Raw genomic sequence first — 56,111 nt, forward strand, 5'->3', positions numbered from 1 at the left:
CGACCTCCTGGCGGCGCAACGGGCGGTCGGCGACCTGCTGCGCGCCATGGGCCGCGACCCGCACACGCCGCATCTGCGCGACACCCCGCGGCGCGTGGCCACCGCCTTCGCCCAGATGCTCACCCCGGCCCCGTTCACGCTCACGACGTTCCCCAACGACGAGCACTACGACGAGCTGGTGCTGGTCACCCGCATCCCGTTCTCGTCCCTGTGCGAGCACCACCTGCTGCCCTTCTCCGGCCTGGCCCATGTCGGCTACCTGCCCGGCGACCGCATCGTGGGCCTGTCCAAGCTCGCCCGCGTGGTCCAGCACTTCTCCGGCGACCTGCAGGTCCAGGAACGCCTCACCGTCCAGATCGCCGACTTCCTCGACCAGAGCCTGCGACCCAAGGGCGTCGGCGTGATCCTCGAAGCCGAGCACCTGTGCATGTCCCTGCGGGGCGTCCAGGCCGTCGGCTCGCGCACCGTCACCTCGCGCCTGGTCGGGACCCTGCGCGACGATCCCCGCTCGCGCCAGGAGTTCATGGCCCTGACCGGGGCGAGGACACCGGGCGACTGACGGCGGCGCCCGCGATCCCGGTTGCGCCTCGGGCTGGACGCGTAAGAGATCGTCAAGCAGGGGGCCGCACCGACGCTGGGGACGGCCGCCGCTGACCGGCCGGAACCACCGGGTGGCGGGAGGCGCGATACTGAGCCGATGACCACTGATGCCCAGCGGCAGGAATGGGCCGACCCCGGCGGCCTCACCGTCGGCCGAACGGCCGCGCTCGTCGGCGTCAGCGTGAAGACCCTGCACCACTGGGACGCCATCGGACTGGTGTGTCCCAGCGGGCGCACCTGGTCGGGGTACCGGGTGTACTCGGACGACGACGTCGCCCGGATCCACCGGGTCCTGGTCTACCGGGAGCTGGGGTTCCCCCTCGCCGAGATCGGCCGGATCCTCGACGACCCGGAGGCCGACGCGCGCGACCACCTGCGCCGGCAACGGTCACAGCTCGTGGAGCGCATCTCCCGCCTGCAGCAGATGCTCGGCGCGGTCGACCGCATGATCGGGGCGTCGAGCACCGGGATCCGGCTGACTCCGCAACAGCAGGTCGAGATCTTCGGCGACGACTGGCAGCCCGGCTGGGCCGAGGAGGCCGAGGCCCGCTGGGGCGACACCGCGCAGTGGGCCCAGTACGCCGAGCGGGCCGCCGCGCTGACTCCGGAGGACTGGAAGGAGGTCGCCGCCTCGGTCGAGGCTTTGAACGCCGACCTCGCCGCCGCCGCCCGCGCCGGCGTCGCACCCGGGTCCGGCGAGGCCAACGCCCTCGCGGAGCGGCACCGCGCCTCGATCGCGCGGTACTTCGACTGCACCCACGCGATGCACGTGTGCCTGGGGCGCAAGTACACCGGCGATCCCGGGTTCACCGCGTTCTACGACGCGCTCACGCCCGGCCTGGCCGTCTGGCTGCGCGACGTGATCTTCGCGAACGCCGAGGCCCACGGCGTCCACCCGGAGTCCGCCACCTGGGAGTGACACCCGCCGTCCCCTTGCCACGATCGGATTCCCATGACTGACGACACGTTTCTCGACCACGTCGCCGACCGGCTCGCCGACCTGCCCGCCGTACGCGCCGTGTCCCTCGGCGGCTCGCGCGCCGAAGGCACCCACGCCCCTGACAGCGACTGGGACCTGGCCGTCTACTACCGGGGCGGGTTCGACCCGGCCGGCCTGCGGGCCGTCGGCTGGGACGGCGAGGTCTCCGAGATCGGCGGCTGGGGCGGCGGCGTCTTCAACGGCGGCGCCTGGCTCACGATCGAGGGTCGCCGTGTCGACGTCCACTACCGGGACCTCGACGTCGTCGAGCACGAACTCGCCGAGGCCCGGCAGGGCCGCTTCCACTGGGAGCCGCTGATGTTCCACCTCGCGGGCATCCCCAGCTACCTGGTGGTCGCCGAACTCGCCGTCAACCGGGTCCTGCGCGGCACGCTGCCGCGTCCGGACCATCCGCGGGCGCTGCGCGAGGCGGCACCGCCGGTGTGGCGGGGACGGGCGGCCATGACACTCCGGTACGCCGAAGCCGCGTACGCGCCGCGTGGCCAGGTCACCGAGGTGGCGGGCGCGCTGGCCACCGCCGCCATGCAGGAGGCGCACGCGGTGCTGGCCGAGCGCGGCGAGTGGGTCACCAACGAGAAGCGGCTCCTGCTGAGGGCCGGCCTGCGCGGCGTCGACGCGATCGTGGCCGGGCTGCGACCGGAGCCCGAAGCCCTCACGCGGGCGGTCGCCGAGGCGGAGGCCTTGTTCGCGGCCGCCGCCCGGCGGTGACGGGGTGGCCGAGCGTCCGGCGGGGACGGGTGGCCGAGCGCCCGGGTCAGCGCAGCGCCTCCTCCAACGCGGTGACGATCCGGCGCACGTCGGCGTCCGTCGTACGCCAGTTGCTGAACGCGGCCCGCAGCGCCGGCACCCCGTCGTACACGGTGGGCGTGACGAAGACGTCGGGCGCCAGCCGCCCGGCCAGGTCCGCGAGCCGCTCGGCGGTGGGGTCGGCGGCCAGGGTGAAGCAGACGACGTTCAGCCGGACGGGCGCCAGCAGGCGCAGGCCGGGCAGGTCGCCGACGGCCTCGCCGAGGGCGCGGGCGCAGGCGACGCAGCGCTCGACGATCTCGCGATGGCCGTCCCTGCCGTAGGCGTTGAGCGTGAACCAGGCGGCCAGGGCGCGCAGGCGGTGGGAGTTCTCCGGGGTGAGATGCACCGTGTCCGGCGTGTCGCCGAGCGGCCCCAGGTAGGCGGCCGCGTTCTGGAACACGGCCGCCTGCAGGTCGCGGCGGCGGGTGAACTGCACGGCGCTGTCATAGGGGACGTTCAGCCACTTGTGCAGGTCCACGCAGACGGAATCGGCCAGGTCCAGCCCGTCCACCAGGTGCGCGTGCTCCGGCGACAGGGCGGCGAAGCCCCCGAACGCGGCGTCCACGTGCAGCCAGAAGCCGTACCGCTCACGGAGCGCGGCGACGGCGCGCAGGTCGTCGAAGTCGACGGTGTTGACCGTTCCCGCGTTGGCCACCACGACGCACGGCCCGTCGATCTCCCGCAGCGCCGCCTCCAGCGCGGCCGGGTCCACCGCCTCCCGGCCGGGCAGCACCGGCACCCGCACCAGCGCCCGCCGGCCCAGCCCCAGCATGGACAGTCCCTTGGCGACGCTGGAGTGCGGGCTGCCGGACAGCACCCGCACCGGCCCCAGGGCGGCCGCCCCCTCCTCGGCGGGTGACACGCCGCGCCGCTCCCCCAGCCACTCCCGGGCGATGGCCAGGCCGACGGCGTTCGACATGGTGGCGCCGCTGACGAACGTGCCGTGGTGCGCGCCGGACAGCCCGAACAGCTCCCGCAGCCAGCCGAGGGTCTCCCGTTCGAGAGCCTGGCCGGTGCCGTCCAAGGAGGAGTTGGAGTTCTGGTCCCACGCGGCGGTCAGCCAGTCACCGGCCAGCGCCGCGGGGGTCACGCCGCCCGTCACGAACCCGAGGTAGCGCGGCCCCGCGCTGCTCGACAGGCCGGGCTCCCAGCGCCGGGCGAACTCCTCCAGCGCCGCCCGCGTCCCCACCCCGCGCGCGGGCAGCGTCACCGCGCCGGGGGTGGCGGGTGCCGCGGGGAGGACCTCCCGCTCGTCGAGGGCGCCCAGCAGCGCCTCGGCGTGCCGCCGGACGCTCTCCAGCAGGGCGGGCAGCTCGTCCCGGTCGGCGGCAAGTCCCGTGAACACGTCGATCTCCGTTCTGTCCCAGTACGTCTTTCTGCCCGCGCATCGTACGGCGCGTCCTGCCGCGTCGCCGTGCGGACAGGGACGACGGTACGCCGGGGCGGCCGGGTCGCCCGGCCTCCTGTCAGGGCTCCATTGTCCGAGGAGACCGTATCGAACGTGGGGACGCCGATCGTCTGGCGCGGGTGCTCGAAGGGGGCGCCGAGGCGACCTGGATGATGCTGTCAGGACCTTTCAAACGGATCTCCAGGACTCCACCGTCGCTTCGGCGATGGCCTTGATGCGATCCCCGTACGCCAGATGGCCGTCGCACACGAAGCTGCCGTCCCTGAACGGCAACCCGCTGAACGAGGCGCCGAAGCGGCCGGGAGGTTCGCCGTCCGGGAGCGGTGCGTAGGCCGCCAACGGCGCCAGGTCGTAGCCCAGCCGTACCCGGTGGTTGTTGCGTGCCACCTGATGAGCCGCCAGCCGGAGCAGCGCGTCAAGCCCCTGATCCACGTAGAGCTGCAACTGGCGGAACTGGTCGTCGAGGTACTTCTCGTGAGCTCTGGAAGGATGCTGCAGGAGATAGGTCACGACCACGGGCGCGTGCCACCTGTACATCTGCGGATCCGACTGCTCCTCGGCCAGGATCCCGTGGTAGTAGTCCACGCACATGCCCAATGGGCCGGCCGTCGCACCGCAGTCGCACCGGCCCGTCATGGAGGTGTTTGCCATGGGCTGCACCATAGGTGGCCGACCCCGGCCTTGACGACGGGTTATCGCGCGTGATGGCGGGCTCGTCGGTGTCGGGAACACCCCTACGGCTCCGACCCTGACCGGCCGCCGTGACGGCCGGCCGGGTCAGCGGAAGTCGGTGATGCGGAACACCGCCAGCATGTCGGCGGCCCTGGAGCTGGGTGAGAAGGACGCTTCGGCGCCGACCCACCCGCGGAAGGCGCCCTTGTCGTCGATGATCTGCATGAGCGGTTTGACGTGGGAGTTGCCGGTGTAGCAGAACTCGCCGCGCTCCATCGCCAGACAGGTGCACCAGTGCCACAACGTGTCACGGCGATCGGAGTTGGAGATCTTGGTGAGGTAGTACTGGATGGAGCTGACGTTCGCCTTCGTCCCGCCCCCGTAGTTGGGGCAGCCGCCCGACTTCTGGCAGGCGCCCGTGGACGACGGCTGCAGGTAGGTCAGGCACCAGGTGGTGCTCGCGCAGGTGCGGAAGGAGGAATGGGCGAACTTCTGACCGCTGGAGGTGACGATCTTGCCGCCCGCCGAGCTCGCCAGATCCTGCCTGAGCGCACCGGGGAACGCCTTCACCGAGCTCATCGCGCGCCGGGTGCCGAGGGCCGCGTTGCTGCCGTACCCGTAACCGTGGGTGGCCAGCGTGCTGTGCTTCAGGTCCAGACGAGCGAGCGTGCCGTCCGGGGAGGGCCGCACGGACCACTGCTCGGTCCACGTCTGCGCGATGTTCCACCGGATGCTCACCACGTCACCGGACAGGGTGTACGTGCCGGTGCGGTTCTCGTCGGGGGCGCCGGTGAAGCCTCCGGCGGTGAGCACCTCGCAGGTACGGGGGCGCGATTGGACACCGCCGGCCTTGGTGGTGCAGCCGGAGTCGGGGGTGGTGCCGGTGCGCTGCCTGGCCTCGGGATGGCGCTGCCACCACAGGTACAGGGCCGCGGTCACCGTGCCGTCGGTGGCGAAGCGGTAGCTGCCGAGTCGTACCCAGTTCTGGCTGGACCCGGCCTCCAGGTGTCCTTGCGAGACGACGTAGGTCGCCTTGCCGCCCGGCAGGGCAGCCGTGGAGGCGGCGGCCGGCCAGGGGGCGGCCGCGCAGGTGAGAAGGAGGGTGAGGGCCGCTGCCGCGATGGAACGGACCGCGCGCATGAAGTCTCCCGATCGTCCACGGACTATGCCGACGTGCGCGAGCGACGATATCCGATCTCCATCGGAAAAGCGCCGGATCATACTGTCGGCCAGGGTGATCGGGACGTCGTGGCATGGGAGGGCCGGTTCGCGTGCGCGCACTGCGGTGTGGCGCTGACCTCGCCGTTGTCGCGGATCGCGCTCCCCGACCATGCGCATCGCCAGTACGGTCACGAGTTGCTTTCCCGCGTGCCTGGAGCCCCAGACATACGCGTCCGGTCCCGGGCCGCGTGACGGAGCGCGGCGGGCGTACCGGCCCTGAGGAGGCCGCGATGCGCTGCTCTGGCTCAGGCGGTCGTACACCGGCGTACGCATCACGCAGACGGTGGTATTCGGAACTCTGCGTTGATCTTGTGCGTACAACGGCGCGTCGAGTAACGTCGCAGCGTTGAAGCGCTTTCCGCCGACGTAACGCGGTTCATCGTCACGGTGTTTTCGTCAGGGTGGCTTCCGCATCCCGCCGGCGCTCGCGCGAGCACGGCCGATCACCGCCGCACTTCTCCTTCCGTCATGCTGTTCCGCGCTGCCCGAAAAGAATCGAAGTGGATACATGGCATCGTCCGACATGCGCGCCAGGAGCGCGAAAGGGAAAGCATCGCGACTGCTGGCCGTGGCTCTTACCGGAGTCCTCTGCGTGAGCGTGGGGGCGACCCCCGCGTACGCGCACTGGAACGGGACCGGCCAGCTCATCGCCCGCATCGGCATCTACCCCTACAACTACAACAGCACCTGGCAGACGCCGATGAACAAGGCGCTGGCCAACTGGAACGCCACGTCCTCCCCGGCCGACCTGTACAAGAACAGGTACTCCGGCTCCACGATCACCGTGAAGTCGTACCGGAACACCTGGTACGGGCATTACACCAGGTGCGGCGACAGCTGCCTGTACATCAAACTGAATGTGCGCACCATCAACCGGGACGCGAACAACTTCTCCAACTACGTGACGGGCGTCCTCGTCCACGAGTTCGGCCACGCGCTGAACCTCGCGCACAACAGCACCACCTCCATCATGAACAGAAGCAGAAACCGCGACTCGATGACCAAACCGCAGGCGCACGACGTCTCGGACGTCAACGCCTATTACTGATCGGCTTCGATCGACGATATTCACGAGAAGAACGGAGTCGAAGCCGATGAAGGCTGCAATACGGCGGCTCGGCGTGGTCGCCCTGGCCGCGCTGTTCCTGTCCGCGTGCTCGGCGGAGGACACGACGGTCCTCTACGAGGCCGACTACCCGGCCTACGACAGCGCCGACGCGCTGTTCGCCGGCTCGAAGCTGGTGATCGAGGGCCGGCTGACCGGGCTCAAACGCGTCATGACCGAGGTCGAACCCGAGGACGACGCCACCGAGACCGACCCTCAGCTGAACCCGAACGCCGGAGCCACGCCCGACGGCGCGACCCCGCCCGCGGGTCCGCCCACCGTCATGACGGTCAGTTCGGTCGAGATCCTCAGGGTGCACAAGGGGCTCGCCCGGGTCGGCCAGGTCATCCAGGTGAAGGAGCTCGGCGGCACCCTCGACGGCGTGACCTACGAGGAGGCGGACACGACGCCGTTGAGGTCGGGCGTCACCTACATGCTGTTCCTGGAGACCTATCCCGACTCGCCGGCCTCGCTGCTCAACCCGGAGCAGGCCAAGTACGTCGTCACCTCGGCGGGCACCTACTCGGCCATGCCGGAGAACTCGATCAAGCTCGACGACACCGACGTCCAGCGGCTGTCGGTCAAGGAGTAGGACGCGGGATGTCCGCCGGTCCAGGCCCGCACCGCACCTCCCGGGGGTTCGGGGCGGGTCGAGGATCTGGCGAGCAGCGACGAAGGGGAACGATCCAGCCGGACGAATGACGCGCCTCGCACGGACACAGTCGCCGCCTCCGCCCCGCCGGGAAGCGCACCATTGACGGATCCCGATCGCAAAGTTACGGTCGGGCCCGTAATCGCGCACGAACGAACACCCGCGGAGGTGGTGCTGTGCGGCATTCCCTGGAGGGCCCCTTGGCGCAGCCGGTCCGGCAGCACGCTCGACGCCCGTTCACCCGCACGGAAGGCGGAGGCGCGTGAGGCGCGCCCTGCGCGCAGCGGCGGCCACGGCGCTCCTGGCGGCGCTCCTCGCGACGCCGTTCACGCCGGCGGCCGCGGCCGACCTGCAGATCGTCAACGGAGGGTTCGACGACGGGCTGGCCGGCTGGAGCGGCTCGCACAGCCAGGGCGGCGTCGACGCCGTCACCTGGGAGGGACGGACCACGGCGCGCGTCACCGACGCCGACCCCGGCGCCGCCTACGGCCGGGAGAGCATGCCCGGCCTGCCCGCCACTGCGGGAACCCGCTACACCCTGAACGCCCAGGTCTGGGCCGACAGCGGCACAGCGTACCTGTACCTGCGCTTCAGGGACGCCTCCGGCCGTCTCCTCGCCGGCGGCGGCAACGCCTCGGCGACGGGCCGGCGGTGGAACCGCGTCACGACCTCGGGCGTCGCGCCCGACGGCACGGCCACCGTCTCGGCGCTCGTCTACTCGGGCGTGGCCGACGTGGGCACCGCCTACTGGGACGAGGTGCTGATCACCTCGAAGGTGACCGATCTGGGGGTGCAGATCGAGAGCAGCGTGCCGAACGCCACCACGTTCTCGGGCGGCAGCGCCTACGCCGTCTACACCGGCACCGCCGACGTCAACCCGCAGCTCGCCGTGGTGGACCTGGCCACCGGGCAGGTGACCCGGAAGATCACCATTCCCGACTCCGCGGCCACGCCGACCGTCGGCGGCTGGGCGGCGGCCACGGCCACCGACGGCAGCGTCTACCTCGGCACCTATCCCAGCGCCAAGCTCTACCGGTACGTCCCCGGCCAGTCCGCGGTCACCGACCTCGGCCGGGCGGAGGGCGGGTACGCGTTCATCTGGGACCTGGAGCCGGGCGCGGACGGGAAGGTGTACGGCGGCACCTACAACGACGGCCGTTACTTCATGTACGACGGCGGCGCGTTCACCACGATGGGGAGCGTGCCGGTCGTGGCGGGCGCCCAGTACGTGCGCAGCCTCGCCCACGACCCGGCCGCCGACGCCACGTACCTGGGCACCGGCACGAACGCCGGGCTGGTCAGGTTCGACAACGTCACGGGGCGGGTGGACGACCTCCTGCCGGCCGCCTACGCGCACAACTCCATGGTGGGCGGGCTCACCTGGACGGGCGGCCGGCTGTTCGCCTGGATCGACCGCACCCTGCTCGTCCTGCGGGTCACCCGCCAGGCCGACGGCTCGTACACCGCCGCCACCGACGCCGCGATCACCGACGTGGACCTGCACCACTCGCCGGCCCGCGACGGCAAGGTGTGGTTCGTCCGGGACGGCCTGCTGCACTCCTACGACGTGGCCACCGGTTCCGTCCAGGCGACCTCCGTACGCCCCGGCCTCGACGTCACCGGCTACACCTGGTCCGGCGGCACGCTGGTCGGCCTCGGCGCGGCCTCGGACGGCACGAGGATCTTCACGTACGACCCCGCGACGGGCCGCTGGAGCAGCCGGGTCGTCTCCGGCGCCCCCGTGCTGCCCGCCGCGATCAACGCGCTCGGCGCGGGACCCGACGGCAAGATCTACACCGGCGGCTACCTGACGGGCGGCACCGGCGTCTACGACCCGATGCGGGGCGACGGCGACGAGAGCCGGCCGGACAGACGGACCCTCAACGGGCTCAGCCAGACCGACAGCCTGATGGCCCACGACGGGCTGCTCTACGTCGGCGCCTACCCGTCGGCCAAGCTCTACAGCTACGACCCGGCGGGCCCCTGGCCGCCCACGCTCCGGTACACCGGCGGCGAGGCGGGCGACAAGGCCGACGACTGCGAGCCGGGCAAGGGGCCGCCGCCCCAGGACCGGCCGTACGCGCTGGCCGCCGGGCCGGACGGGACCGTCTACATGGGCACGGTCCCGAAGTACGGCAAGCGCAGCGGCGCCCTCACCGTCTGGAAGGAGGGCACGGCCGGGCGGACCTTCTGCGTGGCGCCGGACCAGTCCGTCGTCTCGCTGGCCTACGCGGGAGGGAAACTGTTCGGCGGCACCTCCACGCGCGGCGCCCTGGGCGTGGACCCGGTCTACGCGCCGGGGGCGTCGGCCACGCTGTTCTCCTTCGACCCGGCCACCAGCGCCGTGCGCACGTATCCGCTCCCGCTGACGGCGCCCAGGGCGGTCACGGCCCTGGCCGAGGTGGACGGCGAGCTGTGGGGCCTGGCGGGCGGCTCGCTGGTCACGCTCGACCCGGCGCGGCCCACGGCGATCACGGCGAAACGGCTGTTCCCCGACCCCGACTACGCCGCCCAGTCCAGCCGCGCCTGGCGTGACGGGAGGCTGCTGACCGTGGCCCAGGATCCGGACCACGTGTACGGGACGTTCGGCGACCAGATCTTCTCGATCGAGAAGTCGACGAAGGCCATGACCGTGCTGCTGACGGACTCCGGGATGGAAGGGCTCACGGCCGACGGGTTCGGCAACCTCTACTACAAGGTCAACGAGCGGCTGTTCCGGCTCGCCCTCCCCCGCCCGTGAGGGACCCCGTGCGCTGAGAAGGCCCCGGTCCTGTCAGGCCGGCGGGAGTTGCTGCCGGTACGCGGACAGGGGCAGGGCCGTCTTGGTGGCGACGAACTCGACGATCCGGTAGTCGGCCACCTTGTCCACGACGAAGGGGTCGGTCGCCACGAGGGCCTCGACGGCCGTGCGGTCCTCGCCGACGGCGACGATCACTCCCCCGTCCCGCGGCACCTTGCGTCCTGAGGCGATGAAGATCCCGGCCTCGTACTGCTCGTCCAGCCACGCGACGTGGTCCGCCAGGACGCCGTCGACACGCTCGGCGGGCACGGTGTAGGTGAGCTCGAGGATGAACATGCCGGACACCCTAGCCAGGGGTGTCCGGGCGGTTCACGGCCGGGGCGGGGAATCCGCGAGGACCTTGGCGAACGCCTCCGCGACGTCCGCGGCGCGGGCCGGGTCGTCCATGAGCATCGCCTGGCGCACCCACACCACGTTCCCGGCGGCCGCCGTCGCGGCCGGGCACGGCTCGGCGCGGGCCCCGGCCCGGGTCAGGGCGTCCATCGTGCCCAGCGGAGGGTAGCCGGCGTCGAGCGGCACCCCTTCGGCGGCCATGGCGGCGAGCAGGAAGTCACGCTCGACCGAGGCGTCGACGCGGAGCATGAGCAGGTGCCGGGAGTCGCGGGTGGTGCCGGGCGGCCGCGGCGCCACGGTCACCGGCCGGGCCGGGCCGTCCGCCGGGAGGCGGTCCAGCTCGCGTTCGAGGGCCGCGCAGAAGGCGTCGCGGCGGGCGATCTCGTCGTCCAGCCGGTCCAGCCAGGGCAGCAGCAGCGCGGCCTGCAGGTCGGTGAGCCGCAGGTTCCAGCCGACGGACGGGTGGCCGTACCACTGGCCGCCGGGCCTGCGGCCGAGGTTGCAGACCGACCAGATCGCCTCGTACGCCGCCTCGTCCGGGCAGACGATCAGGCCGCCCTCGCCGGCGGTCATCGCCTTGCTCGCCTGGAAGCTGTAGACGCCCGCGTGGCCGAGGCCGCCGACCGGCCGGCCGCGGTACTCGGCGCCGTGGGCCTGCGCGGCGTCCTCGACGACGGCCAGGCCGTGCCGGGCCGCCAGGGCGTTCAGGGGGTCCATGTCGGCGGGGCTGCCAGCCAGGTGGACGGGCATGACGGCCGCGGTCCGGTCGGTCACGGCGGCCCGTACGGCGTCGGGCGACAGGTGCAGGTCGGCCGGGTCCACGTCGGCGATCACGGGGACGGCGCCGGCGAGCAGCACGGAGGTGGCCGAGGCGACGAAGGTGTAGGCGGGCACGATCACCTCGTCGCCCGGCCCCACCCCCAGGCCGCGGAGCGCGGCGAACAGGCCGAGCGTGGCGTTGCCCACGGCCACCCCGTACGGGACCGCCGATCTGCGGGCGAAGGCGGCGGCCAGGTCGTCGGCGACGCCGCCGCCCTGGGTGGCCCCCCACCGGCCGCTGTCGAGGACCTTGCCGACCAGCGCGCGCTGGGCGTCGTCGAGGGGAGGCGGCCAGGACGGCCACGGGGCGGTGCGGACGGGCGGGCCGCCGTGCAGGGCGAGGGTCACGGGAGTTCCCTTCCGGTACGGGAGTCAGGCGAGGCGGGGGCCGAGGAGGCGGGCCAGGTTGCCGCCCTGGACGAGCGCCCGGTCGGCGTCGGTGAGCGGGGCGAGGGCGACACGGCCGTACCCGGTCCTCAGGTCGAGGAAGCAGGCGTCGGAGCCGAACACCACGCGCCCGGCCCCGATGGTGGCGGCCAGCCGGGCGATCCAGCGGCCGGTCATCCGGGAGCCGCACACCTCGAGGTAGAGGTTCGGGTGGCCCTCGGCGAGGCGGGCCGCGCGGGCGAACCCGTACGGCCAGAGCCCGGTGTGGCCCATGAGGAGGGGCACGTCGGGGTGGCGGGCGGCGACGGCGGCGAACCGGGCGGGGTCGCTCCACGGCGAGTCGGTCTGGCCGTGGGCGAGCACCGGCAGGCCGAGCCGCCAGACGGGCTCGTAGAGAGGGTCGTCGAGGGGGCACTGGTGGACGTCGGGATGCAGCTTGACCCCCCACACCCCGCCGGTGCCCAGGGGGGTGCGGTGGTGCGGGTTGTAGACCTGCCAGACGCCGAACCGGCCGGGAAAGCGGGCGGCGACGTCCAGGGCCAGCCGGTTGCCGCCCTCGGCGTCGGGGCCGACGGCCAGCAGGTGGCTGATGCCCATCGCGGCGACGCCGATCCGGTCCATGGTCGCGACCAGGCCCTCGGCGGTCGGGTCGGGGATGAGGAAGTCGGGCCACGTGCCGACGTGCCCGTGCGCGTCGAGGACCGGGGCGCCGCTCACAGCAGGCTCTCCAGCGAGCCCGCGGCGATCAGCTCGACCTCCGCCGGCTCCAGGTCGAGGTGGTCGAGCAGGAAGCGGGGGCCGCAGTCGTCGGCCACCGGCGCCCCGGTGCCGAACACGAGCCGCCCGGCGCCGAAGCGCCGGGCCAGCCACTCGACGCCGCCCTGGGTGTTGACGGTGCCGATCTCCACCCACACGCGCGGCGCCGCGGCCATGAGCTCCGCGAGGGCGCGCAGCCCCCGGTAGCCCGGGTTGAGGACGAGCAGCCGCAGGCCGGGCAGCCGCTCGGCGAGGACGCGGAGCCGCGCGGGCGGGGTCTCGTCCAGGTCGATCGCGACGGGCAGGTCGAGCTCGGCCAGCCAGCGCAGCGCCACCGGCCCGGTGAGGTCGAAGCGGTGCCGCTCCGGGCAGAGCCTGACCATCCGCGCCCCCCACTCCAGCACCTCGGCGGGCGCCGAGGGCGCGGACGCCCCCGGCACGCCGGGCACCACGACGGGCACCGGGACGAGCCGGGGGTCGTCCAGCCGCAGGAGGGCGTCGTTGCCCGCCTGCGGGTCGGAGTAGAGGCTGAGCGTGTGGGTCACGCAGGCCCGGTCGATGCCCAGCCGGTCCATCTCGGCCCGCGGGTCGGCGGGCAGATCGTCGAACGGCACGGGGCCGATCAGCCGATGGGCATCGAAAACAGATTTCGGCACAGACCGAAACCTAGCTCCCGGCCGGCGGGATGGTCAAGGGCGGGCAGGCCGGGTCGAGCCGGATCTTGGCCAGCTCACGGCCGACGAGCGCCCAGGCGTTCCAGGTGCCGGGCTCGAAGTGCAACTGAGGGTTGGTGTACCACTCGTCGCCGAGGCCGGTGGCCAGCAGCTTCGCCTCGGTGCCCAGCTCGTAGGCGTTCCCGCCGCCGCGGAAGACGGAGGCGAAGAACCTGCCCCGGTGCACGGTCAGCTCGCCGTAGCCGGCGATCGTCCCCTGGCGCACCACCTGGCGCGTGGCCAGGTCGAGGGCGATCCAGGTGCCGGACTCCCGCTTGTAGACGCCGTACAACAGGCCGTCGTGCACCTTGACGTCCTGGAACGTGCGGTGGCCGGGCACCGGGTCCACCGACCAGAGCACCTTGCGGGCGCGCAGGTCGAAGGCGGCGACCGAGGCCGTCGTCCGCGTGGGCGGGGTGCCGCCGGGGCCGACCACGTCGCCGCCCAGGTACACCACGCCCCGCCGCGAGTCGAGCGACAGGCTCATGAGGCTCTGGTCGGGGATGACGTCCACGTACGAGTCCACGTGGCCGGTGTCGGGATCCACCACGGTCAGCGCGCCCTTGAGGTTGGCTCCGAGCGGGGCGCTGGCGACCAGCAGCTTGTCGGTCACGGGGTCGTACTCGATGTCCCACGGCCGCTGCTGGCCGTGGCCCAGGAAGGCGACGCTGCTCACCTTGTCGGTGCGCAGGTCGATGGAGATCACCTGGCCGCTGGGGTAGATGGCGGCGTAGATCTTCTCGCCGCGCCGCACCAGGTCCTTGGGCTCGCCGGGCACCCGGAAGCGGCGCTTGTCCCCGGTGCGCAGGTCGCGGACCTCCATCACGAAGTGACCGCCGACGTAGAGGGCGCGGTTGGGCACGAGCAGCATGCTCTGCACCCGCTCGGTGCCCGGCGGCAGCCCCGCCTCCAGCAGGTCGACGAACTGCGACGTGCCGGTGCTCAGGTCCAGCCACCACAGGCCGCCGCTGCCCGCGAAGCCGAGCAGGGTGTTCGCGTCCAGCAGCCGCAGCAGCCGGCTCTCGTCGCCGGGCGCGGGCGCGTCGGCGACCTTGGTGAACGCCGTGTCTCCGGTCCGGTAGCGGTAGACCGTGCCGTCCGGGCGGGAGGTGGCGTAGACGGTGCCGTCGTCCGTCGCGGACGGGACGTCGAGGGAGCCCTGCTCCAGGGTCACCCGTCGCAGGTCGGTGCCGTCCTTGCGCATGTCGATGAGCTCGCCGCCGGCCGCCGCGAGGACGCGGTCGCCGTGCAGGGTGATGGCTCCCACGCCGGTGGGGGCGCTCGCCAGCTCCCGCACCTGGCCGGTGGCCCGCTCGATGCGCACCAGCTTCGCCTTGTCGAGCAGGCCCGCGTAGACGTAGGTGTCGTCGACGGCGACCGCGCGCACGTACCGCTCGCCCTGGGCCAGGACGCCGAAGTCGCGGACGGCGCCCGTGGCGGGCACGTACTCGAAGACGCGGCCACCGGGGTAGGTGCCCGCGTAGAGGGTGCCGTCGGGGGCGGCGGCCAGGCTCCAGACGAAGCCGCCGTTGCGGCCGAAGGAGCGCAGGTGCTTCACCTCGCCGGTCGCGATGTCGAAGCTGTAGAGGTCGGGCACCGGGTAGGTGCCGACGTACACCTTGCCGCCGGTGACGGCGGTGGCCCATCCGCCCTCGGGCGCGCCCTCGGCCGGGCCGTCGGGCAGTGTGGCGGTCCTGACCACCTTGCGGGTGCTCAGGTCGATGTCGGCGAGCACCGGCGGCTTGGGGCCGCGGGTGACGACGTAGGCGTGGCCGTCGTGGACGGCGGCGCCCACGATCGCGCCGGTGATCGTGGCCGGGCCGTACGTGCGCACGGCCGGGTCGGCGCACGCCGCCGTGGAGGCCGTCATGGTGGCGCTCGCCGGGCCGGGGGCGGCCGTGGCGGCGGGAACGGACAGGGTGGCTGGGAGTAACAGGCCGGCCACGGCGGCCAGGAGACGTCGGAGCACGCCGAGCACCTCAGTTCATTGTTGTTCGATTTTGGTCCAGACCGTAACTATTTGCGCGCAGTACGTCAATGGCATGATGGCCCGCATGACGATTAGGGATGGGGCCGGTACGGCTTTCGACGCGTGGAGGCTGATCGGCGATCTGGAGGTGACGCTCGACGCCGACGTGCTGGTGGGCGCCTACCCGGACCGGGACGGTCCGCCCGGCGCGCCCGGCGAGGTGCTCCGGTCATTGGCCCGCCACCGGATCCGGGCGGGGGCGGTGGCGAGCCTGCGCGCCGCGCTGTTCGACGTCCGGTCCGGCAACGACGAGGCGCTGGCACTGCGCGAGCTGCGGGCGGACGGGTCGTCGTTCGCGCCGGTGGGCACGGTGGACCTGCGCGACCCGGTCGGCGCGGCCCGCGAGCTGGAGCGCCTGGCCGCCGGTGGGGTCCGCGCCGTGCGGCTCTTCCCCGACGAGCAGGGCGTGGAGGCCGGCTTCCCGTCCGTCGGGCACGTCGCGCGCCGCGCGACGGCCCTGGGGCTGACCGTGCTCACCGGGGGCGACGTGCGGAGGTTCTGGCGGCCGTTCGCCGGGATCGGCGCCCGCGTGGTCTTCCTGGACACGCACTTCTACCACCTGGGCGACTTCCTGGTGGTGGCGGCCGACGAGCCGGGCTTCCACACCTCCACCCGCCTGCTCAACTCCCCCGACGCGCTGGAGACCGCCGCGGCGGAGGTCGGCGCGGACCGCCTGCTGTACGGCTCGCGGACCCCGCACGCCGAAGCACTCGTCCCCCTGCTGCGCCTGGCGACCGGCGGGCTCTCGCCCGCCGAGGTCGCCGCGGTGGCCGGCGGCAACGCCAGGAGGCTGCTCTCATGATCATCGACGTGCACGCCCACTGGGGGCCGTGGTTCTTCACCATGGACGTGGCCGAGGCGAGCCTGGCCGCCATGGACCGCTACGGCATCGACCGGGCCGTCGTCTCGGCCACCGAGGCCGTCATCTACGACGCGCCGGCCGGCAACCGCGCCCTGGCCCGGGTGCTGGAGGAGCACGACCGCCTGCTCGGCTACGTCACCGTCAACCCGCGCCGGCTCCGTGAGGCCGCCCACGACCTGGACGCCTACCTGCCCACCGGCAGGTTCGTCGGCGTGAAGATCCACACCGACTACACGGGCTCGCCCGTCACCTCGCCGCAGCTGCGCGACGCCCTGGCGCTCGTCGCCGAGGCCGGATGCCCCGCGCTCGTGCACACCTGGGGCGCCTCCGTGCTCGACCTGGCGCAGGTCTGCCTGGACACGCCGGGCCTGCGGGTGATCGCGGGACACATGGGCGCCGACGGGTTCCGCCACGCGATCGAGGCGGCCGCGGCCTGCGACCGGCTGTACCTGGAGCCCTGCTGGTCGCACGCCCCCGCCGGCCGCATCGCCGAGGTGGCGGCGGCCGTGGACGGGCGGCGGCTGCTGTTCGGCACGGACTCCACGCTGATCGACCCGGCGTCGGCCTTCGGCGCGGTGGCGGCGGCGGGACTCGCCCCCGAGGCGGCCGAGCGGGTGGCCTGGCGCAACGCCGCGGAGCTGTTCGGCATCTGACATCGCCGTTCGGGATCTGGACATTACGGGCAGGCCCGTTATAGCGTGCGGCAAACTTCACCAGGGAGCCGCACATGATCCCCCGTCGTCGTTTCCTGCAGGCGGCGGCCACCACCGCGGTGGCCGTCCCCCTGTCCGCCACCCCCGCGACGGCCACGGCGGTCCGGGCCACGCAAGCCGAAGGAACCGTCACCGGCCTGGGGCCGGCCAGCGTCGCCGCCCCCCTCGGCAACGCCGAGATCGTGGGGGACGTCCTCTACGTCGGCTCGCGCGGCCTGTCGCCCAACGTCGTCGGCGCGTACGACCTGGCCAAGGATACGGTCACGACCCATTTCGAGATCCCGACGGGCATCGGCATCTGGGCGATGTGCCGGGTGGGCACCGACGTCTACGCCGCCACGCACGCCCGCTCCGACCTCTACCGGATCGACACCGTGGCCGGCACGGTGTCGAAGGTCGCCGAGTACCCCGACCACTTCATCTGGACCATGGCCGCCTCGCCCGACGGCAAGGTGTACATGGGCACCTCCGAGCCCGGCCGCGTCCGGGAGTACGACCCGGCCACCGGCGCCAGCCGCGACCTGGGCGAGGCCAGCCCCGGGGAGGCGTACGTCCGCAGCATCCAGGCCGACGCCACGCACGTCTACGCGGGCGTCGGCGCCAACGCCCACCTCATCGCCATCGACCGCGCCACCGGCGAGCGGCGCGAGCTGCTGCCGCCGGAGCTGGCCGACCGCGACTGGGTGGCCAGCATGAGCATGTCCGGCACCCACATCGCCTGCGGCATGAACTCCCTGGCCGAGCTGCTCGTGCTGGACAGGGCGGACCCAGGCGGCTTCAAGGTCGTCAAGGCCACCGCGCCGGGCGAGAAGTACATCGTCTCGGTGCTCCTCCACGACGGCCACGTCTACTTCGCCGGCCGCCCCACCGGCACCCTCTACCGCTACTCGATCGCCGAGGACCGGCTGGAGGTGCTCGGCGTGCCGTACTTCGAGGCCGCCACCCACCGGATCCTCGCCCACGAGGGGCGCGTCTACGGCGTCCAGGACAGCGCGGTCTTCGTCGTCGACCCGGCGACGGGCGCGATCGAGTACCGCAACCTCGTGCAGCGCGGCCTGCGGGCCGCCCCCGAGGAGCCCATGTCCGTCCACTCCGACGGCGAGCGCGTCTACGTCGGCGGCAAGAGCGGCGCCGACATCCACGACCTGGCCACCGGCAAGGTCACCCGGCTCGGCATCCCGGGCGAGCCGAAGACCATGCTGACCGTGCGCGGCACCACCTACCTCGGCGTCTACACGCAGGCCGCCCTGTACGCGCACCGGCCCGGCGAGAGCGAGGCGAAGCTGCTCCTGCGGGCCGGCAACCAGCAGGACCGGCCGCGCGACCTCGCCTACGACGCGCGCACCGGCCTGCTCGTGATGCCCACGCAGCCCGAGCCCGGCCACGTGAACGGCGCCCTGACGCTGTACTCACCGCGCACCGGCAAGGTGCAGACCTACCGGCCGGCCGTCGAGCGGCAGACCGTCTACTCGGTCGTCACCCGGAACGGCACCGCCTACCTCGGCACCCTCATCCAGGAGGGCCTGGGCCTGCCGCCGGTCACCACCACGGCCCGCCTCGCCGCCTGGGACCTGGCCGGCCGCAGGCTCCTGTGGCAGGCCGAGCCCGTGCCCGGCGCCCGCGCCATCACGTCCCTGGCCCTCGGACGCGCCGGGACCCTGCTGTACGGCATGGCGAGCACCGGCGAGGTGTTCGCGTTCGACCCGCGCCGCCGGGAGGTGACCGCGAGGCTCCAGGTGGGCGCGAAGGGCGGCGACCTGTTCGTCACGGGCGAGGTGGCCTACTGCACGGACGGGGACAAGATCTACAAGATCGACCTGAGGTCGTTCACGGCGAAGACCATCGTCGAGGGGCTGGCCGGGCAGTGGTTCGGCGGCGAGCCCAAGCTGGCCCTGGATCCCTCGCGCCGCGCCCTGTACGGCGTGAAGGGCCGCGACCTGGTCCGCATCGCCATCTCCGGCCGGCCCTGACGCCTCCGGCGATCCGCACGCGAGGGCGGCGGCTCCGACCCTCGGCCAGGAGGCTTCCCAGCCGGAGGGGCGGGGCCGGCGGTCCGCCGGGGAGGAGGCCGGAGGCCGGCGTGGACGCACCAGCGGGGCGCTCAGCGCACCGCGTAACCCGACAGGGAGGATTCCAGAAGGTCGAAGACCTCGTTGGCCGCTGACGTGACGTCGGCGGCGATCTCGTCCTGGTCCATGCCGGTCAGCGTCAGGTCCATGACGCGCTGGAACAGCGTCCGGTGGGCCGCGGCGAGCAGCGCGGCGGCGGCCCTGGGCGCAAGATCCCCGGGCGCGGCGCCCGTCTCGGCGGCCAGCGTCTCGGCCAGAGCGCTCTCCCGCTGATCGTTGATCTCACGCATCCGGGCGATCAGCGCCGGGCTGCCGGCGATCATGCGGACGAACGCGGGCCCCGAGAAGCCGACCACGGGCTCGTGCCGCTGCACGGCGTCCAGGAAGGCGCGGCGCAGCGCGGCCAGCGCCGACTCCCCCGGGCGCCGCTCGGCGACGGGCCGGGCCAGGCTGCCGGTGAGGGCCTCGTGGTGGTCGAGGGCGAGGTCTTCCTTGCGCGGGAAGTAGTTGGTGACGGTCATCTTGGCCACCTGGGCCGCCGCCGCGATGTCGGCGATGGTCACCGCCTCGAAGCCGCGCTCCATGAACAGCCGCGTCGCGGTGTCGGAGATGGCCTGGCGCGTCTGCTGCTTCTTCAGTTCGCGTAGTCCTCCGGGCATGACCTCCATTCTTCCATAGGTCTGCCCCAAGGACAGGATTGACATAAGTTTATGTTGAACCTAACTTTATGTCGCCAACACGAACGGAGGCCGCACATGAACCTGCGCGTCACGCATCGCAAACCATTGCGCCTGATGAGCGTGCACGCCCACCCCGACGACGAGTCGAGCAAGGGCGCCGCGACGCTGGCCAAGTACGCCGCCGAGGGCGTGGACGTCCTGGTCGTCACCTGCACCGGCGGCGAACGTGGCGACGTGCTGAACCCAGCGATGGACAAGCCGGGCGTACGGGAGAACCTCGCCGAGATCCGGCGGGCCGAGATGGCGGCGGCCCGCGAGATCCTGTGCGTGCGCCAGCGCTTCCTCGGGTTCACCGACTCCGGGCTGCCCGCGCCCGGCGAGGCGCTGCCGGACGGCTGTTTCGCGCTCCAGCCCCTGGAGGAGGCGGCCGGGCGGCTGTTGCAGCTGATCGGTGAGTTCCGCCCGCACGTGATCGTCACCTACGACGAGACCGGCGGCTACCCCCACCCCGACCACATCAGGACCCACGAGGTGACCCTGACCGCCTTCGAGGCGGCCGGGGCCCGGGCGGGGTGGCAGCCGATGAAGCTCTACTACCACGCCGCGCTGTCACGCGACTGGTTCCTGGCCATGCACCAGGCCATGACGGCCCACGGCATCGACTCGGGAATGGCGGACCTGCTGGAAGAGCTGCCGCAGCCGGCGATCGAGACCACCACGCGCGTGCCCTGCGCGGAGTACTTCGAGACCCGGGACCGCGCCCTGCTGGCGCACACCACGCAGATCGACCCGCAGGCCGGGTTCATGCGCCACCCCCGTGGCATCGAGCGCGAGGTGTGGCCGACCGAGGACTACCACCTCGCCCGCTCGCTCGTCGAGGTGGTCACGCCGGAGGACGACCTGTTCGCGGGACTGCGCGAGCCGGTGGCGGAAGGGGTGAGATGACCCGGTCCGTGGGGCTCCGCCCCGCCGTGGACAAACTGGACGGGCCGCTGCTGCGGACCGCCTTCGTGCTGGTGCCCGGGCTGGTGCTGCTCCCGGCGGCCCTTGCGGCGCTGGTGTACGGCTGCACGGCGGGCGCGGGCGTGCCCCTGGCCGGCGGGACGGTCCTGATGGCGGCCTACGTGGCGTACGCGCTGGCCGGGCGGCTGGCCGACCGGATGGCGCCGAGGCCGCTGATCCTGTCCGGCATCCTGGTCACGCTGGCGGGCACGTACGCCTTCACGTTGCTCGGCTCGTCCCCCGCCGCGCCCGTCCTGCCGCTGTCGCTGGTCGTACGGGGCGCCGGGCTCGGCCTGGTCATGGCGCCCGGCATGGCGGCGATCTACGGCAGCGTCACCAAGGACCAGGTGCTCGACGGCGGCCTCGCTCCCGCCGCCGCCTACGGGGCGACGTTCTGGTGGACGATGGGGCTCTCGGCCGCCACGCTGCTGCCCGCGTTCCTCTACCCGGGCCGCGAGCGTCCCCCTGCGTGAGGCGTGCGGATCGGAGAGCTCGCCGCGCTCGACGACGTGGTGGCGGTCTACCCGGTGAGCGTCGCGCCCGGCAGGTCCGCCGTCCGGACGCGTCCGCGGTGCCGTACCACCTCCGCGTGCTCCTGCGCGTGCTCGTCCGCGGGCAGCGGCGGGCCGTACGGGTCGTGGGCGTGCGAGCCGGGGATGCGGCCCTCGGCCGCCGCCAGCCACAGCATGCGCCGCACGTAGCCCTCCATGGGCTCGGTGAACGTGACCCGCGCCAGCCGGTCCAGGCGGTCGGACGCCTCGTGGAAGGCCCGCAGGTCGTCGCCGCGGAAGGCGTCCAGCACGGCGGCGGTGACCTCCACGGCGGCGGCGGCGATGCCCACCAGCGCGGCCTCGGCGCCCCACAACAGGGACGGGCCGAACATGCGGTCCTCGCCGGTGATGGCCAGCCGTCCCGCCTCGCGGGCCAGCGCGATGGCCCGCTGGCAGCCCATGGCGTCGGACAGCAGGGCCGTCTTCAGCCCCGCCACGCCCGGGTGGGTGAGGATCTCGGCCATCACCTCCGGCGGGCACGGCAGGGTGTAGAGGTCGAAGGCGATCATCGGCAGCCCGGATGCCCGCCACACGGCGTCGTGCAGCGCCGGCCGGTCCCCCGCCGAGGGGAACACCAGGACGCCCGCCGCCCCGAGGTCGGCCGCCACGCGCGCCTGGTCCGTCGTCGCCTCGGCGGCCGCCGGCCCGGCAGTCCCGGGATGGCCGCCGACGCCGACGAGCACGGGGACGCCGAGCGCCACCGCCCGCTCGATCACGCCCGCGCGCACCTGCGGGGACAGGTACGGGCCCCGGCCGGTGTGGGCCAGCACCGCCAGCGCGCCGGCCCCGTCGGCGACCAGTCCGGCGAGGTAGTGCGAGACCAGGTCGAGATCCACCTCTCCGGCCGCCGTCATGGGGGTGGCGGCCGCGGCGACGAGCGAGCCGCGCAGGCGGTCCCGGAGGTTCTGTGCCGAGATGTGCATCCCAGAGAGCTTAGGCCAGAGAGCTCGGCGGCCCCGCCCCGGCTACTTGAGCCCGGTCATCGCGATGCTGTTGACCAGGTAGCGCTGGAGCAGGAAGAACACCACCAGGCACGGCACCACGGAGACGGTCGCCGAGGCCATCAGCGTCGACAGTTGCAGCTCCTCGGTCCGCAGCGTGGTCAGCCCCACGGTGAGCGTCCGGGTCGTGTCGCTCTGCCCGACGACCAGCGGCCACAGGAAGTCGTTCCAGTGCCACAGGAACACGAACACCCCGAGCGTGGCCAGGATGGGCTTGGTGAGCGGCACCACGATCGTCCAGTAGACCCGCAGCTCGGAGGCGCCGTCGACCTTGGCCGCGTCGAACAGCTCGTCCGGCAGGCCCAGGATGAACTGGCGCATGAGGAAGACGGCCTGCGAGTTGGCCAGCGTCGGCACGATCAGGCCCCAGAACGTGTCCACCCCGCCCAGGCCGTTGACCAGGACGAACGTCGGGATGAGGGTCGCCTGGAACGGCACCATCATGGTCGCCAGGAACGTCCAGAACATCGCGTCCCGGCCGGGGAAGCGCTTCTTGGCGAAGGCGTACCCGGCCATGGAGGCGGTGAGCAGGATGACCACCACCGACACCACGGAGTAGACCAGCGAGTTGACCGTCCACTCGGCGATGCCGCTGGAGGACAGGACCCGCGCCAGGTTGTCGAAGGTGAGCGACTCGGGCCAGCGGCCGGGCACGGTCGGCCGGCCGGCCGGCGACAGCGCCACGACGAGCATCACCAGGAACGGGCTGACGGTCAGCACCGCCATCACGCCCAGCAGCGCGGCGAGCGGCCACCTGGCCCGCGGCCGGCCCGCCCGCGCGGCCTTGGAGGCGCGGGCGAGCGGGCGGGAAGCGGTCAGTGTCATGTGTTCCCCCGGTCCAGGAAGCGGCGCTGCACCAGCGACACGACCAGCACGATCGCGAACAGCACCATGCCCCAGGTGGCCGCGTAGCCGAACTCGAAGGACCGGAAGCCGTGCTCGTAGATGCCGTAGATGAGCGTGTACGTGGCCCGCGCGGGGCCTCCGCCGGTCATCACGTAGATGGTGTCGAACGTCTGGAAGGCGCTGATCGTCTCGATCACCATGACGAAGAACAAGGTGGGCTTGAGCAGGGGCAGCGTGATCCGGCGGAACCGCTGCCACGCGCTCGCCCCGTCGACGGTGGCCGCCTCCAGGTAGGAGCCCGGGATGGACTTCAGCCCGGCCAGCAGGATCAGCATCGAGTAGCCGAATCCCTTCCACACCGACACCAGGGCCAGCGCCGGCAGCACCAGCCCCGACTGCTCCAGGAACGCCACCGGGCCGAGGTCGGCCTTGGCCAGCAGCCCGTTGATGAGGCCGTCGAACTCGTAGATCCAGCGCCAGACGATGCCGGCGAGCACGAAGCTGGTCACGTACGGCAGGAACAGCATGCCGCGGAACAGCCCGCGCAGGAACACCACCTGGTTGAGCAGCAGCGCCGTGCCGAGCGCCACGACGACCGTGAGCGGCACGTAGATCGCCGCGTACACCAGCGTGACCCGCAGGCTCGTCCAGAAGTTCACGTCGTCGAGCAGCCGGGCGTAGTTGTCGGCGCCGACGAAGCTCCACTGCCCTCCGATGTTCCAGTTCGTCAGGCTCATGCCCGCCGCGCCGAGGGTCGGGAAGATCTTGAAGATCAGGAACAGCACCAGCATCGGGAGCACGAACAGCAGCCCGGTGACCGGGTCACGCAAGCGATGACGCACCGTCGTCCTCTCCGGTCAGCTACCGCTGCTCAGCAGCGTGTCGGCCTCCTTGGCGGCGGCGTCGAGCGCCGTCCTGGCGTCCTCCTTGCCGAGCAGGGCCGCCTGGATGTGCGGGGCGAGCACGCCCATCACCTGGCGGGCCTTCGGGTGCGTGTCACCCGGGAAGGCGTACTGCAGCGACTTGGCGAACTCCTTGGCCTCGGCCGACTGGTCGGGCACGGTCACGTCGGTGCGCGCCGGGAAGAAGCCGGACTCCTTCGCCAGCTGCGCCGCCTGCTGCGGCGAGGCGAGGAACGAGGCGAACTTCCTGGCCGCGTCCTTCTGCCCGGAGTGCCCGGCCAGCACCAGGGCGCCGGGGATGCCGAACGCGACGCGCTTGCTGCCCTCCAGCGGCAGGCCGATGCCCACATTCTCGGCGCCGACGGCGGTGCCGAGCTGGACCGCCTGCAGGGCGGTGGCGGCGTGGTACATCGCGGTCTTGCCGGCCGCGAGCGGGCCGCCCTCGATGTCGTTGCCCTTGCTGGCGGCGTTCTCGGGCAGGCCGCCGGCGGCCTTCAGGTCGAGCAGGAGCTGGAGGCTCTCGACGCCCTCGGGGCCGTTGAAGGCGACGCTCTTGCCGTCGGGGGCGAAGACCGAGCCGCCGTTGGCCCACAGCAGCGGGTAGAAGCTCTGGTTGAGGCTGACCTCGGGCTTGCCCGGGTAGTCGAGCACCGCGACCTTCTTGGCGGCCAGCTTGGGCGCGGCCGCCTTCAGCTCGGCGAGCGTCCGCGGCGCCTCGACGCCGGCCTCGGTGAACAGCTTCTTGTTGTAGATCGGCGCGGTGATCGTCTGGTAGATCGGCACGCCGTAGAGCTTGCCGTTCACCGTCAGGGCGCTCAGCGAGTTGGGCAGGTACGACGTCTTGTCGGCGGCGACGACGTCGTCGACCGGCTCGATGGTGCCCTGCTGCGCGTACTGGGGGATCTGGTCGGGACCGAGCACGACCAGGTCGAAGCCCTTCTTGGAGATCAGTGCGGTGGTCACCTTCTCCTGGCGGCCCTCCCAGGGCTGGAGGTCGACCTTGAGGTCGACGGTGGGGTTCTGGGCCTCGAAGTCCTTCTCGACCTTGCCCCAGTACGCCTGACTCTTGGCCTGGTCGGAGATCACCGGATACATCCAGAGAGTCACGACGCTCTTGTCCGAGCCGCTCGATCCGCACCCGGCGGCCGCGACGCTCAACGCGGCGGCGATGCCGACTGCCGCTGTCTTCCTCATGGCGGCTTCCTTTCCTAATACCGGTCCTGACCGAAATCTAGTGAGGGCGTCCGGCCGGGTCAACGCCTGATATCCGACCGTGACTACGGGCGGCCACGGAGGCGGGCGATCTCGCGGGCCACCACCTCGACGTGCTCGCCGGTGTAGTGCTCGTTCCAGTCGATGACCAGCAGCGTGTCGGCGACGAGGCGCTCCGCCTCGGGGCAGCCGGCCGGCGTGTAGCCCTCCAGGGGCCCGCGGGAGCTGCCGTAGACGGGCGCGTGCCAGACGGGCGCGCGGTTCAGCGGCTCGCCGAGGTATCCGGCGCGGGCCGGGACGCCGGCCGCGCCCAGGCCCTCGGCCAGCTCCCGCGCGCCGCCGCCGGGCAGCACCAGGGGGAACAGCCACCAGGCGTGGCCGTCCGGCCGCGGCAGCCGCAGGCCCGGCACGCCCTTGAGCGCGTCCAGCAACAGCAGGGCGGTGCGCCGCCGGGCGCTCACCACCCCGGGCAGCTTGGCGAGCTGCGCCCGCGCGACCGCGGCCTGCAGCTCGGTCATGCGGTAGTTGAGTCCGTAGGAGGCGTGCGAGCGCCCGGCCGCGCGGTCCCAGCCCTTGTCCGCGAACAGCCGCATCCGCCTGGCCAGCGTGTCGTCCGAGGTGAGCGCCACCCCGCCGTCGCCGCAGGTGATGTGCTTCCACTGCTGGAGACTGAGGCAGGCGACGTCGCCCACGGTCCCCGCCGGCCGGGGCGCGCCGCCCGCCCCGTCCGGCGCGGGCAGCTCGGTGAGCCACGCCTGCGCGCAGTCCTCGATCAGCGTCAGGCCGTGGGCGTCGGCCAGGGCGCGCAGCTCGTCGATACGGGCGGGCGCGCCGAACAGGTGGACCGCCATGATCGCCCGGGTGCGCGGCCCGATCAGCGCGACGACGGCGGCGGGATCGAGATTGCCGTCCGCGGGGTCCACGTCCGCGAAGACAGGGACCGCGTTCTGCGCCAAGATGGGGGCCACAGTCCCGAAGTCCGTGATCGGCGTCGTGATGATCTCGTCTCCGGGGTCCGGCGCCGCCGCCACGACCGACAGATGGAGGGCCGCGGTGCCCGAGCTGCAGGAGATCGCATGGCGGAGGCCGTACATCCGCGCGATCTCCTCTTCGAGCCGCCTGGCCTCGGTGCCCCAGACGGAGTTGAGCATGCCGGAGCGGATCACCCGCTCGGCGGCGGCGACCTCCTCGTCGCCGAGCGTTCGGCCCGCCGCCTCGGCCATGGACGGGAACTTCACCGGGACACCTCACAAGGATATGATTGCGGTCTTGACCGAAATGAGCAGAGAGGGGGACGTGGGTGGGAATCGTCATCGGGGTCGTCGGCCCGCATGACCTGGTCGACGACGTCGCGGCCACGTGCGAGGACCAGCCCGGCGTCACCGCGCTGCGCCTGGACTACGACCACGAGTCCCAGGCGCCGGCGATCGCCGAGGCGCACGCCTCGGGCGTCGAGGGGTGGCTGTTCACCGGCATCGTCCCGTACATGCTGGCCCGCGACGCCGACGTGCTGACGCGTCCCGCCGCGTTCGTCGACTACTCGGGCGCGACCCTGCTCAGCGCCCTCGTACGGCTCCAGCGCGACGGCGTGGACGTGACCCGCCTGTCCATCGACACGCTGTCGGCGGCCGACGTGACGGCGACCTTCGCCGAGGCCGGGCTGCCCACGCAGGCGCTGCGCACGCTCCCCTACCGGCCCGAGATGACCTCCAGGAGCGCGATCGCCTTCCACCGCCGCGACCCCGGCCACCCGGTGATCACGTGCCTGAGCAGCGTCCACGAGGCGCTGCGGGACGAGATGCAGGTGCTGCGGCTGGTGCCCTCGGTCCATTCGGTCCGCGTGGCGCTGCGCCAGCTGCTGCTGACGGCCGAGGGCCAGGCCCAGGAGGACGCGCAGATCGCACTCGGGCTGATCGAGGTGGCGGGCGAGGAGGGCCTGCTGCGCGAGGCCGCCGCGCTGGGCGGCACCGTCGCCGCCTTCCGCGGCGGCACGCAGCTGCTGGTGACCACCCGGGGGCCGCTGCACGACGCCACGGGCGGGTTCACCTGCCTGCCCATGCTGGGGCGGCTGGCCGGTCAGAACGAGGTGGTCCGCATCGGGTTCGGCCTGGGGCGCAGCGCGGCCGAGGCCGAGAGCCTGGCCCGCCGCGCGCTGGCCCGGGCCCGGCGCATCGGCGACGTGGCGGCCGTGCTGTCGTTGCGGGCCGACACCGACATCGTGCTGGAGTCGGTGCCCGCCGCCCCGGCGGCCGAGCACAACCTGTCGGTCATCGCCCGGCGGGTGGGCCTGTCGGTGTCCACGCTGGAGAAGCTCCTGGAGGCGCGGGCCGCCGCCGGGGAGGAGCCGCTGACCACCCGGGAGATCGCCGACCGCCTGGCCGTGCAGCAGCGGACCGCGCGCCGCATGCTGCACCGGCTGGAGCTGGCCGGGCTGGCCGAGCGCACCGGCAACCTGACCAGCGGCTCCAGCGGCCGCCCGCTCACGCTCTACCGCCTCACCCTCTGACCCGCCCGGCCGCCGGGCATGGGGCCGGGCATGGGGCGGGCGGGTCTCCTGCGGTGGCCGGCGGGCGGGCATGTCAGGACAGCCAGCGGTCCAGGCCGGCGGCGACGAAGTCGTCGTCGCGCAGCCACGGGTAGGCGGCCCAGACGCGGTCGAGCTCCTGGAGCTGCCCGGGCGACAGCTCCTCGGCGGGGTCCAGGCACCAGCGGCCGGCCAGCAGTCCCTGCCGGCGCAGCACCTCGTGGATGCCCGGGATGCACCCGTGGAAGCCGTTGGCGGTGTCGAAGATGGCGGCGTTCGCGTCGGTCAGGTGACCGTCCAGGGTGAGCAGCCGCCGCACCGCCGCGTCGTCGCCGGCACGGGCGAGCTTCGCCTCCTCCAGCAGGTCCACGGCCCGCCGCACCCACACCGCCCACTGGCCGAGCAGGCCGCCGACGAACTCGATGTCCACCTCGCGCCCGTCCACCACCACGCGATGCGTGGTGATGAGGTCGGCCAGGATGTGGTCGTCGTTGCCGGTGTAGAGGGCGACGTCGCCCGCGCGCCCGGCGCGCACCACGCCGTGCAGGACGTCGAGCGTCCGATAGCGGTCGAACGGGGCGACCTTGATGCCCACCACCGACTCGATCGCGGCCAGGCGCGTCCAGAAGTCGCGCGACAGGGTGCGCCCGCCCACGGCCGGCTGGAGGTAGAACCCGATCACGGGAAGCACCTCGCCGACCGCCCTGGCCCGGTCGATCAGGGCGTCCTCGTCCAGGTCGCGGTGCGGGCTGAGCAGCACCATGTGGTAGCCGAGGGACCTGGCCAGCTCGGCCTCCGCCACCGCCTGCGCGGTCGGGCCGGTCGCTCCGGCCACCAGCACGACCTCGCGGCCGGCCTCGCCGGCGGTGCGGGCGGCCAGTTCGAGCACGGGCGCGAGCAGGCCGGTGCCGTGGATCGCGAACTGGGTGGTGTGCACGCCCACCGCCAGCCCACCGGCGCCCGCCTCGACGTAGTAGCGGGTCAGCGCCCGCTGGCGGCGCTCGTCCAGCTTGCGATCCTCGGTCAGGGCGAGCGGGTGCGCCGGGATGACGAGGCCGCGCCGGAACAGGTGGCGCACGGACGTCTGCGCCTCTGGAGCCGTGCTGAGCACGTGGGGGTCCCCCTTTGTCACGGGTGAGTGGGCTGCGGTGGGCGCGGGCGGGTCAGAAGCGGCCGTCACGGCGCTCGAACTTGGTGGGCTTGCCGAGCAGCGGCCCGCCGCCGGCGACCCAGCGGGCGGTGTGCTCGATCAGCTCGGCGGGGGTGATCTGCGGGTAGCCGAACAGGAGGTGGCAGCGTGAGGCGTTCGACAGCAGCGCCGTGGGCGCCTCCTCGCCGGTGAACACCGGCTCCTTGCCCAGGGCCTCCCCCAGCGCCAGCGCCGCCTGCCGCACGGAGACCAGCTCCGGGCCGGTGACGTTGAGCACGTACGGCGGCGCCTCGGCCAGCCCCAGGGAGCGCAGGGTGACCTCGTTGGCGTAACCCTGCCAGACGACGTTCACCTGGCCGGTGGCCAGGTCGACGGGCTCTCCGGCGAGGACCTTCTGGGCCAGGTCGACCAGCACGCCGTACCTGAGCTCGACCGCGTAGTTGAGGCGGATGAGCGCCATGCGGGTGCCGTACGTCTCGGCGAAGTGTGTCAGCACCCGCTCCCGGCCGAGGCAGCTCATCGCGTAGTCGCCCACGGGTCCGGTGGCGGAGTCCTCGGTGCTGCCGCCGCTGGTCACGGGGACGAGCGGGTAGACGTTGCCGGTGGACAGCGCGGCGATCCTGCTGTCACGGAACCGGTCGGCGACCCGGCCGGGCAGGTAGGCGTTGGTGAACCAGGTGGCGTGCTCGCGTCCCGCGGTGCCGAACTTGGCGCCCACCAGGAAGACCACGTTGGCCGCGTCGGGCAGCTCGCGCAGCGCCCGCTCGTCGGCCACGTCGGCGGGCACCACGTCGGCGCCCTCCGCCCGCAGCGCGTCGGCGAGGCCCGGCTCGGAGAAGCGGGACACGGCGATGACCCGCCGGTCGTGCCCGCCGGCGGCCGTGGCGTTGAGCGCCAGCCGCACCAGGCTCGGTCCCAGCTTGCCGCCGGCGCCGAGGATCATGATGTCGCCGTCGAGCCCGCCGAGGTCGTCGACCAGCCCGGCGCTCGGCCGCGCCAGCCGTTCCTCTAGTTCCGCTGTCGTCCGCACGCGGTCTCCCTCTGTACGTCATTTACGGTCCAGACCGTAACTGGCGCACAGTTGACCTGTCAACGGGTGGACGCGGCCGCGGTCAGGAGGCGGCGGGCGGGGCGCTCTCGCGGGCCGCGACCAGGACGCCGAGGACGGCGCGGGTCTGCTCCCACGGGACCGGGCTGGGCGCGCCCGCCACCATGTCGAGGAACGCCGCGATCGTCCCCTCGTAGCCGAGCCCCTTGACCGGGTCGTCGCCCCCCTCGATCACGACGGTCTCGGAGGAGTCGCGCCGGTGCACGGTGACGGTGTACTCCTCCCCCTCCGACACGCCGAGGACCTCCACGACGCCGGTGACGCCGTCCGCCCAGCGCAGCGCCATGACGCCGGTGTCCTCGGAGCGCAGGGTCGCGTAGTGCCGCCGCGCGCCGGCCGCGCCCGCCAGCGCCACCTCCGGTCCCAGCAGCGCGACCAGCAGCTCGACGCCGTGGATCCCCATGGTCACCATCGTGCCGCCGCCCTCGCCCGGCGTGTCCTGCCAGGCGTTGTAGCCGGTGGCCCACAGCCCGACGTCGTGCCGCACGGTGGCCCGCACGGCGAGCACGTCGGCCGGGTCCACCGTGAGCCCCGCGAACGCCGGGGCGAACCGCAGCACCGACGTCGACATCACCCGGTCGTGGATCGGCAGCCGGTCGAGCCGCTCCAGCTGGTCACGGCCGGCTGCCGCGGGCTTGTTGACGAAGCAGGCCGCCCCGGTCTCCAGCACCGCGGCCAGCGCGCCGGGCACCTGCGGGTTGGGCACGGTCAGCACCACCCCGTCGGGGCCGGTCGCCAGCGCCTCGGCGAGCGTCGGGACGACCACGGCCGCGGGGTGCTCGCCGGTGAAGCGCCGCAGCCGCTCGGGGTCCGGCTCCCACACCACCAGCTCGGCGTGGCTCGCCAGCGTACGAGCGTCGGTGAACGGGTGACTGGTGGCGAGACCGGCGAGAACGATGCGCACGGGAGTCCTCCGGAGCGGCGGCGGGATGGGAGGGGACCATCATGGCAGCCGCCCCGCCGCCCGCCGGTCAGCCGATCGTGCCCGGTTCGTGATCCACTTCCGGCATCATCGCCGACCATGAAGAAGATGATCACAGCTCTGGCTGCCTGCGCCGTCATGTCGGCGGCCCTGTCGGCCGTCGCCGCCCCCGCGCAGGCGGCGCCCAAGGATCCCGTCAGCGCGCTGAAGGCCAAGCTCGTACCCGGGCACGGCGTGCGCTTCACCGAAACGGTCACCTGGTCGGACGGCACGGACGAGAGGGAGATCCAGGACCGCAAGGGCGCCTTCCAGTTCGACCGCAAGGGCGTCGCCGCGTTCGACATCGACATCCACTGGGACGACGACGACTACGGGCGGCAGCGGGCCGTCGGCATCGGCAAGATCACGTACCACTCCGGCGGGGTCATGCCCATCGTTCTGCCGGAGGGCAAGACCTGGTACAAGGTCAAGCGGTACGGGATGCCCGACTCCTACAGCCAGATCCTCAACCCGGCCGAGCCCAGGACCCTGGCCGCGCTGATCGAGCACGGGAAGCCGGCGAAGAGCTCCGTCACCGGCACCATCACCTTCAAGGACCTCAAGCGGGTCTCGGCCTGGTGGGCGGGCGCGAAGGCGGACAAGTCGTTCGACAACACGAAGGTCTCCTACACCCTCACGCTCACCTCGGCGGGCCTGGTGAGCAGGGTGCAGAGCTCGTACACGGCGACGGAGGACGGGAAGAGCGCCATGGTCGCCGTGGACAGCCGCTACAGCGGGTGGGGCGCGAAGGTGTCGGTCAAGGCGCCGGACCCCGCCAAGGTGACCACCGAGTTCCGCTGATCCGCACGCTCGCCGGCGGCCGGGTGCCGTCCGTCTGACATCATCGCTACGTGCGTACGCTGCCGATGGTCCTGCTGATCCCGGTGGTCGCGCTCGGCCTGCTCGCCGGCTGCACGACGCTCCAGAACGCCACGGCCGGCAACGAGCAGTGGCGGCTGGCGCACCGGGCGCCCTCCCTCGAGTTCGGCGCCAGTCTCGTCCCGCTCGGTGAGCGTGAGGCGTGGGCCTTCGGCACCCGCCGGGTCGGGTGGTGGCACTTCGGCCCCACCGCCTACCACTGGGACGGTGAGCGCTGGCGGGCCAGTCCCCTTCCCTCCGGGCTGGGCGCCGGCGGCGGGCCGGCGGGCGCCTCCTCGCCCGCCAACGTCTGGCTCGTCACCAGCGGCGACGACGACGGGCAGCGGGCTCTGCGCTGGGACGGCCGGACCTGGACCACGATGCGGACCCTGCCTTCGCAGTCGGTCCAGGAGGTCGAGGTTTTCGGCGACACCGACGTGTGGTTCTTCGGCGACGACACGTGGCACTACACCGGCTCGGCCTGGGTCAGGGCCGACGTGCCCGTGCAGGTGACCCGGGCGAGCGCGCGCTCCGCCACGGACATCTGGGCCATCGGCCGGGACAGGCGGGACGAGACCCAGCCCCGGGTCGCCCACTACGACGGCACCGGCTGGCGGATCGAGCCCCTCGGCGACGCCCTCCCCGCCTCGGACACGTCCTCCTCCCACGACCTCGGCGGCATCACCGCGGACGCCTCCGGCGTCTGGATCACCGCCGACGTCTCGGACATGACCGCGCGGACCACCACGCCGCTGCTGCTGCACCGCAGCGGCAACGTCTGGCGGACCGAGCGGGTGACCGCGGTGCCCGGCCCGTGGCGCGAGACGTTCGACCCCGTCCCGGACGGGCGCGGCGGCCACTGGTTCCTCGGCTCCGCCGATGTCAACGGCGACGACGCCGCGCTCGCTCCCCGCTCCCCCGCCGGCGTCTGGACCCTGCGCCCGGTCGGCGCCCCGGGAACGGCTGAGTTCACGTCACTGGCCGGCGTCCCCGGCGGCTCGTGGCTGCTCGCCACCGGCAGCTTCGGCGACGTCCGCGGGATCTTCCGCCACCGGCTGCCCGGCCGGTGAGATGCCCGCGCCCCGCGACCGCGGCCGGTCGGCCACGGTCGCGGGGCGCGGTGGCGGAGCACGGTCACGGGTGGGCGATGAAGCGCCCGAACCTGCCCTGGTGGTAGAGCAGCGGACGGCCCGTGCCGTGCACGTACGCCTCGGCGACCAGGCCCACCACGAGCACGTGGTCGCCGACGTCGGACGTCTCGTGGGGCAGGCAGATCAGGTGAGCCGAGACGTCCTGCAGCAGCGGCGCCCCGAGGGGCCCCGGACGCCACCGGGTGGGCTCGGCGAACCTGTCGATCCCCTTGCTCGCGAACCTGGCCGCCACCTCCGCCTGGTCACTGGCCAGCACGTTGACCGCGAAGTGGTCCGCCGAGCGCAGCCAGGGCCAGGTGGTGGAGCGCCGGTCGACGTAGAAGGAGACCAGCGGCGGGTCCAGGCTTACCGAGGAGAAGGAGGTGGCGGTCAGGCCGACGGGGATGCCGTCGCTCTGCGCGGTGATCACCACGACGCCGGCGGCGTGCACCGCGAGGGCGCGGCGGTAGCCGTCGGCGTCCACCGTGCGGTCGGGCAGGGTCTCGGTCATCCGGCCACCGCCACTTCCAGCTCCGCGCCGTCATGGGCGGCGTACCGGGAGCCGGGCCTGGCCAGTCCGTAGTTGCCGCGCAGGGTACGGCTCTCGTACTCGTCCCGGAACAGGCCCCTGACCCGCAGCTCCGGTACGACGTGGTCGACGAAGTCGGCCAGGCCGGCGGGCAGGAGGGGAGGCATGACGTTGAAGCCGTCGGCCGCTCCGCCCTCGAACCATTCCTGGATCTCGTCGGCGATCTGCTCCGGGGTGCCGGCCACCACGCGGTGGCCCCGGCCGCCAGCCAGCCGGCCGATGAGCTGCCTGACCGTGAGGCCCTCCCGCCTGGCCAGGTCGACGACGAGCTTGCGGCGGCTCTGCGCGCCCTCGGTCTCGACGGGGATGTCCGGCAGCAGGCGGTCGAGCGCGTCCTCGCTCAGCTCGATGCCGGTCATGCGGGACAGCTGGACCAGGCCGTACGCGGGGATGATGAGGTCCTCCAGCTCCTTCTCCAGGCGGAGCGCCTCCCGCTCGGTGGAGCCGATGATGGGCGAGATGCCCGGCAGCACGAGCAGGTCCCCGGGCTGCCTGCCGTGCCCGGCCACGCGGCGCTTGAGGTCGGCGTAGAACTCCTGGCCCTCCGCCAGGGTCTGCTGGGCGGTGAAGACGGCCTCCGCGTGACGGGCGGCGAACTCCTTGCCGTCCTCGGAGGAGCCCGCCTGCACCAGGAGCGGGTGTCCCTGGGGCGGGCGGGAGGTGTTCAGCGGGCCGCGGACGGTGAAGTGCTCCCCCGCGTGCTCGATCGGGTGGATCTTGCCGGTGTCGGCGTAGAGCCCGTTCGCCCGGTCGGACAGGATCGCGTCGTCCTCCCAGCTGTCCCACAGCTTGGTGACCACCTCCAGGAACTCGGTCGCCCTGGCGTAGCGATCGGCGTGCGCGGGCCGTTCGACGCCGAAGTTGTGCGCTTCGGCCTCGCCGGCGGAGGTGACGATGTTCCAGCCGGCCCGGCCGCCGCTGATGTGGTCGAGGGAGGCGAACTTGCGGGCCACGTGGAACGGCTCGTTGTAGGTGGTCGACACGGTGGCGATCAGGCCCACGTGGTCGGTGACGGCGGCGAGGGCCGCCAGCAGCGTCAGCGGCTCCAGGCCGCCGAGCGCGTTGTGCCGGATGTTGCCCCACAGGGCCAGGCCGTCGGCCAGGAAGACCGAGTCGAGCTTGCCGCGCTCGGCGATCCGGGCCAGGTCCTGGTAGTGCCGGACGTCGGCGATCCTCGCCGGGTCGGTGCGCGGGTGTCGCCAGGCCGCCTCGTGGTGGCCGACGCCCATGAGGAAGGCGTTGAGGTGCAGCTTTCTCGTCATGTGGTCCTCCAGGTGGAGAAGCGGCGCTCGATCCTGATCAGCAGCAGGTTGAACAGCAGGCCGAGCGCGGAGATCGTGATGATCCCGGCGTACATCTCGGGGATGCGGAAGCTGGACTGGGCGTCCAGGATGAGGTAGCCGAGCCCGGCCTTGGCGCCGACCATCTCGGCGAACAGCAGGACGAGGATGGAGTAGGCGCCGGCCAGCCGCACGCCGGTGAAGATGGTGGGCACGGCGGCGGGCAGGATGACCTTCTGGAAGAGCCGGACCGGGCCGAGGCCCATGGACCGGGCCGACTTGATCAGCAGGGGCTCGACGGTCTTCACGCCGCTGATCGTGTTGAGCAGGATCGGCCAGGAGCAGGAGTACAGCACGAAGGTGATCTTCGTGGTCTCGCCGATGCCGAGGATGAGGGTGAACACCGGCAGCAGCGCCACGGCCGAGGTGTTGCGGAAGAGCTCCAGGAGCGGGGTCAGGGTGTCGGCCACCGGGCGGTACCAGCCGATCAGCAGGCCGAGCGGGATGGCCAGCGCGATGGCCAGGCCGAACCCGGACAGCGAGCGGACCAGCGACGCCTCCAGGTGCTCGGGGAGCTGCCCGCCGAGCACCATCCCGTACCAGACGGCGAGGTCCTCCGACAGCGGCGGCACGAAGACCCGGTCGAACACGCCCATCCGTGGCAGCACCTCCCAGGCGGCCAGCAGCAGCAGGATCGCCGAGGATTTCGTGAGCGCCCGCGAGGCCACGTGCCGGTACCGTCGCGCGGCGGCGGACGGGCGGGGGCCGGGAGGCGTCTGCGGGCGGCGAGGCGGGTCAGGGGCGTGGGCGCCGACGGAGAGCCGCTCGGTCGCGCGCTCGCCCAGGGCGGTGGCGGCGGCGAGGTCGCCCGGCCGGTCAGCCATGGGACGTCGCCTTCCGCTCCAGGACCTGCGCCGCGGCGACCTCGTCGCGCAGCAGGGCCCACACGTGATGGCGGTACTCGCCGAACGCCGGGACCGCGCGCAGGTCACCGTCCCGGGAGTCGAAGGACACCTCGACGATCTCCTTGATCCGGCCCGGCCGGGAGGTCATGACGGCGACCCGCTGGCCGAGGTAGACGGCCTCGTCGATGCCGTGCGTGATGAAGACGACGGTCTTGCCGGTCTTCTCCCAGATCCGCAGCAGCTCCTCCTGCAGCGACTCGCGCGTCTGGGCGTCCAGCGCGGCGAACGGCTCGTCCATCAGCAGCACGTCGGGGTCGAAGGCGAGGCTGCGGGCGATCGCCACCCGCTGCCGCATGCCGCCGGACAGCTCGTGCGGGTAGCGCTCCTCGAAGCCGGTCAGCCCCACCAGGTCGAGGTAGTGCCGGGACCGCTCCCGCCGCTCCTTCTTCGGTACGGCCTTCGCCTCCAGGCCGAACTCGACGTTGGCCCGCGCGGTGCGCCAGGGGAACAGCGCGTACTGCTGGAAGACGATCCCCCGGTCCAGTCCCGGGCCGGTGACCGGCGTGCCGTCGATGAGGATCTGGCCGCCGGTCGGCCGCGTCAGCCCGGCGACCAGGTCGAGGAGCGTGGACTTGCCGCAGCCGCTCGGCCCGACGAGGGTGAGGAACTCCCCCTCGCGCACGTCGAGGTCGATGCCGGACAGCGCGACGAACGGCTCGCGGGCGTCCCGGACCTGGAACACCTTGCTGACGTCCCGGAGGCCGATCTTGGTCTTCACCGCGGTCCGGCCGAGTGTGGCGGTCATGACCCGCTCCCGTGGGCGTAGGGGTTGAACTCGTTGGTGTAGAGGTCGGACGGCTTCACCTGACCGGGCCTGATCTCGCCCTCGCGGCTCAGCCAGTCGATCCACGTCTGGAACTCCTTGGCGGCGATGACGCCGCCCTTGCCGGCGATGCCGGTGCTCTTCCAGAACGTCACCGCGGTCGCGTCCTCGGTGCGTCCGCGCTTGGCGATGATCTGCTTAAACCTGGCGACGACCTCCTCGCGCGGGTGGCTCTGGGCCCACTGGACGGCCTTGGCGAACGCCTCGACGAACGTCCTCGTGGTGTGGGGGTTGCGCGCGATGAAGTCCTCGCGCAGCACGACGGAGCCGGCGGTGAACGGCCCGAACAGGCCGACGTCGGTGAACAACGGGCGCAGGCCGCCGCGTGCCAGCGCCTTGTCCTTGATGATGCCGCCGAGCGTGCCCACGTCGAGCTGTCCCCGGCGCAGCGCCTGCTCGGTGTTGACCGGGGGGATCACGACGAGCTGGACCTGCTTGATCTCCTCCGGGGTCAGGCCCGCCCGCTTCAGGTACTCCTTGATGACGGCCTCGTGGTGCGCGCCGAGCGTGTTGACGCCGATCTTCTTGCCGATGAGGTCGCGGGCGGTGCGGATGGGACTGTCGTCGGTCACGTAGTAGCCGCTGAAGCTTTTGTCGTCGGAGCCGTAGTAGCCGATCACCGCCTTGATCGGCGCTCCGGCCGCCTTCAGCTTGATGATCGCGCCGTTGAAGGCGCCGCCGAAGTCGGTCTGGCCGGTGGCGGCCGACTGGATGTCCTGGGGGCCGCTGGTGGTGTTGCCGACCCACCTGAGCTTGACGTCACCGAGGTAGCCGAGGTCCTCGGCGAGCTCGGGGTAGGTGACGGCGCCGACGTTGCCCTGGTAACGCAGCACCTTCACCTCCGCTCCGCCCGGACGCGCCGAGCCCTCGGCGGAGCCGCAGGCGGCCAGTCCGGCCGCCGTCAGAACGAGAAGGAAATGCCTGATCTTGATCACGGAACGTTCCTCATGAAGAGGCGCGCCAGTGCGCGGGCGCGCGGGAAGAGGGAGGCACGAGCACCGTCGGCCATGCCGGGATGGGGAAGTGCGCGGTCAGCTGTCCGTGATCAACGACATTGCGCGCTGGCGACGTGACCGAAGTCCACGTGCGGGCGCCGGGTCAAGTGAAGGCCCTGGCTCATATCGGGAACGCTACGGCGCCGGTCGCGCATAGTCAACATTCCCTACTGGATATACATGAATATCCAGGGCTCTCCGGGCCGTCAGAACAGGTCACGCAGCCGGGCGGCGTACGCGCGCGGGTGGGTGAGATTGCCGTTGTGGCCGCCGGGGAACTCCTCGACCGCTCGCCCGACGAGGGTCGCCAGCTCGTGCGCGCAGCGGTGGTCGAACACGTGCCGGGGCGTGGTGCGCCCCGCCGCCGGGATGATCCGCACCGGACTGGCGGCGATCGCGGCGGTGTCGAGGGTGTCGAGGGTGTCGAGGACGATGGCGCCGAAGTCGTTGCGGATGAAGAAGTCGAAGCCGGCCCTGCGCCGGTCGTCCATGGGGTGCTGGGTGAGCCCGGACTCGGTCTCCTGCCGGCCGAGCTGGATGCCGAGGACTTCGGCGATCTTGCCGAACGCTCCGGCGAGCCCCTGGTCCCGGTAGAGCCGCTGGAGGTCCTGGAGTTCCTCCTCGTGGAGGCGGCGTTCGGCGGCGGGCAGCAGGGCGGGCGCGACGGGCTCGTGGGCGACGAGCGTGTGGAGCTGGGCCGGGTGCCGGACGGCGAGGTGCAGGCCGAGCACCGCGCCGAAGCTGCAGCCGAGCATGCGGGCGGGCTCGTCGGTGAGCTCGGCGAGCAGGCGGTGCACGTCGTCGGTGTGCTCGGCCACCGTCGCGCCGCCGGCCGGGTCGTCCAGCGTGCTGCGGGACAGGCCGCGCCGGTCGTAGGTGATGACGGTGTGGTCGGTGGCGAGCCGGTCCACCAGGTCGACGGTGCGGCCGGCGTCGCCCTCGCCGCTCTGGGAGATGAGCAGGACCGGGCCCGTACCGCGGACCTCGTAGTAGAGCCGGGCACCGGGGACGCTGAGGAATCCGTTCATGGGGAAAACATATCAGACTTGATACATCTAAATGGATGTAATCTTGGTCACATGGCCCTCCGCCTCAGGATGGCCGCCGTGGGCTCGTCGGCGGGCAGGAACGCTTCCAGCCGCAGCTCGGACAGCGTGACGTCCACGGCCGTCGCGAACGACGTCAGCGTGGTGATGAGGCGCAGCTCGCCTTCCGGCACCCGCAGCCGCAGCGGCACGGCGAAGCCCAGATGCCCCGCCGGCGGGTCCACGTCGGGAAGGTAGCCGTCCAGCTCGGCGATGAACTCCTCCAGGTCCGGATCGGGGCTCTGCCGCAGCTGGTCGCGCAGGCTGCCGGTGATGTGGCGGCCCCACTCGGGCAGGTTCTCCACGCGGCGGGCCATGCCCTCGGGATGCAGGGCGAGCCGCAGCACGTTGAGCGGCGGCTCCAGCAGCGCGGGCGCGGCGCCCTCGTGCAGCACGCCGAACGCCGCGTTGGCGGCGACCAGCTCGCCGTGCCGCCGGACGACGACCGCGGGATACGGCAGGTGGCCGTCGAGGATGCGCTCCAGCGCCTCACGCACCGGGCCGAGCTCGGGGGCGTCGAGGCTCGACTCGGCGTACATCGGCGCGTAGCCCGCCGCGAGCAGGAGCTCGTTCCGCTCCCGCAGCGACAGCCCCAGCGACTCGGCGAGCCGCACCACCATGACGCGGCCCGGCCGTGAACGTCCCTGTTCGAGGAAGCTCAGATGGCGCTGGGTCGTGTCGGCCCGGATCGCCAGGTCGAGCTGGCTGAAGCGGCGGCGCGTCCGCCAGCGCCGTAGCTCGCGGGCGAACTGCTCGGGTTCCGCCAAGACCGTCATGTCACCATTCATAGTGGACATCCGCGGTGACGCGATTCCCTGCAGGGAATCGCGCGGCCGCCGCCCGGGCCCGCACACTGCTGGCCATGAGCAACGCATTCGATGTCAAGCAGTGCGCCGACCGCTATGTCGCCCAGTGGAACGAGCCCGATCCGGCGACGCGCGGCGCCCTCATCCGTGAGCTGTGGGCGCCCGGCGGAATCCAGGTGCTGATCGATCCGCCCGAGGCGATCCGCGACGCCGCCGCGGCGCTCGCGTTTCCCGTGCCGCCGCTGGAGGTCCACGGCCACGAGGCCCTGGATGCCAGGGTGACCCGTGCCTACGAGATGTTCGTGGCGCCGGGCGAGCACGTCTTCCGGGTCGCCGGGGAGCCGTTCGTCCTCCTGTCGAACGTGATCGGCGTCCGGTGGTCGATGGTGTCCGTCCGGGACGGCGAGGTCGTGGGCGGCGGCCTGGACATCCTGGCCCTGGACGGCGAGGGCCGGATCCGTACCGACCACCAGTTCATCGGGGTGAGCTGATGCGCTTCACCAGGATCATCCGCACGGAGGACGGCGGTTCGGCGTTCGAGGACGGCGAGATCGCGCTCGAGCGGCGACAGGTCGCCGACGGGGTGCCGGCCATGGCGGTGGGCGGGCTGCCGTCGAGGGGCGGCGTGCAGTTCCTGCGCAGCGCCGCGTTCGACAGCAGCGCCCACCCGGCGCCGCGCGAGCAGTGGGTGGTGATGCTGCGCGGCACGATCGAGGTGACGGTGACTGACGGCGGCCGGCGCCGTTTCGGCCCCGGTGACCTGGTGCTCGCCGCCGACACCACCGGCCTGGGGCACGTCACGACGGGCGTCGGCGAGGCGCCGTTCGAGGCGCTGTTCATCCCGCTCTGACGGACGGGGCGACACGGCGGGCGCCGCTAGGAGGCGCCGGGGCCGCGGTCCAGCAGGGCGGCGATGCCGTCGAGCATGCGGTGCAGGCCGAACTCGAAGATGCTCTCCGGCTCCGACGCCTGGAACGCCTCGCTGCCGAACTCCGACACCATGGGCAGCCGCGCGGCGTGGATGGTGCGGTGGATCGCGTCCTGCCGGGCGTCGGCCCACTGCTGACGGGTGTGCCGGGTCGTCCGGGCGACCTGCGCCTCGTGGGCGAGGGGGATGGCGGCGCTCTGCAGGTAGGTGCCGATCATGATGGCGACCTGGACCAGCGTGGTGAAGTCCAGGTCGTGGCCGGCCAGGGCGCGCATCCGCCAGTCGGTGTAGGCCATGAGGTTGGGGGCGACGGGCGGCCGGGTCGTGACCGCGACGAGGTGGGACACCCAGGGGTGGTCCTGGTAGATCGCCCACTCCGCGCGCGCGGACAGCTCCAGCTTGGCGCGCCAGCCGTCGGGGCCGGGCTCGGGCAGCGGCCGTTCGCCGAAGACCGCGTCCACCATGAGGTCGTTGAGCTCCTCGCGGTTCGCGACATAGCGGTAGAGCGACATCACGCCCACCCCGAGCCGTGCCGCGACGCGCCGCATGGACACCGCGGCGACGCCCTCCCGGTCGGCGACGTCGGTGGCGGTGCGCACGATGAGCGACCGGTCCAGGGCGACCTCCGGCGAGCCGCCCTCCGTCCCGGCGGGCGGCGGGTGCGGGACCTCCGCCTCGGGGGCCGCCCGGCCCTCCTCCCGCGCGTCGGCCGCCAGGCGGTCCGCGACCCGCATCCGGTAGGCCCGCGCCCGGCAGGCGCGCGAGCAGTACCGGGGAGGGCGTCCCCGCTCGCTCGCGCCGAGGGCCCGTCCACACGTCTCGCATGTCGGCATGCTCGATGTCCATCCTGATTTTCGTCACGAATCTCGCGGCGTGACGAAAGTATAGACGAAGCGCGGAGGAGCCATCGATTACCCCCATTCCACCTGCATCGACGGCTCCGCGTGCCGCATGGGCTCCCTGGGTGGAGTACGGTGTCTTTATGTCTCGTACAGCGTACTCACGAGGAGGGGGCGCTCCTGCCCCCCACGCCCTCGAACTGCACGACGTGACCAAGCGCCACGGACACGGCGACGCCGCCGTCACCGCCCTCGACCGGGTCACGATGCGCGTCCCCCGGGCCACCTTCACCGCCGTGATGGGCCCTTCCGGCTCGGGGAAGAGCACCCTGCTGCACTGCGCCGCCGGGCTCGACCGGCCCACGTCCGGATCCGTCGTCCTCGACGGCCGCGACCTGAGGGGCATGGACGAAACGGCCCTGACCCGCCTCCGGCGCGACCGCATGGGATTCGTCTTCCAGTCGTTCAACCTCGTGCCGACGTTGACGGTCGAGCAGAACGTGACGCTGCCCCTGGAGTTCGCCGGCCGCCGCGCGGACCGCCGGCGGGTGCGGGAACTGCTCGCCCGGCTCGGGCTCGGCGACCGGACCGGCCATCGGCCGGCGGAGCTGTCCGGCGGCCAGCAGCAGCGCGTCGCCATCGCCCGCGCCCTGCTCTCCGAGCCCGCCGTCGTCTTCGCCGACGAGCCCACCGGCGCGCTCGACACCAAGGTCGCCCGTGAGGTCCTCACCATCCTGCGGGAGGCCGTGAGCCTGACCGGCCAGACGATCGTGATGGTCACCCACGACCCGGTCGCCGCCTCCTACGCCGACACCGTGGTGTTCTTCGCCGACGGGCGGATCGCCGACAGCATGGCGCGCCCGCACGCCGCGGCGGTGGCCGAGCGCATGGCCCGGCTCTCCGAGCCGGCGCCCTCGGCCCGGACGGCCGGGACAGGCCTGCTGCACCGGACCGGTGACCCCCGATGATGTGGCGGCTGGCGTTCCTCACGATCCGCGCGCACAGGGCGTCGTTCCTGGCCTCGGCCGCCGTGATGGCGGCGGGCACCGCCCTGCTCACCGCGTTCGCGACGCTGCTGGAGACCGGGCTGAGGACCCGCGACGACACCGGGTTCCTCGTCATGCTGCCCGCCATCCTCGGCGGGTGGACGGTGGCGATCGTGGCCTTCGGCGTGGTCTCCACCGTGTCCCTGACGATCCAGCACCGGGAGCGGGAGCTCGCGCTGCTGCGGTCGATCGCCGCCACCCCGCGGCAGATCCGGCAGAGTGTCGTCCGGGAGACGGTGACGGTGGCGGTGCCCGCGGTCGCCGCCGGTCTCGCCCCCGGTGCGGGGCTCGGCGTGGTCGTCTTCCGGAGGCTGGTGGACGGCGGCCTCGTCGGCGCCCGGACCGAGCTCAGCGTGGGATGGCCGAGCCTGGCGATCGGGGCGGGCGTCTCCCTGCTCGCGGCGCTCGGGGCCGCGCTGATCTCCAGCAGGAGGGCGGCGTCGGTCCCGCCCGTGCGGGCGCTGTCGGAGGCCACGCCCGCGGCGGCTCCCCCGCTGACCCGGGCGCGCCTGCTCAGCGGCCTCGGACTCGTGGTGGTGGGGCTCAGCCTGGGGGCGGGGACACTGCTCATGGAGAACGGCCCGCTCCTCTCCAGTACGGCGGGCCCGGCGGGCGTCGCCGTGGCGGTCGGGCTCGCCCTGCTCGGCCCGGCGGCCGTGACGTCGGTCGGGCCGCTCACCCGGGCGGGCATCGGGACGGCGATCGGGGCGAGCGCCCGGCTGGCCGCCCGCAACGTCCACGCGCGGGCCAGGCACACCGCCGGCGTGGCGTCGCCCCTGATCCTCCTCGTGGGCATCGCCGCCGGAACGCTGTACATGCAGAGCACCGAGGACGGCGTCCATCAGGGGGCCGCCGCCGGTGACGTCGGCTCGCGGCTGGCCCCGGTGAACTACCTGGTCGTCACGATGATCATCGGCTTCTCGGCGATCGTCGTGGTCAACACGGTGGTGGCGGCCACCCGCCGGCGGCGTGGGGAGTTCGGCCTGCTGCGGCTGTCCGCCGCCACCCGCGGTCAGGTGCTGCGGATGGTCACCGTCGAGACCGCCGTCACGGTCGGCATCGCCGTCGTGCTCGGCACCGTGGCCGCGGCGGTCACGGTCGTGCCGTACAGCCTGGTCAAGACCGGCTCGCCGGTCCCTCTGGGACCGCTCTGGACGTACCTGGTCATCGTGGGCGGCTCCTTGCTCCTCGTCATGGCCGCCACGCTCGGCACGGCGCTGGGCGCCCTCCGCGTCCGGCCCGTCGACGCCGTCTCCACCCCGTAGGGCGACGCCGTCCCGAACCCGCGGGTCGACGCCGTCTCCACCCCGTGGACGGCACCTCCGGCGGTGACCCGGCCGCCGCCGGTCCCTAGATCCAGCCGCGCTCGCGGGCCGCGAGCCCCGCCTGGAAGCGGGTGATGGCGTTCAGGTCGCGCATGACCGCGTGGATGCGGCGCTGCACGGTACGCAGGCCGAGTCCCAGCGTCCGCGCGATGGCCTCGTCGGTCAGCCCGCCCGCGAGCAGCGCCAGCAGCTCCCTGGTCGCCTCGTCGGGCCCGTCGGGGGCGGCTGGGCGGGGCGACCCCCGCAGCGGGAACCCCCGTCCCCACTCCCGTTCGAACAGCGCGATCAGCGCGTCCAGCAGGGCCGACTGGTGCAGGATGAACGCCGCGTCGATGGAGTACGAGCCGTTGCGGATGGGGATCAGCGCGAGCGCGTCGTCGGCGATCCACATCTTGGCCGCCGCCCCGGCCACCACGCGGGCCTGCTCGCCGTGGGCCATGGAGTCCTGGATGAGCGGCAGCTTGCCCGGCACCGCCAGGGACTCCAGGTCGTACACACTGCGGTAGTCGATGCCCGACTTGAGCATCCGCCGCTCGCGCTCGACGTTGTCGGCGTGGCCGCGCATGACGTACGGGGGCTTGTCGATGTTGCGGAACATGGTCTGGGCGCTGTCCTGCAGCGCGTACGCCCGGCTGATGATGTTGCCGGTCCCCGTGACGACCTCGACCTGCTCGGCCGGATGCGTCGCGTAGCGGGAGGCCAGGTGGAACGACGTGGTGAGCTCGTGGATGGCCGTGCGCACCTGGTGCAGCTCCTCCTCCTGGCGGGTGAGCAGCGGCCTGATCGCGATGTCGGGCGCGACGGCGACGTAACGGGCACGGCGGCCGGGCAGCCTGCTGGCCAGGCCGCGCCGCGCGAAGGCCGCCAGCGTGCGGGCCGCCAGGAGCGTGGAGACGCCGCAGTGCGTGGCGAGCTCGGCGGCGGAGGACCGCGGGTTCTCGACGAGCGTCGTGTACAGACGGCTCTCGGCCGGTGACAGGCCGATCGCTTCGAGCATCGGCGACGCCCCTTCTCCCGGTGGAGGGGTGGCGGGATACCGCCACCTGGCGGGTTTTGGCCCGTCCGGCGGACTTGTGCCCTGACTGATTCCCAGATTAGGTCAGCGAGGAAACGATCTCCATCGCGCGCGGGCGACGATGGCCGGTGTTTCTCACGTCTGGAGAAGGTTGTGCGCATGCTGTCCACCCCCCGGCGCCGCGGAGCCGTGGCCTTACTCGCGGCCGTCCTGGCGGTGCCGCTCTCCGCGGTCCCGGCAACGGCCACCACGGCGACCGCCGCCCCCTCGGCCACCAGGGCGAACGCGCCCGCGATCGGCACTCCACCCGTCAAGATCACGCTGATCACCGGGGACACCGTCACCTACGCCAGGGACGGCGCGGGCCGCGCGTCCGCCACCCTGGAGCCCGCCGAGGGCCACGAGGCGCGGACGTACCAGGCCCAGCAGGACGATCACGGCTACTACGTGATCCCCGCTGACGCCGGTCCTTACATCAGCAAGGGCCTGCTGGACAAGGAGCTGTTCAACGTCGACTACCTGGCGGCCAACGGCTACGGCGACGCCAATGCCGCGCGGATCCCGCTCATCCTCCAGTACCGGCCGCAGACCAAGGCCGGCGACCTGGCGGGCAAGGCGAGGGCGCTGAAGGGCGGCGGGGAGCCGGTGGTGCTGGAGAGCATCGACGGCGCGGCGATCAAGCTGGACAAGAAGGACGCCACCACGTTCTGGCAGTCCTTGGGAGGGAGCACGGGCAAGTCCCTGACGGCCGACCTGCGCAAGGTGTGGCTCGACGGCAAGGTCAAGGCGCTCGACGACGTCAGCAACGCGCAGATCGGCGCCCCCGCGGCCTGGGCGGCCGGGTTCGACGGCACGGGCGCCACGGTCGGCGTCATCGACACCGGCATCGACGCCGCCCACCCCGACCTGCAGGGCAGGGTGGCCTCGGCCCGCAACTTCGTCCCCGCGGGCAGCCCGGGCGGCGGCGACCCGGCGGAGGTCACCGACCGCGTCGGTCACGGCACCCACGTGGCGTCCATCATCGCCGGCAGCGGCGCCGCCTCCAACGGCAGGTACAAGGGCGTCGCCCCCGGCACCCGGCTGACCATCGCCAAGGCGCTGGACGACACGGGCAGCGGCAACGACTCCGAGATCATCGCGGCGATGCAGTGGCAGGCGGCCACCGCGCACGCCCGGGTGGTCAACATGAGCCTGGGCAGCAGCAGCCCGACCGACGGCACCGACCCGCTGAGCCAGGCGGCCGACGAGCTGACCGCCGCGTACGGCACGCTGTTCGTGGTCGCGGCCGGCAACTCGGGCCCCGGCCGGTACACCATCGCCTCCCCCGGCGCGGCCACCTCGGCGCTGACCGTGGGCGCGGTGGACTCCGCCGACCGGATCGCCGAGTTCTCCAGCCGCGGCCCCCGCCTGAGCGACGACTTCGCGATCAAGCCGGAGATCACCGCGCCCGGCGTGAACATCGTCGCGGCGCGCGCCGCCGGCACCTCCCTCGGCCAGGGCAGCAGCGTCCCCGGCGGCGGCCCCGTCGACGAGCACTACACCGCGGCGTCCGGCACCTCGATGGCCGCCCCGCACGTGGCGGCGGCCGCCGGCATCCTCGCCGCCCAGCACCCCGACTGGACGCCCGACCAGCTCAAGACCGCGCTGACGGGCACCGCCAAGCCGGGCGACGCCACGGCCCACGACCAGGGCGCGGGCCGGCTGGACATCGGCCAGGCCGTCACCCAGCAGGTCTTCGACGACCTGGCGACCGTCTACGCCGGCTTCACCGACCCGTACACCGGCCAGACGCTGACCCGGAAGGTGACCTACCGCAACACCGGCAAGGAGCCCGTCACGCTGAACCTGTCGCTGACGCTGAAGCACGGTGACGCCCAGCCCCCCGCCGGGATGGCCACGATCACCCCGTCGTCGCTGACCGTCCCCGCGGGCGGCACCGCGAGCGCGGACCTCACGATCGAGCCCACGCTCGGCGATCCCGGCTGGTACGAGGGGCGCCTGACGGCGACCGCGGGCACGGCCCGGCTGACCGCGCCGATCGCGTTCCGCAAGCAGGCCAGGATGAACACCGTGCGCGTCCGGCTCGTCGGCCGGCCCGAATGGACGATGAACCGGGGCAACGTGTCCGCCCTGCGGGTCAGCGACACCGACCCGCTCCTCGAAGGCGAGCCGATGACCGTGACCACCGACGACTGGCGGGCCACCGACACGCCGGGCACGTTCGAGGCCCGGTTCAGGCTCGCCCACGGCGGCGTCTACTCCTTCGGCGACATGCCCTGGTGGTACACCAAGCCGGACCGGCAGCTCCAGTACGCCACGCTGCTCGCCCCCGAGATCAAGCTCGACGGCGACACCACGGTCACCCTGGACGCCACCGACGTCGAGCCCATCCGCGTGAGCACGCCCCGCACGTCGGAGCCGGTGTTCCTGAACGTGATGAACACCCGCACCACCGCCTCGGGCCAGATGTACGCGGGCGCCTCACTGCTCAGCTACGAGCCGGTCAACACCGGCAGCTACTGGGTCACGCGGCTGCGGAAGGCGCCCACGGTGGGCACCTCCATGGTGCTGTTCGACCAGATCCGCCGAGCCCCCGAGGTCGAGCTGACCGTGCCGGGCCTCCAGCTCAACCCCCGCTACGTCAGCGAGCACGACGCGCTGGTGCCGAAGTTCACCACGGACCGGCGCCTGAGCCTCACCACGGGCGACGACATGCGCGCCGGCGCCGACACGCGCGGCAAGCTCGTCCACCTCCCGGCCAGGGACTCCCTGCAGCTGTTCCTGGCCGACATGGAGCTGGCGGCCAAGGCGGGGGCCGCGGGCGTGGTGACCAGCGACCGGTTCTCCTGGCTGCTCAGCGACGCCGCGTACACGGCCCAGAACAAGATCCCGGTGCTGTGGATCGACAGCGGTGAGGCGGACCGGCTGGGCAAGGTCCTGGCCCGCAAGCCGTACCCGGTCGCCGCGCTGCGCTCCACGCCGACCAGCCCGTTCGAGTACAAGCTGGCCTACTACGTGCGGGGCGCCACGGCCGGCCGCCTCACCTTCACGCCGAAGGCCCGCGACCTCACCGAGATCGACACCACCTACCACGCGCAGTTCCCCCCGCAGGCGGGCACATGGGGGCCGCACGCGGACTTCACGGAGGTCAACCACACCTTCGCGGAGGACCAGCGCTTCAGCATCCGCGGCTCGCACCGCATCGCCGCCCCCGCGGCCAGGACCGAGTACTACAACGCGGCCGGCGAGGACGTGCTGTGGGAGCGCGACTACTCGTTCTTCGACCCGGCCTCGGGCGCCGAGCGGTACGCCTCCTCCTCCCGCGGCTTCACCCGCCCCACCCGGGAGCGGGAGAACTGGAACGAGGCCCTCGTGCCCGCGCAGCTCACGACCGGCCCGGACCTGCCGGACTGGGTCAGCCCGGCCCTGTACTGCGACGGCTGCCGCCAGGGCGACCGGCTGCGGCTGCGCGCGCTCAGCCCGCTCGGCTTCGGCTACTACTCCGACGCCTCCGACCCGAGCCACACCTACCTGGGCGCGCCGGGGACCGAGGAGGTCCGCCTGTTCAGCGGTGACGCCGAGGTCAAGCCGCAGTACGACGACCTGGGCCTGCCCTACTACACCGTCCCCGCCGGGGCCGGGACGTACCGGCTGACGGACTCGTGGAAGGACGCGTTCCCCGGCAAGCACTCCGGCACCGGGGTCGAGACCACCTGGACGTTCCGCTCCGCCCGCCCGGCGACCGGCGACGCCCCGCACGCCTGCCTGGACACCGTGCTGTGGGAGGACAAGCAGCCCTGCGCCCAGGTGCCGCTGATCCGGCTCCGGTACGAGCTCGGGCTGCCGGGCGACGACACCGTCCAGGGCGGCAGGCCGTTCACCTTCACCGTGAAGCCGGAGGGCGGCAGGTCGCCGGCGCTGCGCGGGGTGTGGGTCTCCGCCGACAAGGGCGCCCACTGGACGCAGGCCGCGGTACTGCCCGGCGACAAGGTGCTCGTGCTCAACCCCAAGGGCCCGGGCAGCGTCTCCGTCAAGGTCGAGGCCAAGGACAGGGACGGCAACACCGTCCAGCAGATCCTCTCCGACGCCTACCTCGTGAAGTGACCGCCGAGCGGGGGCAGGACACCCTGCCCCCGCTCCTGCGGCGGCCCGGCCTGTACGTTACGTGTCATTTGAGCGAGGTTCGGGCGAAGGGCCGCTGATGAGACAAGACGTGCGCATCCCACTGCCGGACAGCGGCTCCCTGGCGGCGACGGTCGCCTTGCCGGAGGGCGTCCCGCCCGCGGACGGGTGGCCGGGGGTCGTGGTGGTGCACGAGATCTACGGCGTCGAGCCGGACATGCTGGACGTGCTGGACCTGTTCGCCGCCCGGGGGTACGCGGCGGTCCTGCCCGATCTGTACAGCCACGGCAGCAGGGTCGGCTGCCTGGCGCGGGCCATGCGGCAGCTCGCGACCGGCAGGCCGGGTCAGCCCGCCGCCGACATCGACGCGACCCGGCGATGGCTGGCCGGCCGCGACGACGTCGACGGCGACCGGCTCGGGGTGATCGGGTTCTGCATGGGAGGCGGGTTCGCCCTGGCGTACGCGGCCAGCGCGCCGCCCGGCGTGCGGGCCGCGTCGGTGAACTACGGCATGGTCCCCCGCGACCAGGAGGAGCTGCGGCCGGTGTGCCCGGTCGTGGGCTCCTACGGCGACCGCGACCAGGGCTTCCGGTCGCACGGCGCGCGACTGAAGGAGCACATGCGGGCGCTCGGCATCGAGCACGACGTCGAGATCTACCCGGACGCCGGCCACTCGTTCATGACCGACGGCCATCACCCGGTCGCCAAGCTGGCGCTGTTCCCGCTCAGTCACGGCAACGTCCGCCCGGCCGCGGACGACGCGTGGCGGCGCACCTTCGCCTTCTTCGACACGTACGTCGCCCACCCGGAGTAGCCACGGATCTCGGTGGCAACGGATCACGGTGGCCACGGATCACGGTGGCTACGGGAGGGGGATGCTGAGGCCGAGCATGCGGGCGCCGGTCTCGGTGCGCGGGCGGTGGGTGCTGCCGGGCGCGAACACCACGTAGCTGCCCGGCCCGAGCCGGTGCCCGCGATCGATGAACTCGCCCGCCACCACGTAGTAGCGCTCCTCGCCCTCGTGCACGTCCACCTCGGGCCACTCGGCGCCGGGGGCGAAGTCGTACGCCCAGCCGCGGCACCGGTCGGTGGCCGGCAGAGCGCGCCGGAGGATGCCGGGGGCGACCTCGACGGGCTCGATCTCGTCGAGGTTCAGGATCTGCATGTCGTCAGCAGGTGATGTCATGCCGCCATCGTCCCGGCGGACTCCCCCGCCCGCCCAGCGTCTGGTTTGACACCTACGAGTACTTTTCTGCCATGAAGCTGCACCGGGTGGCCGCTCTCGTGCTGGCGCCGCAGGCGACATTCGAGCTCGCGTGCGCCCAGGAGGTCTTCGGCGTGCGCCGCCCGAGCCTGCCCGCCCGGTACGCGTTCGAGGTGTGCGGGGAGCGGCCGGGCGCCGTGCCGACCCTGGCCGGCTACGACATGGTGGTGAGCCGGGGGCTGGCGGCATTGGAGGAGGCGGACACGGTGGTGGTGCCCGGCTGGCAGCACCCCGGGCGACCCGCCCCGCCCGCCGTGCTCGACGCGGTGCGGCGGGCGCACCGGCGCGGCGCCCGGCTCGTCGCGATCTGCTCGGGCGCCTTCCTGCTGGCCGAGGCCGGGCTGCTGAGCCGCCGCAGGGCGACCACCCACTGGCGGATGGCCGCCGAGCTGGCGGCCCGCTTCCCCGAGGTCCAGGTGGAGCCCGACACGCTGTACGTCGATCTGGGGGACGTCGCCACCAGCGCCGGCACCGCCGCCGGCATCGACCTGTGCCTGCACCTGGTCCGCGGCGACCACGGCGCGGCGTACGCCGCGCAGATCGCCCGGCACATGGTGATGCCTCCGCACCGCGAGGGCGGGCAGCTGCAGTACGCCGCCCCCGCCTCCGCCGGCCGCCCGGCGGAGTCCCTGGCCCGGGTCCTCGACTGGGCCGCCGGGCGGCTGCACGAGCCCCTGACCGTGGAGGATCTGGCGGCGCGGGCCGGCCTCTCACCGCGGACGCTCGCCCGCCGGTTCACCGGACAGCTCGGCGTCAGCCCGGGAAGGTGGCTGCTCGACCAGCGGATCGCCGCGGCGCGGGCTCTCCTGGAGGAGACCGATCTGACGGTCGAGACGATCGCCGGCCGCGTCGGCCTGTCCTCGGCCACCAACCTGCGCCGGCGCTTCCGGTCCCTGGTGCACACCACGCCGGGCGCGTACCGGCGCTCCTTCGGCCGGCGCGAGGAGGACGCCTGACGTTTCGCCGTCGTGGCCTCCCCCGGAGTCGTCCGGCGAGGATGTGCGAGGCTGGAACGGCGAAGGAGCGCCGGACGACGATGCCCTCGTCGTCCGGCGGGTTGCCTACCAGGGGATGTTCACCGGGGAGCGGCTACTGGGGGCCGTCGAAGTTCCACACGGCGCGGGTGCCCGGGCCGACGAGGAGGGTCGACCGGCCGATCTGCACCTCGTCCTGATACGTGATCGTCTTGTTGAGCGAGAAGGTGACCTGCTTCAGGCCGGCCTGGGCGCGGGCGACGGCGTCGAGGCGGATCGTGGTGCCGCCGCCCACCGCGATGATGCCACCACCCGAAATGGTCCGGACGCTGAACCCGCCGGCCTTCAGCAGCGGCACCGCGGTGGCGAGGTCGCGCTCGGTGACCCCCATGTGGACGGCGGTGACGTCGCGCATCAGGTGGGTGCTGTAGGCGTCGGACAGGTAGCGCTCCCGGCTGACGTCCCCGGGGTAGCTCTCCGGCTCGGTCTTGCTGCGCGGGTCGGCGAAGTACTCCGGCAGGTACTCCATCGCCCACGGGTCGAAGGCGTCGTACTGGTCGGAGAAGGTGCGGATGGTGTCGAACCACGGGACCTTGACGCCGTCGCCGAAGTCACGCGTCTGGCGGTACTTGGCCGGGTCGGTGATCCCGAGGGCCTTCAGCCGGTCGGTGACCGTCGCCAGGTCGCCGGCGTGCTCGGTGGAAACTCCGAGCCCGGCGGAGCCGAAGAGGCCGTCCTGGCCGGGCAGGTCGTTCTCGCCGAACAGCTCGATGTAGGTCTGGCGGCCGTAGAGGTAACGACCCGTCCAGGTCATCCCCCCACCGGTGGTGGTGCGGACCTCGAAGTTGGCGAACTCCTTCAGATAGTCGGAGTGCTCGATGGCGTCGGCGGTCGCCCGGTCGACCACGCTGTAGGCGTGGTTGTAGAACAGCAGCTGGCTGTCGGCGGAGGGCTGGGTCTGGTCGGCCCGCGCCGTCTGCACGCCACCCGCGACCGCCCCGGTGAGCGCGACGGCGAAGGCCGCCGTGAGGACAGTCATCATCCGTAACTTTCGGTAAAGCAGCATGTAAGCGATCTTAGGGCGAAGAAGATCACTTACACGGTTGATTCGAGGAAACTGCCCCCGTCACGGCGAGCGGCGGCTACGGGCGGCCGACGCTCATGTACGTCCATCCGGCGGAGCGCATCCCGGCCGGGTCGAGCAGGTTGCGGCCGTCGAAGAGCACCGGACGCCGCATCACCGAGGCGGCCTTCGCCCAGTCGACCTCCTTGAGCTGGGGCCACTCCGTCACCACGATCGCCGCGTCCGCACCCTCGACCGCCAGCTCCGGCGTCGCGTGGCGGCTCGTCGAGGTCCACGGCTCCGTCTCGGCCGGGCGCGCCATGGGGTCCCAGCAGCGCACCTCGGCGCCCTCCGCCAGCAGCCGCGCCGCCAGCACCGTGCTGGGCGCCTCGCGCATGTCGTCGGTCCCCGGCTTGAACGTCAGCCCGAGCAGCGCCACCCTGGCGCCGGCCAGGGTGCCGAGCTCCGCCTTCAGCTTCTGGATCGCCCGCCGCTTCTGCAGGTTGTTGACCTCGATCACCGCCGACAGCAGCTGCAGGTGGAGGCCGGTGTTGCTGGCCAGTTGCCGCAGCGCCTCGGAGTCCTTGGGGAAGCAGGAGCCGCCCCAGCCGATGCCGGGCCGCAGGAAGTGGCGGCCGAGCCGATGGTCCAGGCCGACCGCGCGGGCGACCTCCTCGACGTCGGCGCCGGTGTTCTCGCACAGGGTCGCGATCTCGTTGATGAAGCTGATCTTGGTGGCGAGCAGGGCGTTCGAGGCGAGTTTCACCATCTCGGCCGAGCGCACGTCCATCACGACGACCGGCCCTTCCACGCCCTCGTGCAGGTCCGCGACCAGGCGGGCGGTCCCCTCGTCGGAGGCCCCGACGACGATCCGGTCGGGCCGCATGAAGTCGCGGACCGCGGTGCCTTCGGCGGTGAACTCGGGGTTGGAGGCGTAGCCGACGTGCCCGAGACCGGCGGCGTCCAGCGCGGCCCGCACCCGGGCGCCGGTGCCCACGGGGACGGTGGACTTCACCACCACCGCCCGCAGGTGCGGCGCGCCCTGCAGCGACGTGATCACCGACCAGACCCGGGACAGGTCCGCGTCGCCGGACGCGGACGGCGGCGTGTCCACGCACACGTACGCGACCTCGGCGCCGTCCAGGGCCTCCTGGAGGTCCAGCGTGAACGTCAGCCGCTCCTTGTTCCGGGCGATCATGTCACCCAGTCCGGGCTCGTAGATCGGTATGTCGCCGGAGCGCAGCAGATCGACCTTGCCCGGGTCGATGTCCCGGACCACCACCCGGTGACCGAGCTCGGCCAGGCAGGCACCGGTCACCAGACCGATGTACCCCGCGCCGAACACCGTGACCCGCCGCTCCGGCTTGCCGACCACTCCTGACCTTCCCTTCACCATGAACCGCCACCACCCGCGACCCCGGCCGTCCATCCGTCCGTCCGTGAGCAAGGCCATCATCGCCCAAGGTCCGCACCCCTCCCGACAGCGAGCCCGGGCAGCGGGGCGGCGAGGGTCAGTCGCAGTGCTCGAAGGGGCTCTCGTACCAGGAGCTGCCGTAGGAGCCGCCCCACATGATGCACTTGCCCGCGGCGCTGACCTTGACCGGACCGGCGTAGTACTTGTAGTTGTCCGCGTCCACCTTGCCGGGCGAGCCGTACACCTGCACCACCGCACGCACCCAGGCGGTGTTGCCTGCGGCTCCGGTCTTCCAGGTGACCACGCAGTTGCTGCTGCCGTTGTAGAGGAGGTACGTGACGGCGCTGGAGCCGTAGGCGTGGCTGTCGATGACGTGGTAGCTGCCGCCGCCGCAGGCCTCGACGGGCGAGGACGCCGCCATGGCCGGACTGCTCAGCGTGACGGACGCCGCCAGCGCGGCCGCCATGCCGAGGGCGAGGGTCGCGCTTCGCGTGATGGAGCCCATTTTGTGATCTCTCCTCATGATTTCCACTGTGGCGATCAAGAGTAGGGGAAACGCCGGCACCCCATCCCGGACATTGGTCCAAGATCATGACCATCCGGTGAAAACTTATGCCATGCGTGACAAGCATGGCGAAAACTGTTTTAATCCCACGCTAGGTGCCACAGGGGCGGCACAAGCCCCGTGTGGTCGTTTTTCCTCGAAATCGCAGCTTCGTGGGAAAGGCAGGCTCGTGGGAGCTCCAGGTGGCGAGGTCATCGTCACGGGCGGTCTCGGATTCATCGGCTCACATCTGGTGGACGCGTATTTGGCGGCGGGCCACCGAGTAACGATCATCGACTCCAACGCAGGCGCGGTCATCGACGGCGAGGACTACGACGCCGACCCCCGCTGCACGGTCGTCCGGCAGCGGGTGGAGGACTACCTGGCGGCGGGAGGCGACTTCGCCGGCGCCGACCGCGTCATCCACGCGGCCTCGTACGTCGGCCCCGCCAGCATCCTGTCCAGGGCGGGCCGGCTCGGCCACGACATCATCGGCAGCACCGCACCGGTCATCGAGGCCTGCATCAGCGCCGGTGCGCCGCTGTGCCTGTTCAGCTCGGCCGAGGTGTACGGGCGCAGCGGCGTGCTCGACGAGAAGGACGACATCGTCGTACCGACGCAGTACAACACCCGCATCGAGTACGCGATCGCCAAGACGCTGGCCGAGGCGATGGTCTCCAACAGTCGCCGGCACGGCCTGCGCGGCGTCGTCATACGGCCGTTCAACGTGGCGGGTGCGCGGCAGTCGCGGGCGGGCGGGTTCGTCATGCCCACGTTCGTCCAGCAGGCGCTGGCCGAGAAGCCGATCACCGTGTTCGCGGGCGGCGACCAGGTCAGGGCCTTCATCGCGGCGAGCGACCTGACCGGGTTCCTGATCGACTACATGGACGCGGCCCTGGACGGCGACGACATCGTCATCAACGTCGGCAACCCGGCGAACGCCGTCACCATCATGGAGCTGGCCCACCGGGTGAAGGACCTCCTCGGCAGCGCGTCGCCGATCGTCAGCGTCGACGGCAGGAGCGTGCACGGGCCGTACTACGCGGAGGCGGAGTCGTTCCACAAGATCCCGGCGCTGCGGGCGGCGACGGGCCTCGGCTGGCAGCCCAGGGTCGCGCTCGACGATCTGATCCTGAGCACCGCCGCGTACTATCGCGCCCGCGAGGACCGGAGGGCAGCGAATGCGCCGCTTTGACCGTGTGCTGGTGATCTCTCCGCACGCCGACGACGAGGTACTCGGCTGCGGCGGTCTGATCGCCGCGCAGGTCGAGGCGGGCGCCGAGGTCCACGTCCTGTATCTGGCGGTCGACGGCATGCGGCACTACGGCCTCTACGGCGCCACCACCTATCGCCAGCGGCTGGACGAGATCGAGGCCGTCCGGGCCACGCTGGGCTTCTCCTACCAGATCGCGTACGGCGACATGGACCTGACCGAGCGGCTGGACACGCTGCCGCGCAAGGACCTGGTCGACCTGTTCGAGCAGGCGCTGAACGAGCGGCGGCCCGACCTGCTGCTGCTGCCGAGCTTCGCCGACTACGACCAGGACCACCTCGCGGTGTTCGGCGCCGGGTTCGCGGCGGCCAGGCCCATCGCCCAGCAGTTCGGCAAGTGGCTCGTGCCGACCGTGCTGCTGTACGAGATGTCGAAGCTGCAGTGGGCGGCCGAGCCGATGCCGCGCTCGACGGCCTACTGCGACATCAGCCCGCACATGGAACGCAAGCTGGAGGCGCTGCGCGGCTACAAGAGCCAGCACCGGCCCGCACCGCACATCAGGAGCGAGGAGTCGGTGACGGCGCTGGCCACGCTGCGGGGCGCGGAGATCGGAGTCACACACGCCGAGGCGTTCGGCGTGCTGAGGGAGGTCCTGTAAGGGTGGTTCTGTGAAGAGGTTCGCGTTCTGCACCGGCATGGAGTTCGCGGCACCGGCCGTGGACGTGCTCGCCGCTCAGGGCACTCCCCCGTCGCTGCTCATCGGCTACCCGCCCCAGTTGCAGCACCGCTCGGGCTACGCGCCGCTGCAGGAGGCGGCGGCCAGGCACGACATCCCGCTGCTGGAGACCGCCGACATCAACGACGGCCGGGCGCACAAGCTGGTCACCGACCTGGGCATCGACCTGTTCGTGATCGCCGGCTGGTCACAGCTCGTCCGCGAACCGCTGCTGTCGGCGTGCCCGCTCGGC

The 56,111-nt window shown here is 72.5% G+C and carries 54 protein-coding genes (2 of these 54 running past the window's edge); 24 read left to right on the plus strand and 30 right to left on the minus strand.

From position 1 onward, the window contains the following. The 3 genes from folE to MTP10_RS29375 all read left to right on the plus strand — a co-directional run. Positions 1–559, plus strand: partial view of a GTP cyclohydrolase I gene (gene folE, locus MTP10_RS29365; protein WP_310713148.1) — the 3' portion only. 83 nt of this gene lie to the left of the window's left edge; only the last 559 of its 642 coding nucleotides appear in the window; its start codon lies beyond the left edge, outside the window; it ends in the stop codon at positions 557–559. 138 nt (positions 560–697) lie between these two features. Continuing rightward, positions 698–1,519: a MerR family transcriptional regulator gene (locus MTP10_RS29370; RefSeq protein ID WP_310713149.1), complete on the plus strand. Its 822-nt coding sequence runs from the start codon at positions 698–700 to the stop codon at positions 1,517–1,519. A gap of 33 nt (positions 1,520–1,552) precedes the next feature. Further along, positions 1,553–2,308: a nucleotidyltransferase domain-containing protein gene (locus tag MTP10_RS29375; protein WP_310713150.1), complete on the plus strand. Its 756-nt coding sequence runs from the start codon at positions 1,553–1,555 to the stop codon at positions 2,306–2,308. 46 nt (positions 2,309–2,354) lie between these two features. On the opposite strand, the gene MTP10_RS29380 is transcribed toward MTP10_RS29375, so the two are convergent. The 3 genes from MTP10_RS29380 to MTP10_RS29390 all read right to left on the minus strand — a co-directional run bounded on the left by MTP10_RS29380 (position 2,355) and on the right by MTP10_RS29390 (position 5,609). Next, positions 2,355–3,734, minus strand: a complete 1,380-nt coding sequence (locus MTP10_RS29380; protein WP_310713151.1) for a pyridoxal-dependent decarboxylase — start codon at positions 3,732–3,734, stop codon at positions 2,355–2,357. 231 nt (positions 3,735–3,965) lie between these two features. Then, entirely contained in the window at positions 3,966–4,448 is a 483-nt protein-coding gene (locus tag MTP10_RS29385) for a DUF5946 family protein (RefSeq protein WP_310713152.1), read from the minus strand. Between the two features lie 126 nt (positions 4,449–4,574). Next, positions 4,575–5,609: a hypothetical protein gene (locus tag MTP10_RS29390; RefSeq protein WP_310713153.1), complete on the minus strand. Its 1,035-nt coding sequence runs from the start codon at positions 5,607–5,609 to the stop codon at positions 4,575–4,577. 673 nt (positions 5,610–6,282) lie between these two features. Between MTP10_RS29390 and MTP10_RS29395 the strand changes: the two genes are divergently transcribed. The 3 genes from MTP10_RS29395 (at position 6,283) to MTP10_RS29405 (ending at position 10,187) form a co-directional block, all read left to right on the plus strand. After that, positions 6,283–6,738, plus strand: coding sequence for a matrixin family metalloprotease (locus MTP10_RS29395; RefSeq protein WP_310713154.1), 456 nt, complete (start codon positions 6,283–6,285; stop codon positions 6,736–6,738). Positions 6,739–6,784: 46 nt separating this feature from the next. Next, a complete protein-coding gene (locus MTP10_RS29400; RefSeq protein WP_310713155.1) occupies positions 6,785–7,387 on the plus strand; it encodes a hypothetical protein in 603 nt (200 codons plus the stop codon). Between the two features lie 322 nt (positions 7,388–7,709). Next, positions 7,710–10,187, plus strand: a complete 2,478-nt coding sequence (locus MTP10_RS29405; protein WP_310713156.1) for a hypothetical protein — start codon at positions 7,710–7,712, stop codon at positions 10,185–10,187. Positions 10,188–10,220: 33 nt separating this feature from the next. Here MTP10_RS29405 and MTP10_RS29410 read toward each other — a convergent pair whose 3' ends face one another. Genes MTP10_RS29410 through MTP10_RS29430 form a run of 5 tightly spaced genes read right to left on the minus strand, consistent with a single transcriptional unit; the run spans position 10,221 to position 15,224 of the window. Further along, on the minus strand, positions 10,221–10,523 hold the full coding sequence (locus MTP10_RS29410) for a YciI family protein (RefSeq protein WP_310713157.1): 303 nt from the start codon (positions 10,521–10,523) through the stop codon (positions 10,221–10,223). Between the two features lie 33 nt (positions 10,524–10,556). Then, entirely contained in the window at positions 10,557–11,747 is a 1,191-nt protein-coding gene (locus MTP10_RS29415) for a DegT/DnrJ/EryC1/StrS family aminotransferase (protein ID WP_310713158.1), read from the minus strand. 24 nt (positions 11,748–11,771) lie between these two features. After that, positions 11,772–12,503, minus strand: coding sequence for an amidohydrolase family protein (locus tag MTP10_RS29420; RefSeq protein ID WP_310713159.1), 732 nt, complete (start codon positions 12,501–12,503; stop codon positions 11,772–11,774). After that, complete coding sequence (locus MTP10_RS29425; protein ID WP_310713160.1) at positions 12,500–13,198, minus strand: amidohydrolase family protein; 699 nt, start codon at positions 13,196–13,198, stop codon at positions 12,500–12,502. Before MTP10_RS29425 ends, MTP10_RS29420 begins: the two co-directional genes overlap by 4 nt. A gap of 10 nt (positions 13,199–13,208) precedes the next feature. Further along, positions 13,209–15,224, minus strand: coding sequence for a PQQ-binding-like beta-propeller repeat protein (locus MTP10_RS29430; protein WP_310713161.1), 2,016 nt, complete (start codon positions 15,222–15,224; stop codon positions 13,209–13,211). A gap of 85 nt (positions 15,225–15,309) precedes the next feature. Here MTP10_RS29430 and MTP10_RS29435 point away from each other — a divergent pair, with 85 nt between their 5' ends. The 3 genes from MTP10_RS29435 (at position 15,310) to MTP10_RS29445 (ending at position 18,829) form a co-directional block, all read left to right on the plus strand. Then, complete coding sequence (locus tag MTP10_RS29435) at positions 15,310–16,086, plus strand: amidohydrolase family protein (RefSeq protein WP_310713162.1); 777 nt, start codon at positions 15,310–15,312, stop codon at positions 16,084–16,086. Further along, on the plus strand, positions 16,083–16,799 hold the full coding sequence (locus tag MTP10_RS29440) for an amidohydrolase family protein (RefSeq protein ID WP_310713163.1): 717 nt from the start codon (positions 16,083–16,085) through the stop codon (positions 16,797–16,799). The genes MTP10_RS29435 and MTP10_RS29440 overlap by 4 nt, the downstream gene beginning before the upstream one ends. Before the next feature lie 74 nt (positions 16,800–16,873). Beyond that, positions 16,874–18,829, plus strand: coding sequence for a hypothetical protein (locus tag MTP10_RS29445; RefSeq protein WP_310713164.1), 1,956 nt, complete (start codon positions 16,874–16,876; stop codon positions 18,827–18,829). Between the two features lie 131 nt (positions 18,830–18,960). Here the strand turns inward: MTP10_RS29445 and MTP10_RS29450 are convergent, their stop codons facing one another. Further along, positions 18,961–19,587: a TetR family transcriptional regulator gene (locus tag MTP10_RS29450; RefSeq protein ID WP_310713165.1), complete on the minus strand. Its 627-nt coding sequence runs from the start codon at positions 19,585–19,587 to the stop codon at positions 18,961–18,963. Between the two features lie 96 nt (positions 19,588–19,683). On the opposite strand from MTP10_RS29450, the gene mca reads away from it, so the two are divergent. Together mca and MTP10_RS29460 are read left to right on the plus strand one after the other, a co-directional pair. Continuing rightward, the gene (mca, locus tag MTP10_RS29455) at positions 19,684–20,553 is read left to right on the plus strand and encodes a mycothiol conjugate amidase Mca (protein WP_310713166.1); all 870 of its coding nucleotides are present in this window, start codon (positions 19,684–19,686) and stop codon (positions 20,551–20,553) included. Continuing rightward, positions 20,550–21,083 (plus strand): hypothetical protein, encoded by a 534-nt coding sequence (locus MTP10_RS29460; RefSeq protein ID WP_310713167.1) that lies wholly within the window; start codon positions 20,550–20,552, stop codon positions 21,081–21,083. Before mca ends, MTP10_RS29460 begins: the two co-directional genes overlap by 4 nt. A gap of 47 nt (positions 21,084–21,130) precedes the next feature. Here MTP10_RS29460 and MTP10_RS29465 read toward each other — a convergent pair whose 3' ends face one another. The 5 genes from MTP10_RS29465 to MTP10_RS29485 all read right to left on the minus strand — a co-directional run bounded on the left by MTP10_RS29465 (position 21,131) and on the right by MTP10_RS29485 (position 26,360). Then, complete coding sequence (locus MTP10_RS29465; protein ID WP_310713168.1) at positions 21,131–22,084, minus strand: dihydrodipicolinate synthase family protein; 954 nt, start codon at positions 22,082–22,084, stop codon at positions 21,131–21,133. 42 nt (positions 22,085–22,126) lie between these two features. Continuing rightward, the gene (locus MTP10_RS29470) at positions 22,127–22,987 is read right to left on the minus strand and encodes a carbohydrate ABC transporter permease (RefSeq protein WP_310713169.1); all 861 of its coding nucleotides are present in this window, start codon (positions 22,985–22,987) and stop codon (positions 22,127–22,129) included. Then, entirely contained in the window at positions 22,984–23,838 is an 855-nt protein-coding gene (locus tag MTP10_RS29475; RefSeq protein WP_310713170.1) for a sugar ABC transporter permease, read from the minus strand. The genes MTP10_RS29470 and MTP10_RS29475 overlap by 4 nt, the downstream gene beginning before the upstream one ends. A 27-nt stretch (positions 23,839–23,865) precedes the next feature. After that, a complete protein-coding gene (locus MTP10_RS29480; RefSeq protein WP_310713171.1) occupies positions 23,866–25,104 on the minus strand; it encodes an extracellular solute-binding protein in 1,239 nt (412 codons plus the stop codon). Between the two features lie 83 nt (positions 25,105–25,187). Next, a complete protein-coding gene (locus MTP10_RS29485; protein WP_310713173.1) occupies positions 25,188–26,360 on the minus strand; it encodes a DegT/DnrJ/EryC1/StrS family aminotransferase in 1,173 nt (390 codons plus the stop codon). 62 nt (positions 26,361–26,422) lie between these two features. Here MTP10_RS29485 and MTP10_RS29490 point away from each other — a divergent pair, with 62 nt between their 5' ends. Beyond that, positions 26,423–27,628 (plus strand): hypothetical protein, encoded by a 1,206-nt coding sequence (locus MTP10_RS29490; protein ID WP_310713174.1) that lies wholly within the window; start codon positions 26,423–26,425, stop codon positions 27,626–27,628. Positions 27,629–27,701: 73 nt separating this feature from the next. Here MTP10_RS29490 and MTP10_RS29495 read toward each other — a convergent pair whose 3' ends face one another. The 3 genes from MTP10_RS29495 to MTP10_RS29505 all read right to left on the minus strand — a co-directional run bounded on the left by MTP10_RS29495 (position 27,702) and on the right by MTP10_RS29505 (position 30,808). After that, positions 27,702–28,778: a dihydrodipicolinate synthase family protein gene (locus MTP10_RS29495; RefSeq protein ID WP_310713176.1), complete on the minus strand. Its 1,077-nt coding sequence runs from the start codon at positions 28,776–28,778 to the stop codon at positions 27,702–27,704. 31 nt (positions 28,779–28,809) lie between these two features. Then, on the minus strand, positions 28,810–29,826 hold the full coding sequence (locus tag MTP10_RS29500; RefSeq protein ID WP_310713177.1) for an NAD-dependent epimerase/dehydratase family protein: 1,017 nt from the start codon (positions 29,824–29,826) through the stop codon (positions 28,810–28,812). An 82-nt stretch (positions 29,827–29,908) separates the two neighbouring features. After that, positions 29,909–30,808: a Gfo/Idh/MocA family oxidoreductase gene (locus tag MTP10_RS29505; protein ID WP_310713179.1), complete on the minus strand. Its 900-nt coding sequence runs from the start codon at positions 30,806–30,808 to the stop codon at positions 29,909–29,911. Between the two features lie 117 nt (positions 30,809–30,925). Here MTP10_RS29505 and MTP10_RS29510 point away from each other — a divergent pair, with 117 nt between their 5' ends. Together MTP10_RS29510 and MTP10_RS29515 are read left to right on the plus strand one after the other, a co-directional pair. Beyond that, a complete protein-coding gene (locus MTP10_RS29510; protein WP_310713181.1) occupies positions 30,926–31,666 on the plus strand; it encodes a hypothetical protein in 741 nt (246 codons plus the stop codon). 50 nt (positions 31,667–31,716) lie between these two features. Beyond that, positions 31,717–32,793 (plus strand): hypothetical protein, encoded by a 1,077-nt coding sequence (locus MTP10_RS29515; protein WP_310713183.1) that lies wholly within the window; start codon positions 31,717–31,719, stop codon positions 32,791–32,793. Between the two features lie 64 nt (positions 32,794–32,857). On the opposite strand, the gene MTP10_RS29520 is transcribed toward MTP10_RS29515, so the two are convergent. The 7 genes from MTP10_RS29520 to MTP10_RS29550 all read right to left on the minus strand — a co-directional run bounded on the left by MTP10_RS29520 (position 32,858) and on the right by MTP10_RS29550 (position 39,366). Next, on the minus strand, positions 32,858–33,364 hold the full coding sequence (locus MTP10_RS29520; protein ID WP_310713185.1) for a flavin reductase family protein: 507 nt from the start codon (positions 33,362–33,364) through the stop codon (positions 32,858–32,860). Beyond that, positions 33,361–34,704 carry an LLM class flavin-dependent oxidoreductase gene (locus MTP10_RS29525; RefSeq protein WP_310713187.1) on the minus strand — a complete coding sequence of 448 codons (1,344 nt, stop codon included), beginning with the start codon at positions 34,702–34,704 and terminating at the stop codon, positions 33,361–33,363. The genes MTP10_RS29520 and MTP10_RS29525 overlap by 4 nt, the downstream gene beginning before the upstream one ends. After that, a complete protein-coding gene (locus tag MTP10_RS29530) occupies positions 34,701–35,606 on the minus strand; it encodes an ABC transporter permease (protein ID WP_310713189.1) in 906 nt (301 codons plus the stop codon). The genes MTP10_RS29525 and MTP10_RS29530 overlap by 4 nt, the downstream gene beginning before the upstream one ends. Beyond that, a complete protein-coding gene (locus tag MTP10_RS29535; RefSeq protein ID WP_310713190.1) occupies positions 35,599–36,432 on the minus strand; it encodes an ABC transporter ATP-binding protein in 834 nt (277 codons plus the stop codon). Before MTP10_RS29535 ends, MTP10_RS29530 begins: the two co-directional genes overlap by 8 nt. Next, positions 36,429–37,445: an ABC transporter substrate-binding protein gene (locus MTP10_RS29540; protein WP_310713192.1), complete on the minus strand. Its 1,017-nt coding sequence runs from the start codon at positions 37,443–37,445 to the stop codon at positions 36,429–36,431. The genes MTP10_RS29535 and MTP10_RS29540 overlap by 4 nt, the downstream gene beginning before the upstream one ends. A 266-nt stretch (positions 37,446–37,711) precedes the next feature. Next, the gene (locus tag MTP10_RS29545) at positions 37,712–38,533 is read right to left on the minus strand and encodes an alpha/beta hydrolase (RefSeq protein WP_310713193.1); all 822 of its coding nucleotides are present in this window, start codon (positions 38,531–38,533) and stop codon (positions 37,712–37,714) included. A 47-nt stretch (positions 38,534–38,580) separates the two neighbouring features. Next, positions 38,581–39,366 (minus strand): helix-turn-helix domain-containing protein, encoded by a 786-nt coding sequence (locus tag MTP10_RS29550; RefSeq protein ID WP_310713194.1) that lies wholly within the window; start codon positions 39,364–39,366, stop codon positions 38,581–38,583. Between the two features lie 86 nt (positions 39,367–39,452). On the opposite strand from MTP10_RS29550, the gene MTP10_RS29555 reads away from it, so the two are divergent. Continuing rightward, positions 39,453–39,887, plus strand: a complete 435-nt coding sequence (locus MTP10_RS29555; RefSeq protein WP_310713195.1) for a hypothetical protein — start codon at positions 39,453–39,455, stop codon at positions 39,885–39,887. Then, a complete protein-coding gene (locus MTP10_RS29560; protein WP_310713196.1) occupies positions 39,887–40,246 on the plus strand; it encodes a hypothetical protein in 360 nt (119 codons plus the stop codon). Before MTP10_RS29555 ends, MTP10_RS29560 begins: the two co-directional genes overlap by 1 nt. A 26-nt stretch (positions 40,247–40,272) precedes the next feature. On the opposite strand, the gene MTP10_RS29565 is transcribed toward MTP10_RS29560, so the two are convergent. After that, entirely contained in the window at positions 40,273–41,157 is an 885-nt protein-coding gene (locus MTP10_RS29565; protein ID WP_310713197.1) for a TetR/AcrR family transcriptional regulator, read from the minus strand. Between the two features lie 149 nt (positions 41,158–41,306). Between MTP10_RS29565 and MTP10_RS29570 the strand changes: the two genes are divergently transcribed. Then, the gene (locus MTP10_RS29570) at positions 41,307–42,131 is read left to right on the plus strand and encodes an ABC transporter ATP-binding protein (RefSeq protein ID WP_310713198.1); all 825 of its coding nucleotides are present in this window, start codon (positions 41,307–41,309) and stop codon (positions 42,129–42,131) included. Further along, a complete protein-coding gene (locus MTP10_RS29575) occupies positions 42,128–43,474 on the plus strand; it encodes an FtsX-like permease family protein (RefSeq protein ID WP_310713199.1) in 1,347 nt (448 codons plus the stop codon). Before MTP10_RS29570 ends, MTP10_RS29575 begins: the two co-directional genes overlap by 4 nt. 85 nt (positions 43,475–43,559) lie before the next feature. On the opposite strand, the gene MTP10_RS29580 is transcribed toward MTP10_RS29575, so the two are convergent. Beyond that, the gene (locus MTP10_RS29580) at positions 43,560–44,531 is read right to left on the minus strand and encodes a helix-turn-helix domain-containing protein (RefSeq protein WP_310713200.1); all 972 of its coding nucleotides are present in this window, start codon (positions 44,529–44,531) and stop codon (positions 43,560–43,562) included. Positions 44,532–44,708: 177 nt separating this feature from the next. Here MTP10_RS29580 and MTP10_RS29585 point away from each other — a divergent pair, with 177 nt between their 5' ends. Both MTP10_RS29585 and MTP10_RS29590 read left to right on the plus strand, forming a co-directional pair. After that, positions 44,709–48,653 carry a S8 family serine peptidase gene (locus MTP10_RS29585; RefSeq protein ID WP_310713201.1) on the plus strand — a complete coding sequence of 1,315 codons (3,945 nt, stop codon included), beginning with the start codon at positions 44,709–44,711 and terminating at the stop codon, positions 48,651–48,653. Between the two features lie 109 nt (positions 48,654–48,762). Then, positions 48,763–49,485: a dienelactone hydrolase family protein gene (locus MTP10_RS29590; RefSeq protein WP_310713202.1), complete on the plus strand. Its 723-nt coding sequence runs from the start codon at positions 48,763–48,765 to the stop codon at positions 49,483–49,485. A gap of 48 nt (positions 49,486–49,533) precedes the next feature. Here MTP10_RS29590 and MTP10_RS29595 read toward each other — a convergent pair whose 3' ends face one another. Continuing rightward, positions 49,534–49,857, minus strand: coding sequence for a cupin domain-containing protein (locus MTP10_RS29595; RefSeq protein ID WP_310713203.1), 324 nt, complete (start codon positions 49,855–49,857; stop codon positions 49,534–49,536). Positions 49,858–49,928: 71 nt separating this feature from the next. Between MTP10_RS29595 and MTP10_RS29600 the strand changes: the two genes are divergently transcribed. Next, complete coding sequence (locus MTP10_RS29600) at positions 49,929–50,891, plus strand: helix-turn-helix domain-containing protein (protein ID WP_310713204.1); 963 nt, start codon at positions 49,929–49,931, stop codon at positions 50,889–50,891. A gap of 133 nt (positions 50,892–51,024) precedes the next feature. Here MTP10_RS29600 and MTP10_RS29605 read toward each other — a convergent pair whose 3' ends face one another. The 3 genes from MTP10_RS29605 to MTP10_RS29615 all read right to left on the minus strand — a co-directional run bounded on the left by MTP10_RS29605 (position 51,025) and on the right by MTP10_RS29615 (position 53,891). Continuing rightward, complete coding sequence (locus tag MTP10_RS29605) at positions 51,025–51,951, minus strand: DUF5829 family protein (RefSeq protein WP_310713205.1); 927 nt, start codon at positions 51,949–51,951, stop codon at positions 51,025–51,027. A 100-nt stretch (positions 51,952–52,051) separates the two neighbouring features. Further along, positions 52,052–53,368, minus strand: coding sequence for a UDP-glucose/GDP-mannose dehydrogenase family protein (locus MTP10_RS29610; protein WP_310713206.1), 1,317 nt, complete (start codon positions 53,366–53,368; stop codon positions 52,052–52,054). A gap of 115 nt (positions 53,369–53,483) precedes the next feature. Beyond that, positions 53,484–53,891 carry a spore-associated protein A gene (locus MTP10_RS29615; RefSeq protein WP_310713207.1) on the minus strand — a complete coding sequence of 136 codons (408 nt, stop codon included), beginning with the start codon at positions 53,889–53,891 and terminating at the stop codon, positions 53,484–53,486. A gap of 229 nt (positions 53,892–54,120) precedes the next feature. Here MTP10_RS29615 and MTP10_RS29620 point away from each other — a divergent pair, with 229 nt between their 5' ends. The 3 genes in view from MTP10_RS29620 to MTP10_RS29630 are tightly spaced (at most 10 nt apart) and all read left to right on the plus strand, a layout consistent with a single transcriptional unit that may run on beyond the window. Beyond that, a complete protein-coding gene (locus MTP10_RS29620; protein WP_310713208.1) occupies positions 54,121–55,125 on the plus strand; it encodes an NAD-dependent epimerase/dehydratase family protein in 1,005 nt (334 codons plus the stop codon). A gap of 10 nt (positions 55,126–55,135) precedes the next feature. Then, a complete protein-coding gene (locus MTP10_RS29625; protein ID WP_310713209.1) occupies positions 55,136–55,801 on the plus strand; it encodes a PIG-L family deacetylase in 666 nt (221 codons plus the stop codon). Between the two features lie 10 nt (positions 55,802–55,811). After that, on the plus strand, positions 55,812–56,111 hold the beginning of the coding sequence (locus tag MTP10_RS29630; protein WP_310713210.1) for a methionyl-tRNA formyltransferase. The gene runs 642 nt beyond the window's last position; the window shows 300 of its 942 coding nt (coding positions 1–300); the start codon lies at positions 55,812–55,814; its stop codon lies off the right edge, out of view.

It is taken from the genome of Nonomuraea sp. 3-1Str (assembly GCF_031570565.1).
In the GTDB taxonomy this organism is placed as follows: domain Bacteria; phylum Actinomycetota; class Actinomycetes; order Streptosporangiales; family Streptosporangiaceae; genus Nonomuraea.

Excerpts from the sequence above, each read along its gene's own strand:
- MTP10_RS29370 (WP_310713149.1), top strand. The coding sequence starts at position 698 with ATGACCACTGATGCCCAGCGGCAGGAATGGGCCGACCCCGGCGGCCTC.
- MTP10_RS29375 (WP_310713150.1), top strand. The coding sequence starts at position 1,553 with ATGACTGACGACACGTTTCTCGACCACGTCGCCGACCGGCTCGCCGAC.
- MTP10_RS29385 (WP_310713152.1), bottom strand. The coding sequence starts at position 4,448 with ATGGCAAACACCTCCATGACGGGCCGGTGCGACTGCGGTGCGACGGCC.
- MTP10_RS29390 (WP_310713153.1), bottom strand. The coding sequence starts at position 5,609 with ATGCGCGCGGTCCGTTCCATCGCGGCAGCGGCCCTCACCCTCCTTCTC.
- MTP10_RS29400 (WP_310713155.1), top strand. The coding sequence starts at position 6,785 with ATGAAGGCTGCAATACGGCGGCTCGGCGTGGTCGCCCTGGCCGCGCTG.
- MTP10_RS29410 (WP_310713157.1), bottom strand. The coding sequence starts at position 10,523 with ATGTTCATCCTCGAGCTCACCTACACCGTGCCCGCCGAGCGTGTCGAC.
- MTP10_RS29435 (WP_310713162.1), top strand. The coding sequence starts at position 15,310 with ATGACGATTAGGGATGGGGCCGGTACGGCTTTCGACGCGTGGAGGCTG.
- MTP10_RS29440 (WP_310713163.1), top strand. The coding sequence starts at position 16,083 with ATGATCATCGACGTGCACGCCCACTGGGGGCCGTGGTTCTTCACCATG.
- MTP10_RS29445 (WP_310713164.1), top strand. The coding sequence starts at position 16,874 with ATGATCCCCCGTCGTCGTTTCCTGCAGGCGGCGGCCACCACCGCGGTG.
- MTP10_RS29450 (WP_310713165.1), bottom strand. The coding sequence starts at position 19,587 with ATGCCCGGAGGACTACGCGAACTGAAGAAGCAGCAGACGCGCCAGGCC.
- mca (WP_310713166.1), top strand. The coding sequence starts at position 19,684 with ATGAACCTGCGCGTCACGCATCGCAAACCATTGCGCCTGATGAGCGTG.
- MTP10_RS29460 (WP_310713167.1), top strand. The coding sequence starts at position 20,550 with ATGACCCGGTCCGTGGGGCTCCGCCCCGCCGTGGACAAACTGGACGGG.
- MTP10_RS29465 (WP_310713168.1), bottom strand. The coding sequence starts at position 22,084 with ATGCACATCTCGGCACAGAACCTCCGGGACCGCCTGCGCGGCTCGCTC.
- MTP10_RS29470 (WP_310713169.1), bottom strand. The coding sequence starts at position 22,987 with ATGACACTGACCGCTTCCCGCCCGCTCGCCCGCGCCTCCAAGGCCGCG.
- MTP10_RS29480 (WP_310713171.1), bottom strand. The coding sequence starts at position 25,104 with ATGAGGAAGACAGCGGCAGTCGGCATCGCCGCCGCGTTGAGCGTCGCG.
- MTP10_RS29510 (WP_310713181.1), top strand. The coding sequence starts at position 30,926 with ATGAAGAAGATGATCACAGCTCTGGCTGCCTGCGCCGTCATGTCGGCG.
- MTP10_RS29520 (WP_310713185.1), bottom strand. The coding sequence starts at position 33,364 with ATGACCGAGACCCTGCCCGACCGCACGGTGGACGCCGACGGCTACCGC.
- MTP10_RS29525 (WP_310713187.1), bottom strand. The coding sequence starts at position 34,704 with ATGACGAGAAAGCTGCACCTCAACGCCTTCCTCATGGGCGTCGGCCAC.
- MTP10_RS29530 (WP_310713189.1), bottom strand. The coding sequence starts at position 35,606 with ATGGCTGACCGGCCGGGCGACCTCGCCGCCGCCACCGCCCTGGGCGAG.
- MTP10_RS29535 (WP_310713190.1), bottom strand. The coding sequence starts at position 36,432 with ATGACCGCCACACTCGGCCGGACCGCGGTGAAGACCAAGATCGGCCTC.
- MTP10_RS29545 (WP_310713193.1), bottom strand. The coding sequence starts at position 38,533 with ATGAACGGATTCCTCAGCGTCCCCGGTGCCCGGCTCTACTACGAGGTC.
- MTP10_RS29550 (WP_310713194.1), bottom strand. The coding sequence starts at position 39,366 with ATGACGGTCTTGGCGGAACCCGAGCAGTTCGCCCGCGAGCTACGGCGC.
- MTP10_RS29555 (WP_310713195.1), top strand. The coding sequence starts at position 39,453 with ATGAGCAACGCATTCGATGTCAAGCAGTGCGCCGACCGCTATGTCGCC.
- MTP10_RS29560 (WP_310713196.1), top strand. The coding sequence starts at position 39,887 with ATGCGCTTCACCAGGATCATCCGCACGGAGGACGGCGGTTCGGCGTTC.
- MTP10_RS29565 (WP_310713197.1), bottom strand. The coding sequence starts at position 41,157 with ATGCCGACATGCGAGACGTGTGGACGGGCCCTCGGCGCGAGCGAGCGG.
- MTP10_RS29570 (WP_310713198.1), top strand. The coding sequence starts at position 41,307 with ATGTCTCGTACAGCGTACTCACGAGGAGGGGGCGCTCCTGCCCCCCAC.
- MTP10_RS29575 (WP_310713199.1), top strand. The coding sequence starts at position 42,128 with ATGATGTGGCGGCTGGCGTTCCTCACGATCCGCGCGCACAGGGCGTCG.
- MTP10_RS29580 (WP_310713200.1), bottom strand. The coding sequence starts at position 44,531 with ATGCTCGAAGCGATCGGCCTGTCACCGGCCGAGAGCCGTCTGTACACG.
- MTP10_RS29585 (WP_310713201.1), top strand. The coding sequence starts at position 44,709 with ATGCTGTCCACCCCCCGGCGCCGCGGAGCCGTGGCCTTACTCGCGGCC.
- MTP10_RS29595 (WP_310713203.1), bottom strand. The coding sequence starts at position 49,857 with ATGACATCACCTGCTGACGACATGCAGATCCTGAACCTCGACGAGATC.
- MTP10_RS29600 (WP_310713204.1), top strand. The coding sequence starts at position 49,929 with ATGAAGCTGCACCGGGTGGCCGCTCTCGTGCTGGCGCCGCAGGCGACA.
- MTP10_RS29605 (WP_310713205.1), bottom strand. The coding sequence starts at position 51,951 with ATGATGACTGTCCTCACGGCGGCCTTCGCCGTCGCGCTCACCGGGGCG.
- MTP10_RS29610 (WP_310713206.1), bottom strand. The coding sequence starts at position 53,368 with ATGGTGAAGGGAAGGTCAGGAGTGGTCGGCAAGCCGGAGCGGCGGGTC.
- MTP10_RS29615 (WP_310713207.1), bottom strand. The coding sequence starts at position 53,891 with ATGGGCTCCATCACGCGAAGCGCGACCCTCGCCCTCGGCATGGCGGCC.